Here is a 57,671-nt window from a genome sequence, read left to right on the forward strand (position 1 = left end):
CCAGATTATCGCACAAAGCCTCAGACATCTTACGCATCAGCGCAGGCTCAACGGTGTTTATTAGTTTTGGTGCGTCTTTAGCTCTCAGAATCACCCCCTCAACGCGCTGCATGATATAAAAAGGGCAACCCATTATGCTTTCTTCTTCTGCGTATATAACAGGCCGGGGTATTTTTTTGTACCCGCTGTTTTGCAAAGCAGTAAGAATCTTAAACTCCCGGCCCATATCGTGGCCACCTTTTATATCTTTTGCGCCAAAAGGAGGCCTGCGTAAAACATAATCGTTACCCGACGTTTTTAACAGGTAAGTAAGGTTTGAGTACCCACCCGGAAACTGCGCTATTTCTACAACCGGTTCAAAATCCGGCAACACCCCGCTTAAAAAATCATTGAGTTTCTTCAAATCAATTTCTTCGCCCTGCCTGATGCCAGTTGGAGAATCTATCCTGATAGAGTTCATGTGCGTCAGGCAGGTTGGTGCTCGTTTCTTAACAAGTCGTTTACCGTTTTAACCGGGTTAAAAGTAATGAGAGGTACCTCAACAAAAAGCGTATTCCAGTCAGACATCGCACCATTCCATAAGCCAGGCAACTCTTGCGCCTTCAGATCTTTACCACTCTGCGACTTCTGGGTAATAAAGCCGGTTTGCGGGTCGCGGAAATGCAACAGATTAAATTTATTGCCTTTATAATCTTTTACCGAGCATACCAGATCCACCGGGTTAAAGTGTGTGGCTTTCTGGAAAATCTCTTTCTGTTCAGGGTTATCCAGATCAATCTGCGCCGATTCCACAACCTGTAATGACACAGAGTTGTCGGGGTCTTTTGCCCAGAAAGGCCCACCCCCGGGCTCGCCAACGTTTTTCACCATACCACAAAGGCGTATCGGCCTATTTAGTTTACGTTTACAGTAATCGGCCTTGGCATCAAACGAATACGCTCCGAAGCCTTCCGGAGGCAGCGTACAAAGTTTAGTTTCAAGAAAGTCCAGTATTTCGGCCAGAAGGGCGTCGTTTATTTCTTCGTTATATAGTTTCTCAAGATATCCGAAAATCTTATCCTGATACTCCAGTAACACACCCGCCAAAGCTTTTTTATAGAGAATAGTTTCTTTTTTAAGGCGGTCTGGCACCACATTGTCAACGTTCTTGATAAAGATAATGTCGGCCTCCTGCTCATTCAGGTTTTCAAGCAAAGCGCCATGCCCGGCTGGTCTGAACAACAACTCATCATCTGCCGTGCGAAAAGGCGTATTATCCATATTTACGGCAATGGTATCGGTTGACGGTTTTTGCTCAGAGAAACTGATGCTATATTTTACACCATGTTCTGCTTCATATTTTGGCAGTACAGCGTCAATCAGCTCAACAAATTTCTTTCTGTGTTCTGGCGAAACTGTAAAATGGAGCCTCACTTCTTTGTTACTGTTGGCATATCTGGCACCTTCAACCAGATGCTCTTCTACTGGTGTTCGTGCGGTTTGTCCATAGCCATGAAAATGCAAAAGGCCCTTCGGCAAATTACCATAATCAAGTCCTTTGCTGGTCAGTAGATGCTCCAGCACCGTTTTATAATCGGCCGATGCCTCCCCTATGGTTTCAATCAGCTTGTTATAAAAGGCAAAATCTTTCAGGCGTTCCAGAAACTCATTTACTGATTTATCCAGCTTACCTTCATCTTTGGCCGAAAACAAAGATTTAAACATACGGGTAGCCGCACCAGATGCGGGCACAAACTTCAATAATTTCAATTCATTGGCTCTAGAATCAAAGTAACCTGCATATTTGTCGGCCTCAGAGTCAGAAAGAGAGATAATGCCATCGCCAATTGTGGCTGCTTTAATTACATTCAGATACGGAAACCCCTTCTTGAAATTTTCTATCTGTTGCTGAATGGTTTCAAGGCTTGCCCCGCGTTGTGTTATTTTGTTAATGTCTTTTTCAATAAGCATGTTACTTGTGAGTATTTATACTTTCGTTTGTAATTATTGCGATGTAATTTTACGAAAAATTAGAATCAAGGCAATACATTGGGGCGAAATTTATGAACAGCATTCTTCCACTTCTTCAGGCTACACAACAGGCATCGGCAGGTATCAGAAATTTACCAGCAATACAGAAAGCACAACTACTGAACAGCCTGGCCAATGGCATTGAGCAGTCGAAAGAGCTCATTATGGCAGAAAACAAAAAAGACCTTGACCTGATGGATAAATCAGACCCCAAGTATGACCGCCTTCTGCTGAACGAAAACCGCATTCAGGGCCTTGCCGATTCTTTAAGGGAGGTTGCTCTTTTACCCGACCCCACTGGTGAAGTTATGCTTAATAAAAAGCTGGAAAACGGCCTGAATATTAAAAAAATAGCAGTACCAATGGGTGTGGTAGGCGTTATTTATGAATCAAGGCCTAACGTTACTGTTGATGTTGCCGCACTTTGTCTGCGGTCGGGCAATGCCTGCGTGCTGAAAGGCGGCAAAGAAGCCAGTTTTTCTAACCAATGCCTTGTTAGCCTTATACATCAGGCACTTGAAGAAGCAGGCTTAGCCAGAGAGGTGGTATTGCTGCTACCCGTTGACCGTAAGTTTACTGAAGAACTTCTCAAAGCCACCCGTTTTGTAGATATTATTATTCCGCGGGGTTCAGACTCCCTCATTCAGTTTGTTCGCCAGAACTCGCTGATTCCCACAATTGAAACCGGCGCAGGTGTGGTACACACTTATGTAGAAAAAACAGCCGATTTGGGGAAAGCCAAAAACATAATAATCAATGCCCGGGTATCGCGCCCGTCTGTTTGCAATTCGCTTGATTGTGCCATTATTGACGAGCACATTCTAGGTGATTTTCTACCTTTACTGATAGAAGATTTAAAGCAGTGGAACGTAGAAGTATATGCCGATGCCCCCGCATTTGCAGTACTTAAAGAGGCAGGTTATACCAACCTGCTTGAGGCCAGACCCGAAGATTTTGGTAGAGAGTGGCTAGATTATAAAATTTCTATTAAAACCGTAAAAGGCATTGACGAAGCCCTGGCGCATATCCAACAGCATTCATCAAGGCATTCGGAGGCTATTCTGACAGAAAACCAGGCACTGGCCAATCAGTTTTTGGCAGAGGTAGATGCCGCAGCTGTGTATCATAACGCTTCTACCCGTTTTACCGATGGCGGGCAGTTTGGCCTAGGCGCCGAGATTGGCATCTCTACGCAAAAACTCCATGCGCGCGGGCCATTTGCTTTAGAAAAACTGGTAACCGAAAAATGGGTAATAACCGGCAACGGACAAGTGAGATGGTAAAGGGCTGGTATAAATTTTTCATTAGTTGAAATATAAAAATGTCATTGTTGGTAATAATTGCCAAACAAACACCTGAGTAAGTATGAAAAATCTTCCTGAGCAACTGGCTCATCCTTATACTTTTGCCCCCCAATTTAAAAAATCTGCTGTTTATTTCTGTATGGAATTTGCCATAGACCAGGCACTGAAAACCTATTCGGGTGGGCTTGGGTTTCTGGCGGGTTCTCACATGCGCAGTGCGTTTCAACTAAAACAAAACCTGATAGGCATAGGCATCTTGTGGAAGTATGGCTATTACGACCAGGGGCGGAATACTGATAACAGCATGGCGGTGCAATTCCGCGAAAAAATATATAGTTTCATTAAAGACACAGGCATCCGTTTTCAGATAACCATTCAGAACCGCCCTGTCTGGATAGCCGCCTATTTTCTCCCGCCTCAAACTTTCGGCACGGTACCCATGTTTTTCCTTACCAGCGATACTGACGGTAATGACCCCTGGGCGAGAGCCATTTCATACAGATTATATGACGCCGACGCCAATACAAAAATTGCGCAATGTATGATACTGGGCCTGGGTGGCATGAAATTGCTGGACGAACTCAATTATGAGCCGGAAACTTACCACTTCAACGAGGCCCACGCCGTTTCGGGCATTTTTCATTTGTATAAAAAACTGGGCAATGCCGCAGAGGTAAAAAAAAGACTGGTGTTTACCACGCATACACCCGAAGAAGCTGGTAACGAAAAGCATGACATCAACCTGCTTGAAAGCATGAGCTTTTTTAACGGCATACCCACCAATGAAGTCAGGAAAATTACAGGCATAAAAGATAACATTTTCAATCATTCTCTGGTAGCGCTTCGGTTGAGCAAAAAAGCCAACGGGGTGTCAAAACTTCATGGTGACGTGTCGCGTACGATGTGGAAAGGCTACGCAGGCGTTTGCGAAATTACCCATATAACCAATGCACAGAATAACCTTTACTGGGCCGATAAAACGCTTGAAAAAGCCAGAAAAAAGGCCGATACAAAAACAATAGCAGACCGAAAAAAAGAGCTGAAGAATACCTTGTTTAAAACCGTGGCCGACCAGTGTGGCAAACTTTTCAAGCCCGAAGTACTCACTGTTGTCTGGACAAGGCGCTTTGCCGGATACAAACGCCCTGATTTACTGACCAGAGACCGCGAGCGTTTTGAAAGACTGATGAAAAACACTCGATACCCGATTCAGTTTATATGGGCGGGCAAACCTTACCCATTTGACGAAGGCGCCATCAATACATTTAACCATCTGTATTATTTAAGTCATCTTTTTCCAAACATGGCTGTGCTGACGGGTTACGAACTGGCATTATCAAAGACTCTTAAAGACGGGGCCGATGTGTGGCTCAATACGCCTGTGGTAACGCGCGAGGCATCAGGTACCAGCGGTATGACTGCCGCCATGAACGGAGCGCTAAATTTGTCTACATTCGACGGCTGGATTTGCGAATTTGCTACCAAACAGAATTCTTTTGTTGTTCCTGTTGCCCCGGGCTACCCCGAGCATGACAGAGATACACAAGATATCAATAACTTGTTTGATGCACTTGAGCAGCATATTTTACCAATGTATTATGACAAACCAGCCGAATGGCAGCAAATGGTATGGCAAAGCATGCAAGACGTGAATGCCTTTTTTGATTCAGACAGAATGGCAACCGAATATTACGAAAAACTCTATTAGGCATTTCCGGCAGATTCAATCTTTGAGGGTATCAGAGGGGCATTCCTTCTGATACCTTTTTTTTTGATTGCCAATAATCCATTCCTAATAGATGCACTTCTTTCGTTTGGTCGATTAAATCAAGTTGTTTATAGAGAAATTTAGCAGTTTTTTGAAACCCCGGCAGTGCATTAGTTGTTAATATCTATATTTGCAACAGATATCCTTTTTCTGGTGAAAGACATGAGGCCGGTATTTAAGAAAAAAACTACTACATACGTACATTTTTTATTACTGCTGATGTTCTTATTTATTTGCAGACAGTTCGTAAGTGATGCCTTCCGCATCTATGAACTCACAACAAATGAATCAGAGCTGTGTCTGGATATTAGCATTGAAGATAGTTGTTCTTTTGAAACCAACTTTTATGGTTTGGAAGACGCCGATGAATACATCAGCTCCGGATTTTTCAATCCTGTGGTTGCTGAACATAAACCTGGTAAGGAAGCTGCCTTTTCCGCCTCCCTTGTACATGAAGTGTACCTGGGCCTGAACACTCCCCCTCCCGAACAATCAGATTTGTTCGCCTGAATTTACCGTCGCTACATACTTCCGCAGCCATTACAAGCTGCTGGTGAGGCAGTTGTAACGAAAGTAACATTTTAGCTTCCAACACAAAACACCGTTTTTCTTTGTGGCAAAGTCCTTGTCGGGCTACTGCTATGTATATCATTGTACGATTCCAACAAAAGACTTTGACTTTCAAAGAATTTCTAGGAATAGCCATTTGTATACGATAAATTTAATTTAACACACGCGCTACATTAAATAATATGAATCACCAAGAATGTTTATGAAAAATCTTACAATTACACTTTCGATGCTCATTCTGGCATCTTCCTGCAGCACAGACGATGGTCAGAAGCAAGCTCAGGAGACGGAAAAATTTCCTGTTACATCGCCCATCGCCATCGATACCACGCTTCCGATTGACTACGTGGCTGAGATTAACGCTGTTCAGAACGTAGAAATCAGAGCGAGAGTAAAAGGGTACCTCGACCACATCTATATTGACGAAGGCAAGTATGTAAAACAAGGCCAGCTATTGTTTACCATCAATAACCCTGAGCTGAACGAAAACATTGCCAAAGCATCAGCTGCGCTTAAAAGCACCATTACGGAGTTAAAAGCTACTGAACTTGAACTAAAGAATGTACGCCACCTGGTAGATAAAAATGTGGTTTCGAATACTGAACTTGAAATGGCAAAAAACAAAGTTGAACTGGCCAAAGCCAAAGTGGAAGAAGCACAGGCCAACGAAACTTTTGCCAAAATTCAACATACATATACGCAGGTTAAAGCGCCTTTCAGTGGAATTGTAAACCGGATTCCGAACAAAACAGGAAGCCTCATAGAAGACGGCACGCTGCTTACCAGCATTTCTAAAAACGACGAAGTATTTGCCTACTTTGATGTGTCTGAAAAAGAATACCTGAATTATGCCAATGGCCTGAAAGCAGACCAGGAGCAATCTAAAAACGTAACCCTTATACTGGCCAACGGCGAGGAGCATCCGTTTAAAGGACGAATAGAAACTACTGAAGGTGAAATAGAACAAAGCACGGGCAATATAGCTTTCCGTGCCAGATTCAGTAACCCCGACAAGATTCTGAAACACGGTGCCAGCGGTAAAGTACGTTTGCTAAGAAAATACAAAAAAGCACTGATTATTCCGCAGAAAGCCACTTTCGAAATTCAGGATAAGATGTATGTCTATGTCATTGACAAAAGTAATAAGGTCAAGATAAAGCCCATTACAACCAACAGCCGGATGCCTCACTTCTATATCATAGATTCGGGTTTGTCGCCTGATGACAAGATTATCTACGAAGGTATCCAGAATATCAAAGACGGCATGACCGTTGAACCACAGTTTGTGGAAATGAACGAAATATCAAAAGACCTTGTGGCCAACAATGCCATAAAATAACCCTGATACACATGTTTACAAATTTTATTAACCGACCGGTTCTGTCGTTGGTTATATCTATATTTATTGTATTGCTGGGGGTTCTGGCTATGATTGGCCTGCCTATTACACAGTATCCGGACATTGCCCCTCCGGCCGTTTCAGTTATAACCAAGTACACAGGCGCTAATGCCGAAGTGTGCGCCAAAGCCGTTGTAATGCCCCTTGAAAGAGCCATTAACGGGGTGCCGGGTATGACCTACATGACCTCCATGTCTGGTAACGACGGAACCAGCATCATACAGGTATATTTTGAAGTAGGTACCGACCCCGACGTGGCAGCCGTAAACGTACAGAACCGCGTTACAACCGTATTGGACGAATTACCCGAAGAGGTAATTAAAGCCGGGGTATCAACCGAAAAAGAAGTAAACAGTATGTTGATGTACATCAACCTGATTAGTTCTGACACCTCGCTTGACGAAAAATTCATTTATAACTTTGCCGATATAAACGTTTTGGCCGAACTTAAACGAATTGACGGTGTAGGTTTTGTTGATATTATGGGCTCGCGCGAATACGCCATGCGTGTATGGCTGAAACCCGCCCGCATGGATGCCTATGAGATTTCGGCCGAAGACATCATCAAGGCGCTAAAAGAGCAGAATGTTGAAGCAGCCCCCGGTAAAATAGGTGAGAGTTCCGGTCGCCAGTCGCAATCATTACAATATGTATTGCGCTACACAGGTAAGATGACCAAAAAAGAACAGTATGAAAATATTGTGATTAAGGCTTCTGAGAACGGTGAACTGCTTCGCCTGAAAGACGTGGCCGACCTTGAATTTGGTTCGTTAGATTACGACGTGCTTTCAAAGGAAAACGGTAAACCATCAGCCGCCATAGTTTTAAAACAAAGACCTGGCTCAAATGCCAGTGAGGTAATTGCCAATATCAAATCCCGTCTCGAATTCCTGAAAGAAACAACATTTCCACCGGGCATGACCTACACCATCAGTTATGATGTTTCTCGCTTTCTTGATGCATCAATTCATGAAGTAATCAAAACCCTGATTGAGGCTTTTATTCTGGTAGCCATTGTCGTGTTCCTGTTCCTGCAAGACTTCCGCTCTACCCTTATTCCGGTGCTGGCGGTTCCTGTTTCTCTGGTAGGTACTTTTGCTTTTATGCAATTGTTTGGCTTCTCTATTAACCTGCTTACCCTGTTTGCATTGGTGTTGGCCATTGGTATTGTGGTAGACAACGCCATTGTTGTGGTAGAAGGCGTGCATGCCAAAATGGAAGAAAAACATATTGGCCCCAAAGAAGCCACCATTGAGTCGATGGGTGAAATCAGCAGTGCCATCATTGCCATTACATTGGTTATGTCGGCCGTGTTTGTGCCGGTGGCCTTTCTTTCCGGCCCGGTGGGTGTATTTTACCGGCAGTTCTCGGTCACAATGGCTATTTCCATTGTTATTTCGGGTGTAAATGCGCTTACGCTTACCCCCGCGCTATGTGCATTGATGCTGAAAAACCCACATCTTGAAAAGAAAAAAAGCAATCTACTGACGCGTTTCTTTGATGGCTTCAACCGGAGCTACGATAAACTTTCTGACAAATACAAAACACTTCTCGGCCTTATTGCTAACCGCAGGCTCGTAACCGTACTTGTTCTGGGTGCCTTTTGTGTGGCCACCTGGGGCGTGGGCAAGGTGCTGCCTACCAGCTTTATACCTACCGAAGACCAGGGAACCGTTTATGTAAACGTAACTACACCGGCAGGGGCTACGCTTGAGCGCACAGAAGAAGTAATGAATGAAATAGACCGCATTGCGCAGAAACTTCCAGAGGTTGAATCCATCTCAAGCCTGTCTGGCTTTAGTATGATGACCGACGGTGTAGGGGCGTCGTTCGGTATGAGTACCATCAACCTGAAATCCTGGAGCGAAAGAAAAGCTACTGCTGACGACATCATTGCGCAACTGGTAGAAAAAACCAAACACATTAAAGGTGCCGAGATTCAGTTCTTTCCGCCTCCTGCTGTGCCAGGTTTTGGTAATGCCAGTGGTTTTGAAATGCGACTGCTTGATAAAACCGGTACCGGTAACCTGCAAAGAACAGCAGAAGTAACAGAATCCTTTATGGAAGAGCTCCGTAAACGGCCTGAGATAAAAGAAGTGTTCTCCAGCTTCAACCCTAATTTTCCGCAGTATCTTATTCATATTGATCAGGATATGGCCGCCAAAAAGGGCATTTCGGTTGATAACGCCATGAGCAATCTGCAGTCGCTCATTGGTAGTTTTTATGCTACCAACTTCATTCTCTATGGGCAGATGTACAAAGTAATGATTCAGGCTGACCCGAAGTATCGCGCCCAGCCTGATGATATCATGAAGTTACGTATCAAGAATAAAAATGGTGAAATGGTACCCTACTCCATTTTCAGCCGTATTGAACGCATTTACGGCCCTGAACAGCTCACTCGATACAACATGTATTTTTCAGCGATGTTAAACGGCGAGTCTGCCGACGGCTATAGTAGTGGTGATGCCATCCGCGCTATTGAAGAAGTGGCGAAAGAAAAACTTCCGCGTGGATACTCCTACGAATGGTCGGGAATGACGCGCGAAGAGGTATTATCCGGCAATCAGGTAATTTACATCTTTATTATCTGTCTCATCTTTGTTTACTTATTGCTGGCTGCACAGTACGAGAGCTTCATGCTGCCTTTGCCTGTTATTCTTTCATTACCTGTGGGGGTATTCGGCTCGTTGTTCTTCTTATTTCTTTTCGGGCTGGAAAACAACATTTATGCACAAGTGGCCATGGTAATGCTCATAGGTTTGCTGGGCAAAAACGCCATTCTGATTGTTGAGTTTGCCGTATTGCAACAAAAAGAGGGCAAATCTGTACTGCAGGCTGCCATTGGTGGTGCAGTAGCCCGTTTCAGGCCAATCCTCATGACCTCCTTTGCCTTTGTGGCAGGTTTAATTCCGCTTATGTTTGCTTCCGGTGCAGGTGCTATCGGTAACAAAACCATTGGTACTGCAGCTGCCGGAGGTATGCTGTTCGGAACCATTTTTGGAGTGATTGTCATTCCGGGGCTGTACATCATCTTTGCAGGTACATTTAATCGTAACAAAAAAGCTAAAAAAATCACTGAAGAAGCTTATGCCGAAGCCTAAATATATTTACACGCTCATGGCAGCTGTCTTATTAGGCGGCTGCAAAATAAAACAGAATTTACCAGACCAAAAACCAGTAAACCTACCACAGCAATTCAGTGCCAAAGCAGGGGCAGATGCCCACAAACTGGCCACTCTGAATGAGTTTTTTAACGACCCTACCCTTACCGCCCTGATAGACACAGCGCTTAAGAATAATTTTGATTTGCAGGTGGCTCTTCAAAATATTGAGTTGGCGCGTGCGGGGGTACGTTTCACCCAGGGTATTGACAGGCCCGATTTATCAGCTGCACTGTCGGTGGGTTCACGTAAGTTCGGTAATTATACAATTGATGGCGTAGGTAACTACGACACCCAGTTTTCAACCAATCTGGATAGCAAGCAAAAGTTGCCTTCACCCAGTATCCCCGATTTTTTCGTGGGCATACAGTCATCATGGGAAATTGACTTATGGGGCAAGCTGAAAAGTAAGAAGAAAGCAGCAGCAGCGCGGTTTATTGCCAGTGAACACGGCCGCAATCTGGTGGTAACCTCAATGGTTGCTGAAATTGCCGACGCCTATTTTGAATTATTGATTCTTGACAACGAACTGAAAATACTGGAAGATAACATCCGCCTGCAACAGGAAGCGCTGGATATTGTGAAAGTAATGAAACAGGCCGGTGAAGCCAATCAGCTAGGTGTAGAACTGATGAGTGCCCAGTTGTTGAGCTCGCAATCTTTAAAAATTGAGGTAAAACAGAAAATTATTGAAAACGAAAGCCGGATTAATTTCTTATCCGGCAGGTTCCCGCAACCAATTGCACGAAGGGCTGCAGCCTGGGAGACAGTAGTTCCACCAAAACTATCGGCTGGTATTCCTTCGCAATTACTTGAAAACCGACCCGATATAAAACAGGCGGAGTTTGACCTGATAGCCGCCGATGCCAATATATATTCAGCCAAGGCAGCATTTTACCCGTCGCTCAACATCAATGGCAGTATGGGTTTGCAGGCATTCAGGGCAGCGGTACTTTTTAATCCGGGTTCGTTTGCCTACAATGTGGCCGGTGGTTTGTTTGCACCATTATTGAACAGACGCCAGCTGATTGCCGAGTTGATGGCATCTGAGGCAGACCAGAAAATTGCCTACACTAATTACAGAAAAACAATTGTGAATAGTTTTACTGAGGTATATAACTACCTGAATCTGATTGAGAATACCAATGAGATGTATGAGTTGAAATCGAAAGAGGTAGAAGTATTGAAAGTAACCATCAACACATCGGTAGAATTATTCAAGTTTGGCAGAGCCACTTATCTGGAGGTAATTACGGCACAAAAAAATGCCTTGCAGGCGCAAATAGAACTAATAAACCTGCGTAAAAGTCAGTTTGAAGGTGTCATCGGGCTTTACAGGGCTTTAGGTGGCGGATGGAAGAGCGTAATATAATTAACCCCACCCGACCCCTCCCCCATTAACGGGGAAGGGCCGGGGATGGGCTTACCATCAGGCCTTCACACGTTTCTGCTCACTTTCTGAACCGCCACTCTGGCGTAATTTCAGGTTTTGCCCCTTATTGAATCTAAACGAAAAAGATAACGTTACCACACGGGTATCTAAATAACTGAACCAGCTTGCTGCTGCATTTTTGATGTTGCGGATGTCGCCTCCCACCTGATTGGTGTAAAAAACATCGTTTATGTTCAGTTTTAATGTACCCTTGTCTTTCATTATTTTGGTAGAAACCCCTGCCCTGACCGAGCCGATAGGAATTACCAGAAACTGACCAGACAATACTTTGGTCTGATACGACCCTGCCAGTTCGGCACTCCATTTTTTGTTAATTGTAAACTGATTGGTAGGTACTGCAACCCAAAACCAGCGCGACTCGTTCAGGGTTTCGGTATAAATCGGTCCTTCAAATGTATTATTAAGATAGGCCGTATACAGTTGCACGGTCCACCACTTGGTAACAGGATAAGAGCCGTTCAATTCTATCCCATAAGATACCTGTTTCGCAAAATTGCCGGGCCGGCTATAATAAATATTGCCCCTTTGCTCGTTGGTCTCCGAAATCACATTCTCAATTTTGCTATACTGAAGCGTTGCTGTAACAAAACTGTTGTAAGTATAAGACAACTCAAAATTATACGAAAACGTAGGCTGTAAAAACGGATTACCACCGTAATACGTAAATCTGTCCATCGGATACGTAAACGGATTCATGTCTTTATAATTAGGCCGGTCTATTCGTCGGCCGATAGAAAGCCCGACAACATGCTTTGAGGCGGAATCCAACCTATATTGCGTATAAAAAGTAGGAAACAGATTGGTGTAGTTTCGTTTAAAAGACGAATCTTTCACAACAATATTGCCCAGTTGATTGCCCGTTATGTTGGTATTTTCAACACGTAAGCCTAACTGCACCGATATTTTCTTAAAATCTCTCGAGTAATTGGCATACACTGCATTGATGTTTTCCTTATACTGAAAGTTATTAGAGAATGTATAATTGGGCTGCTGTTGTCCGTCTGCCACATCATAAAAATCGGCAATATTGCCTGTTTTTACAAAACTGGTTTTTGCCCCGGTTTCTATCCTGCCACCTTTTGTTAACGGATGCAGATAATCTACTTTAAGCGCTCTGATGCTTATGTCAGAAGGTAAATTTGAAGCCAGAATGGTCTTGCCGGCAAGGCTTCCGTCAGGGTTCAGATTACTGTTTTCAAGTACCTGTTCAATGCTTGACTTATACACAATATTATCTACATTAGCCGATAGCTCTCTGCCCTTACTATTCAGCTGATGCGTCATATTCAGGTTTATGCTGCCATTTTTAAATAAAATATCCATAGGATTATAGGCATCTACCAAACCGGTAATACTGCCCTGTCCGTCTCTGATAACCGCCGTATTTTTCACATTCCGGCTCGATGGGTTAATGAAACCACTTAATGCTATACCCAGCGTAGTTTTTTTGGTTACGTAATAATCGGCCCCAATTCTCAGATTACGGCTTCCGTTCGACGGCCGGATGTATGAGTTCTGAACAAAGGTTGAACTCAGCTGACCCGCATCAGTGAAATACTTGCGGGTAATAGTCAAATCCTGATAAGTATTGTTCTGATTAACACTCAGATTAGAGAAGAAATTGAATTGATTAATGCGGTAGTTGAAATTGAAACTGTTGTTGGTACGCAGGTTCTGGCCCTGCCCATAAGACAGATTCAAACCGCCATTCATACCTTTAGCTACATTTTTCTTCAAGCGAATGTTGATAACCCCCGAATTACCGGCTGCATCATATTTAGCCGGTGGATTAGGCATGATTTCGACAGATTCAATAGTAGAAGATGGAATAGTACGCAGGAAATTGGCCAAGTCTGCTGCAGACAAATAAGTTGGCTTGTCATCAACAAATACTACTACGCCGCTTTTACCTCGCAATGATATATTTCCGTTTACATCTACCATTACACCCGGGGCTTTTTCAAGCACCTCAAGCGATGTTACCCCTGCATTGCTTATCAGGGCATCGGGGTTAACAACGGTTCGGTCAATTTTTTGTACCACAAAAGCCTTTTGAGCTGTTATGGCTACTTCCTGCAATTGGTTGTCGCTGTCAGCAAGGGTAATGGTACCCAGATCAAGAGTTGGGCTTTGGCCGCTTAGAATAATTTTATCTGAAACAAACTTAGCCATACCTACAAAACTAACTGAGATTTCGAGGGAATCGTATCTCAGTTTTTCAAATTCAAACCTACCTTCAGCATCTGTAAAAGTAGATTTTACGATAACGCCCTTCGGGAATTTCGACAACATAACTGTTGCCCCGACAATGGCTTCATTTTTACTGGTCTTTACTGTACCCTTAATGTTTCCGTTTTGTGCGGTTGCCGTTATGCTGACGACTAATAATAGTAATAGCTTTTTAATCATAATGTATGGTGTGTGTTTAACGTTAGTAATGCTATAAATGTGGCTTATGCTTAATTAAGTACAGCAAACAGCCATTGGCCCGTGGCATAGCCGGCTTTGAATATTACAATGGTGCAGTACACAATTGAAATAACCAACAGAACCCTGAAAGTTTTGGATTGAAGAAACGCTTCTTGCTTTTTCATAATTAGTAAGATTTTCGGATTAGTAAAATTTTGTACCCAAAGGTATCAATTACCCCGTAAATCAATTTGTCAAATTCTGCTAATTCGTACTTTACATCTTTAAAATGCCGCTATCTGGCTTTGAAAACCTAAAAACGCTTTCCTTTTAAAAATGCTGATGGCGGGAAACCGAAATATCTTTTAAATGCCTTACTGAAGGTGTATATATCGGCAAAGCCTGATTGCGTTGCTGCTTCTGATACAGCGTACCTGTGTTGCAGTAAAATACTTTTGCCAAATTCCAGCCGTTTTTTAATGATATACTGGTTGGGCGACATCCCAAAAACTGCCTTGAAAAGACGGTAAAAATGGTATTCTGAAAGGCAGGCCTCTTGTGCAATAGTTTTGATTGACAAAGGCAACATAAAGCAGGCGTTTATATAATCTCGTCCTTTTTGCACACGCCGGTACAAATCCTTTCTGGTATCCGGTTTTACGCCTGGTATAGCCCGCAGGTGTCTGAAAACCGGAAGCTGGTCTTGTATAATTTTTTCGGCAATAGGGTAAAAGAACTCATCAGAAATACTATCCTGCTCAGCTAACCCACTGCGAACAGTTGCGGTAAGTTGTCTTAAGTATTGTCCAAGCAGGGTTTCAGTATCCCGATAACCACTTTCAAAAAAGTGAGCCGAAACAAAAAAACTGCCCAATTCTGCATCACTAAAGGGCGTATCAGGTCGTTTCCAACCGGCAATAACTTCGGCTATCAGCCGGGGGCTTATGTTAATGCAAATACCTTTTACGTTTCGTCTCTCATCAACCTCAACCTTGCCTTCGCAGGTGTCGTTAGTTAGCAGATAATCTCCTGCTGTAATAGGGTAGCTATGTCCGTTCAGCTGATACCTCTCAATGCCTTCAACCACATACTTGATGGCAAACCCTTCCGATTTTACGGGCTCATAAAATTGCCTTAGTGATGAGAAAACTAACGAATTGCCATTCATTTTCACTACATCAAGGGTGTTTCCATCTTCATTAAATAAATGAATCATAGGCTCGCAGGTTCAATACGCAACAAATAAACATGGATAATGACCCGATGCCAGGCTTTTTTTGATAAAAGGCTGTTTTTGTAGAAGAATGACATAACAAATCAGCAGACTTTTATTGGCAGCATTCTTAACTGCACATTTTAATAATATTTTGCTCTATTATTGCAAATATTATGCAAGCATACTATTTTTGCTATAAGCCTCAGTCTGATGGGGCGACTAACGACAAAACTATGACAGACGCTACAGAATATAAAGTACCTACCATGGCAGAAATGGCCGCTCAGGGAAAAGAACCTGAAGTGCTTTTCTGGGTTGGATGTGCCGGTTCTTTCGACGACCGCTACAAGAAAGTAACCATTGCTTTTGTAAAAATTCTGAATAAAATCGGGGTGAACTTTGCCGTGTTGGGCACAGAAGAAAGCTGCACCGGCGACCCAGCCCGCCGGGCTGGTAACGAGTTTACCTTTCAGATGCTTGCCCAGCAGAACATACAGGTGCTGAATGGCTACGGCGTTAAGAAAATAGTAACGGCCTGTCCGCATTGTTTCAATACGCTCAAAAACGAATACCCCGAGTTAGGTGGCAATTATGAGGTAATCCACCACTCGCAATATCTGCAACAACTCATCAACGACGGCCGCGTGAAGATTGAAGGCGGCGGCACATTTAAAGGCCAGCGAATTACTTTCCATGACTCCTGCTATTTGGGCCGGGCCAACGATGTTTATGAAGCGCCGCGCCAGGTTCTGGCAACGCTGGATGCAGAATTGGTTGAAATGAAACGTTGCCGTACCAATGGGCTATGCTGTGGTGCCGGAGGTGCACAAATGTTTAAAGAACCGGAAAAAGGCTTTAAAGATATTAATGTAGAACGCATAGAAGAAGCCCTGGCAACCGGAGCCAAAACCATTGCCGTGGCCTGTCCGTTCTGTATGGTTATGATGTCTGACGGCGTGAAAAACAAGGAAAAAGAACACGAGGTGAAGGTGTATGATCTGGCCGAATTGCTGCTTCAGACGCTTTAATACTTCCCTATAAGATACTAGGCTCAAAGAACTTTTACAGGCAGATTGAATGTTTATCTAACAGAATAAAAACCTGTAGTATGTATATTTCTTTTGAACAATTACCTCAGAGCGCGCGCATCTGGATATACCAGGCTAACCGTACACTAACCGATAATGAGGTTTCTTTAGTTGAAACTACACTTCAACCTGTTGTAACCAAGTGGGCGGCTCACGGCACTGCACTATTAGCTTCAGTAAAAGTGCTGCTGAATCGTTTTGTAATTATTGCCCTTGACGAAAGCCAGTACGAAGCCAGCGGTTGTTCAATAGATGCTTCAACCCGTTGGTTTAAAGAACTGGGCGAACAACTGAATGTTGATTTCTTCGACCGCTCGCAGGCCTACCTTGATGGTAGCGAAATAAAAACTTTTTCTATTTTCCAGCCTAAAAAAGCCATAGAAAGCGGATTAATCGCTGCTGATACGGTTGTTTTCGTGAACAACAATCATATTCAAACATTGGCCGACTTGTCAACCAACTGGCAGATTAAAGCATCAGAAAGCTATCTGAAAAGATTTTTCAATAACGTCAATATCCCGGCATAAAACTCCCACAACAGATTTTCATGGAACTAGGTATCAGTACATTTGGCGAGGTGCATCCTGATGGTGTAGCAGGTAAAGCGGTTAATGCACACGAACGCATGCAGGAATTAATTGCAGAAGGCAAACTGGCAGACGAGGTAGGCTTAGACGTTTTTGCAGTAGGCGAGCATCACCGCCCTGATTTTATCATTTCAGCGCCCGAAGTGGCTTTGGCTGCCATTGCTGCGGTTACTAAAAATATACGTTTGTCAAGTTCAGTAACGGTTTTAAGCTCTGCAGACCCGGTACGCACGTTCCAGAACTTTTCTACGCTCGACCTCATCTCTAACGGTCGTGCCGAGATACTGGCAGGCAGGGGTTCATTTACAGAGTCTTTCCCGTTATTTGGTTATGATTTGCAAGACTATAACGAGTTGTTTATAGAAAAACTCGATTTACTTTCAAAAATCAACCAGTCGGAAATCATCACCTGGAAAGGCAAACACAGAGCGCCCATTTACAAATTGGGTGTGTATCCAAGACCCATTCAGGAGTCATTGCCCATCTGGCTTGCAGTGGGTGGCACTCCGGCATCGGCTATCAGAGCAGGTAAAATGAACCTGCCTATGACACTGGCCATCTTAGGAGGCAGACCCAGCCAGTATGTGCCGTTTGTAAATCTTTACAAGCAGTCGTTCAAAGAAGCCGGGCATAACCCTGCCACTTTTCAGTTAGGTATCAACTCGCAGTTTTATATTGCCGATACCTCGCAGGAAGCGGAAGACGAGTTCTGGCCGTCATACGAAAAACTGATGAACCGGGTGGGTAGAGAACGCGGGTGGTCGCCTATAACCCGTGAGCATTTCGAACTTTCATGCTTACCTGACGGCCCTTTGTTTGTAGGTAGTCCGCAGCAGGTAATCGACAAAATACTCTATCAGTCAGAACTTTTTGGCCATACACGCTTTCTGGCACAGATGGTAAAGGGAGACATTCCTCACGCCAAAATATTAAAAACCATTGAGCTGTTTGGCTCAGTAGTAGCCCCCGAGGTAAGAAAAGCCTTGAAAGCATAAGAATAATTTTAAAACCGGAAATTGATGGCCGAGACCTTATATATACCACAAACAGCAACTCGCAAAGAGATTTACGACAGCCTGTTGCCCCAGGTAGAAGCGCTGATCAGTACAGAAACAGACACCATTGCCAATCTGGCCAATATAGCGGCCGTTTTGAAAGAGGCATTCGGTTTTTTCTGGGTAGGCTTCTATATAAAGAAAGAAAATCAATTGGTGCTGGGGCCGTTTCAGGGACCCATAGCCTGCACACGCATTAATTTTGATAAAGGCGTATGCGGCTATTGCTACCGCACAAGAGAAACAGTGATAGTACCTGATGTAGACCAATTCCCGGGGCATATTGCCTGTAGTTCGGCCTCAAAATCAGAAATCGTAGTACCTGTTTTTGACCACACCGGCCAGGTAGCTATGGTGCTGGATGTTGACAGCGATGAACTGGATGATTTCTCGGAGGTAGATAAAGAAGGGCTGGAGAAAATGATGCAATTGCTTCAAAAAACTTTTACTATTTAATTATGAATACGCTGTTTCCAATATTTCTGAAACTGGAGCACCTGCATACGCTTATAGTAGGCGGTGGAAACGTAGGTCTTGAAAAGCTGGAAGCCGTATTGAAAAACTCACCCAAAGCGAAAATCACACTGGTAGCGCCTGAGATAAGAGAAGAAATCAGGCATCTGGCACAAAGCCATGACCTGACCCTTGTTTTTGAAAAGTATGACAGCCAGTACCTTCATGGCATTGATTTGGTAATTGCCGGAACAGATGATAAATCGGTGAATCAACAGGTACAGATAGATTGCAAAGCCAGAAAAATAATGGTTAATATTGCTGATACACCCGACCTGTGCGATTTTTACCTGAGCTCGGTTGTGCAGAAAGATGATTTAAAAATCGCCATTTCAACCAATGGTAAGTCGCCGACTTTTGCCAAGCGTTTCAGAGAAATACTGGAGGAAATCTTACCTGATAATCTTCAGGAAACCCTCGACAACCTACAGGCCATCAGAAACAAACTGAAAGGCGATTTTCAGGACAAAGTGCAGAAACTGAACGAGATTACCAAGGTAATGCGAAACCAATAAAAAATGCCCCGGAGCAATCAGGGGCATTTTTTATTCGCAAATTCAACTGTTTCAGGCTACTGCCAGCGTGTTTTTCCGCTCCCCTATCTGCTGTCTCCACATAGCATAGTACAAACCTTTTTCGGCCAGCAGTTCTTCATGCCTGCCTACTTCAATAATACGGCCCTGCTCCAGAACAAAAATTTTGTCGGCGTGCATAACGGTACTCAGGCGGTGCGCAATCATAACGGTAATGTAATCTCCCAGCGCTGTTACAGCTTTTACGGTATTGGTAATTTCTTCTTCGGTAAGTGAATCGAGGGCAGAGGTAGCCTCATCAAAAACAAAAATTTTCGGATTCCTCAACAATGCCCTGGCAATAGAAAGTCTTTGTTTTTCACCACCCGAAATCTTAATGCCACCTTCTCCAATAACTGATTCAATGCCATTATCGGCACGGGCAAGCAATGTCTGGCAGGCAGCTTTGTTGAGTGCCTCCATAATTTCATCATCAGTGGCGGTTGGATGTGCAAACAAGAGGTTTTCTTTAATTGTGCCAGAAAACAACTGTGTATCTTGCGTTACAAACCCAATCTGTGTGCGTAGCTCTTCAATATTGATCCTGTCTGACGGCAGGTTATTGTAATGAATTACCCCGCTTGACGGATTATACAAACCTACCAGCAACTTCACCAAAGTGGTTTTGCCAGAGCCTGAAGGCCCCACAAAAGCAACTGTTTGCCCTTCGTTTACTTCAAAGTTCACTTGGTCTAATGCATTAGCGTTTGCAGTTAAATGCTTAAAACTCACATTGTCAAATTTCAGATGTCTTACCACACCCAGATGTGTCGGAAACTCAGGCGTTACTTCAATCGGCTTTTTCAGCAATTTGTCAAAGTTATTTAATGAGGCCTCAGCTTCCCGATACGCAATAATCACATTGCCAATTTCCTGCATAGGGCCAAACACAAAAAACGAATAGAACTGTAAACTCAATAACTGCCCTACCGTCATCTGATCTCTGAATATCAGGAACAATAAAATAAACAGGATACACTGGCGCAAAAAATTAACAAACGTACCCTGTATGAAACTAATACTGCGCACGCCTCGTACTTTTTTAAGCTCCAGTTGAAGAATCTTGAACGTATTTTGGTTTAATCGTTTAATTTCCTGCGCTGTTAGTCCAAGGCTTTTAATTAACTCTATATTCCGTAATGATTCAGTTGTGGTACCAGCCAGTGCCGTTGTTTCTTTTACAATAACACCCTGAATCTCCTTTATTTTCCTGCTCAGTACCCTCGTAAGGGCTGCCAGTGAAAAGGCACCTGTAAAGTATATAGCTATCAGCCATGAATTAACACTTAACGAATAGATAGTCAGGAAAACAATACCCACCAGAGACGTAAACGCCACATTAATAAAAGAGGTAATAAACTTCTCAGAATCGGTACGCACTTTCTGCAAAACAGATAGTGTTTCTCCGCTTCGCTGGTCTTCAAATTGCTGATAAGGCAATTTAAGGGTGTGCCTGAGGCCATCAGTAAACACACTGGCGCCCAGTTTCTGAATTACCATGTTTACAACGTAGTCTTGCAACGTTTTGGCAATACGGCTTACCATAGCCACACCGATAATGGCCAGGAGCATCAGCAGTACCCCTTTCATAAAGTCAGGTTCGGCAAAATCTTTGGCCCGATTGGCGTATTTATCAATCAGTTTCCCAAAAATATATGGATCCAGTAAAGAGAAAGTCTGGTTAACAGCCGCCAGAAACAATGCCAGCACCACCTGCCAACGGTAGCGGCTTAAATAATGTAAAAGAAGTTTCATCAGATTTTTCTTTGGAAATGTCGTAGGTTATAAAGCATCAACAAACTGCTTCTCTAAATAATTCCAAACGTTTTCAGACTTGCTACATCAATTTTTACCCACATTTTTAGTAGAAATAACCGTTCTTCCAATCCTGCTTTGTTTATCTTTACTTTTAGGAAACCTTTGTTACTCAAAACTAAACCGAATTATGACACCCATTAGTACCCGTGCTTTCATCAGGAAAGTAAAGGATATTACCATCAGCAGTACATTGGCACTGGCTGTTTTAGGAAGCAGCTTTACCGTGCAGAGTTGCAACAACGACTCTGACAGCGACTATGAATATGAAGAAGTAGAGGTTTTTACAAAAGGGGTAAGAACTTATATAACTGAAACGGCTAAAGGTGAGTTTAAAATTACCGACGAGATTGAAGTGCCGGCCGATAGCTCAAAAGCCATTGTAACTTATCTGGATGGCAAAAAGGATACACTTTCGCCCAGAGCAGTAAAGGCTTTGATTGATAATGAGGTACGTACAAATGCCAGCCACATAGGGCAGAACAACAATCTATCTAATGCCTTGCTATATGGAGGTATGGGCTACCTGCTAGCCAAAACCATGAGCCCCAATTATGCCCAATACAGGCCAGACATCAACACCTCTAACGGTTTCAGCCAAAGCTCAGGTTCAAGAAGAGATTCTTCTTCTCATCGCAGACATGGATACTATGGCGGCGGTATGATGAGGTACTATGCTACCACGGCTGCCTTTCAGCGCTCAGGCGAAATCCACCAGAGCATTAACCATTCAAGAACCACTATGGCCAGGCCGGTGGGTGGCAAAACCGGGTTTTTCCGCAGTTCAAGCCACGGCAGCCATCATTCATAAATATATCTGATACATGAAATTTAGAAAATTACTGATACCACCTCAAACCTCATTACGAAATGCCGGTTGGGACTGGATGTTGGGTGAAGATACATTGCCGTATATTACAGATGATGCCGTAATAGTTACTGAACAGGAAGCTGAAGCATATTATGAAGGAGCCAACGAGCTATACGAACTTTTCATTGAAGCCGCTCAGCACGTGCTGGATAACAACCGGCTGGAAGAACTGGGCATACCTGAAAATCTGCACAGACTGGTAAGATACTCATGGGACGCCGACAAACACTGGCATTTATATGGCAGATTTGACCTAAGCGGCGGACTGGATGGACAGCCCATAAAGCTGATAGAATTTAATGCAGATACCGCCACCTGCATACCAGAAACCGCCATTATTCAGTGGGCATCGTTGAAAGCCAATAATCTGGATGAAAGCCGTCAGTTTAATACGCTTTACGAAAGTCTGGTAGAGAACTTCAGGCAAGTGCAGATTGAGAATCCCGGCTTTGAGCCTTCTCTGTTAATCTCTACCATGAGAGATTTCCCGGAAGACGACACCAATATGCAGGTATTGGGAGAGGCCGCCAGAGAAGCAGGATTTGAAGTAGCTTTTGAATATATAGACGAGGTGGAGTTTTCTGCCATTGAAGGTATCTACAAACAAAACCCTAAAGATGGCAGCTTTACCAGATATGACTATTGGTTTAAGCTGATTCCGTGGGAATATATTGGCTGGGACGAACCTGAACTGACAGATATACTGACCGAAATAGTTATTAAACAAAAAGCGGTGGTACTAAACCCGGCCTATACCCTGTTGTTTCAGTCGAAGTGTATTCTGAAAGTTTTATGGGAGCTAAACCCAGACCACCCGCTTTTATTACAGACGGAATCTCAAGCGCTTGCTGGCAAAGCCAGCGTAGAAAAAGTGTTGTTTGGCCGTGAAGGAGCTAACGTGAGAATCCTGACAGCCGACGGTGCATCTCTTGAACATAAAGACGGTGAATACTTTGAACAGAACACTGTTTTTCAGGAATACACCGAATTTCTGAAAGATAATGCCGGTAAATATTATCAGGCAGGAGTATTTTTTGCAGGCGAAGCCTGTGGCCTGGGTTTTAGAAAAGGAGGTAAAATTATTGACAACACCGCTCAGTTTTGTGGGCATGTAATTGACTAACTTTGTTGCCCAATCGGGCATTTTGTTTATATTTATAATTTAAACCAATAGTTAAATCATGAAAAGCCCGGTTACTTCGCTGCTTTTATGCATTTTAATTTCCTCTTTTGCATTCGGGCAGCCAGCAAATAAGGTTATCTCGTTTTTTCCGGCAGGTACCCGGCTTCATGGCAATATACCTTACGCTAAAGATACCCTGCAAAAGCATCTGTTGGATATTTACTTACCTGCCAATGCCAAAGCCGGTATGCCGCTGGTAGTATGGGTGCATGGTGGTGGTTGGATGCAGAACGATAAATATGCCGACATGAGCTACATGAAGAAGACCATTCATGCGCTGCTCAATAATGGTTTTGCTCTTGCTTCTATTGATTACCGCCACAGCACACAGGCTGTTTTTCCGGCACAAATACAAGATTGTAATCAGGCAGTTGAGTTTCTATATCAGAATGCCGGAAAATATGGTTATAACAAAGACAATATAGCTCTGATGGGCTTTTCGGCGGGTGGACATCTGGCTTCTTTGCTGGCGCTTTCGCATAACAATCGTGTGCCTTCGTTTTTGGCTGCCGGAAGCAAAAACTCATTCAGAATTGCTGCTGTGGTAGATTTTTACGGGCCTGCTGATTTTCTGGCCATGCTAAAACCAGAACAACCCAAAGGCACAGTTGATGCCGTAAGTATGCTACTTGGCGCCTCACCAATTGACCGACCAGACCTGGCAAAACAGGCCAGCCCTGTTACTTATATAGATAAAAATGACCCGCCATTCCTGATTATTCAGGGCGAAAAAGACCCATCTGTTCCACAGAATCAGTCTAAACTACTGAGCTCATGGCTAACGTTATTGCATGTAAAAAATCACCTGATTATTGTAAAAGATGCGCCGCATTACGGCGAAATGTTTGATGAAGCCTACATCAAAGACAAGATTATTGATTTTCTGAAAACCGAATTGAAATACTAAGCCATTTTAGAAATTCGTTTAAACCATATTTACAGGCATTAATAAGCCATATTCTTTTCTGGTCTCAGTTAAAAATTTAAAAATGGTAAGCAAGCGCAGGTGGTTTAATAGTATTATGGTATTGGTTGTTATTGCAAGTGGTATCTGGTATTATTTCAGCCTCCCCAAAAACAAAAAAGAAGTTGAAGTCCTTGCCGAATATGACTCTCTGGCTCAACAGCCCCCCTTCAAAAAAATAGTTTTGAGACCCTTTAAACATGTAGTGGTTAATTGCGACCTTGGCCCTGTGAAAGTGTATCTGGAGGCCGACCGGAAATCATATATTGAAATGCACCGCAATTTCATGAAATATGTTGAAATAACTTTTAAAGGCGATACCCTGATCATACACACCCTTAAAACTCCCAAATCAACCAAAGAAAAGCCCATACAAAGACAGATTTACCTGCATTCGCCCGATTTACAATCTTACTGGGGCGAAGCCACCCAGACCATTTTCTCAGACTTTGCCACTAATAGACTTACAGTCAATAGCCGGAGCAGTTATATCCGCTTTGTTAGCTGCGAAATTGAGAATCTTACACTCACAACCAATAAGGCCTGTAATTATGTGCTAGACCCAAGTTGTTCTTTTAACCATGTTATTGCGCGCATCAATAAATCAAGCGCACTTACCTGTCTCGCACGTGTGCAAACAGAATTAAGGCTCACAGCTGTCAATCTTACATACATAACACTCAGCCAGCAGAATGCTTCTAAATTGAGGATTGTGAAGGATTAATGGCTACCATAACAGGCATTGGTATTTTTATAATAATTTTCAATTTCCTTGTCCAATCCGCTTCAACTCAATTGTTATGTTACTGAAAACATTTCAAAACCATTAAACGATTAAAAAAATGGACGAATACCTATTGATTTTCAGACATGAAGATGGCAGCAAGGTGGCATCTCCCGAACAAATGCAGGTTTGGATGAAACAAACTATGGACTGGATTGGCAGCATTGCGGCTCAGAACAAATTTGTAGGTGGCAACGGCCTGCCTCACGACCACGCCAAAGTAGTACATCATAACAACGTAGTAACCAATGGCCCGTTTGGTGATATAAAAGAAACACTCGGGGGATACATTATTGTAAAAGCCGAATCGATAGACGAAGCCGTTGAATTTGCTAAAGGATGCCCTGTTTTGCAGGGAGAAGGCAACACCGTAGAAGTAAGAAAAGTGGCCAAAGGTGATGGTGTTCATTAAAAATCAGCGCAGCCCTTCCCGTAATGGTAAGGGCTCACCCAAACCCTATGCAGCATCAGGAACTCATACCACATTTGTTCAGAACCGAGTTCAGGAAGATAACCGTGGTGTTGTCAAAACTGATGGGTATAGCACATATTGAAACCGCCGAAGACATAGCCGGTGATACCTTTCTGCTGGCCTTTGAAACATGGCCTTACCAGGGTATCCCGCCCAACCCTACCGCCTGGCTCTATGCGGTTGCTAAAAACAAGGCCAGGAATATCATTGCCCGTAATCTGATTTTTAATGAAAAAGTGGGCCCTTTGGTTTCATCAGAAGCAACAGGGAGCCAGGAGGTAGAAATTGACCTGTCAGACAAAAACATGACAGACAGCCAGCTACAGATGCTCTTTGCTGTGTGCCACCCCTCTATTGCTATTGAAGCGCAGATAGGGCTGGCATTGCGCATTCTTTGCGGTTTTGGTATAGATGAAATAGCCACGGCTTTTCTGACTAATAAAGAAACCATCAATAAACGGCTTTACAGAGCTAAGGAGAAACTGCGAACCGAAAAAGTAGCCATTGAGTTTCCACCTGAAACTGAGATACCCAGCCGACTAAATGCTGTGCTGCGCACCCTGTATCTGCTCTTTAATGAAGGTTATTATTCCGAAAGCCAGGATGCTGTTCTCCGTAATGACCTTTGCCTGGAAGCCATGCGGCTTACCTATATGCTCATTGAGAATGAAACCACTAACAAACCGGAGGCAAACGCCTTGCTATCATTGATGTGTTTTCATGCCTCAAGGTTTGAGGCGCGTAAAAATGCAAACGGAGAAATAATTCTATACCAGGAACAGGATGAGAGTCTATGGAACAAAGAATTGATTGAAAAGGGGATGAATTACCTGCACCTGGCTTCTAAAGGCCAACAGGTGTCCAGATATCATCTGGAAGCAGGCATTGCCTACTGGCATACCTTTAAAGCCGATACTTTTGAAAAATGGGAGCAAATACTAAAGCTTTATAACCAGCTTCTGATGCTGGAATATTCGCCCATAGCGGCATTGAACCGCACCTTTGCGTTCTCTAAGGTGCATGGCAAAGCAAAAGCTATTATCGAAGCCGGGAAATTGAATCTGCCCGATAACCCCTATTACTTTACCCTTTTGGGTGAGTTATACAAAGATACCGATACAGCTAAAGCCAGAAATCACTTTGAGCAGGCGTATCAATTAGCCAAAACACAGGCTGACAAAAAGGTAATAAAGCGACAGATAGATGCTTTATGAGCCAGGTATAACCTAAAAACAAAAGTCCCTTCTACCTGGGCAGAAGGGACTTTTGTGCGAATAATATCTTGTATTACATCTTTTCTACTTGTACGTAACCAAGTTCTACAGGAGTACTGCGACCGAAAATCTTTACGCTTACGCTTAGTTTTTTCTTGTCTTCGTTTATTTCTTCCACAGTACCGTCAAAACCACTGAATGGCCCGTCGATAACTTTTACATTCTCGCCTTTGGTGAACGTTAATGTTGGAGAAATCACCTCACCTATAACCTCTTCCTGTACACCTAAGATACGGTTAATTTCTGACTGACGAAGAGGCTCCGGAGTCATTGAGGTACCGTTGTTACGGCCAAGAAAGCCAATAACACCCGGCATACTTTTAATCATGTGCAATACCTCACCATTGTTCAGGTCGGCATTCACAAGAATATAGCCCGGAAAATAACTTTTCTCACGTACACGTTTTTTACCGTTACGCACTTCGGTTATTTTTTCCGATGGAATTAAAATTGTAGGAACCAGATCACTTAATTTGCGACGAATGGCTTCATTCTCGATGTAGGACTTAATCTTCTTCTCCTGCCCCGAAACTGCTCTTACAACATACCAATTAATTTCGCTCATCGTTAGCAAAAATTTAAGGTTTTACACTGATTGATAAAACAAACGGAGACCGTTCTCAATCAAAAAATCAATAACACCCACAACCAAAGCAAAAATAATTGATGCCACCAATACAAGTGTAGCACTTGATTGCAGCTCACTCCACTTTGGCCAGGTTACCTCTTTGGTTACTTCTACCCAAGAGTTTTTGAAAAATTCTACCATAAAATTTTTATGTTCTTTTTACTTGCACGGGCACCAGGATTCGAACCCAGACCAAAGGTTTTGGAGACCCTCGTACTACCCTTATACTATGCCCGTGTATATTACCAAAAATCCTTTGGGGTTGCAAAGATAGATAGTTTTTTTATTCTTGCCAAATCAATCAATAAAATAACTAATAATCTTTGGTAATATTTTTATTTGCTGCATCAGCCGGCGGCTGCCGGTATCAGCTTATTTTCACAATATGATTCTTCTTGCCCTTACCTACCAGCAGATATTTGCCCTGCAGTAATTGCAAAGACGATAACGCCAGTTTCTCGTCGGTAATTTTCTCTTTGTTAATGCTCACCCCGTTACCCTGTATGGCTCTGCGGGCTTCGCCTTTAGAGGCATATACTTCATTGCGGGTTACTACCGATATCAAATCAAGCACGTTGGTGCAGGTATCCCATTCTTCCTTGCTGATTTCAGTTTGTGGCACACCTTCAAAAACACTGGTAAAGGTATTTTCGTCCAGACTTTGCAGGGTTTCAAGTGTAGCTTTACCAAATAAAACCTCAGACGCCTTCACGGCCAGCTCATATTGCGCTTCACCGTGTACCCGTATGGTTACATCTTTACCTAAAGCCTTCTGGGCAATTCTCAGATGCGGCGCTTCGGCATGCTGCTTTTCAATCTCTTCAATTTCAGCTTTTGAGTATAAAGTAAATACCCGCAATAAACGCGGCACATCGGCGTCGTTCTGGTTAAGCCAGAACTGATAGAAAGCATAAGGCGAGGTCATGCCCGCATCTAACCATACGTTACCACCTTCAGACTTACCAAACTTGGTTCCGTCTGCTTTGGTTACTAATGGAGTAGTCAGTGCAAATGCCTGATAATCTGCCGCATCCTCGCTGTTATCTTCGCCGGTTATGGCCGATTCTTTTCTTCTGATAAGCTCTGTACCGGTTGTGATGTTACCCCACTGGTCAGAACCACCCATCTGAATACGTACGCCTTTATTTTTATATAGCCAGTAGTAATCGTAACCCTGCAACAACTGATATGAAAACTCGGTGAACGAAATACCGGTTTGCAAACGGTTTTTTACAGAGTCTTTAGACATCATGTAATTAACCGTCAGATACTTGCCTACTTCGCGCAGAAACTGCAAAAAGCCTATTTCCTTAAACCAGTCGTAGTTATTTACAATCTCGGCCGAGTTTACCCCACAATCAAAATCCAGAAATTTAGACAATTGCGCACGAATGGCATCCTGGTTTTCTTTCAGTGTTTCTTCTGACAAAAACTGACGCTCGGCCGATTTACCTGAGGGGTCACCCACCATTCCGGTTGCTCCGCCTACCAGTGCATAAGGTTTGTGGCCTGCCAGCTGAAAATGTTTCAGCAACATAACAGTTGCCAGATTACCTATATGTAACGACCTGGCCGTTGGGTCAAACCCGATATACCCGGCGGTCATTTCTTTGTTCAGCTGGTCTTCTGTGCCCGGCATGGCGTCTTGCAACATACCACGCCAGCGTAATTCTTCAATAAAATTCATACTCAACCGATTCGTCGGCACGCCCGCAAGCGGCGGGAAATTTAAAACGTATATTTAATAAGCGTGCCACGCTTTGCGGGGCGTGGCACTTATTTCTGTTGCAAACTTACAAACGATTTAACAAATCATCGTTACTAAATTTATTTCTTTTTTTTCTTGTCGCCGTGTTTCCTCCACCAGTTGAAATAATCGCTGAAATTATAAGTTGCCGAAATCTGAAGCGTTCTGTTCTGGAACTCCAAAGGTATCGGGGCCTTGCCAGTCGGGGTGTAAGTTTTATTGGTTGTATTAGATAAACCATGAACATACCGGATATTAATACTAAACAAATGAGCCACATCCAACATATCAATTCGCAGGCCACCTACTACGTTCAGGTCATGCTGGTTATATGGCCCCCGGCTGGTTCCGGCATTTATGGCATAGCCGTACTCTGGCCCTGCCACAATTGAAATATTTTTGGCTACCTCATAACCAAATAACACAGGTACGCTAATGTACCGGTACTGATTACGTAAAATGGTATTGCCGGTTTCGGCAAAATTGGTAGAAGCCTTGAAGCTGCCCCCTCTTACCTGATAATATACTTCTGGCTGGATACTGAATTTCTTCAGATTAAGACGATAGAACAAACCCGCATTGTAGTCATTTCTGAACTTGGGTATAATATTACTGGGGTTATCAACAATAATTGTTTTCGATATACCCGTACCCACCTTAAAGCCATACTGGCTCAATGGCCGTATCTGGGCAGATGATAGCAAACTAACGATAAGAAGCAGCGAAGTGAGACCTACTGTAAGTGTATTTTTTGATTGCTTTTGACTGTGTATTTGTTCCATCAGCGGATATTAAGGATATTTTTAGAATAGCGGTTTTAAACCATAACGAAATTTGATTGGCAAAATTACGGAATCAGTAGCGAAGAATCACCATAACTGAGAAAACGAAAGTTATTTTCAAGCGCAAAATCATAGATTGTTCTCCAGTTATCGCCTACCAAGGCTGCTACAAGCAGAATAAGGGTTGAGTCGGGCTGATGAAAATTGGTAATAATTCCTTTACAGATTCTGAACTGATAGCCCGGAAAAATGAAAATCTCGGTTTCGCCAATCAGTTGTTCTATGTTTTTCAGGTCCATGTAGTTCAACACAGCCTGCAACGATGCCTCAATGCTGACTTCGTTCTGCCATTGATACGGAAACAGCTTTTCAATAAAGAAAGTCTCATTCCCTTCCAATAGTTTTACGCCAAACCAGTACAGGCTTTCAAGCGACCTCATAGAGGTTGTGCCCACTGGTATCACAAATGCCCTATTCGCAAGCAGTTTTTTTATAAAGTCTTTTTCAAACACAATCTGTTCAGAGTGCATCTGGTGTTCTACCACATTCTGCACCTTAATGGGCTGAAACGTCCCTGCTCCTACGTGCAGGGTTATGAAATCGTATTCAATATCATTAGTAACCAGGTCGAACAACACTTTTTCGGTAAAATGCAGCCCTGCTGTGGGTGCAGCCACGGCACCGTCGTTTTTAGAATAAACGGTCTGGTAGGTATCGTAATCCTTCTCTTCGGTTTCTCGTTTCAGGTAAGGTGGCAACGGAATCTGGCCAAAAAACCGAACAATCTCTGCGAAGGTCAGTTCAGGGTTATTCCAGGTAAACTGCACATAGTTTTTTTCGTTGTCAACCAGTTCTGCTACCAGTTCCAGATCATCTTTAGTATGAACACTATATTTACCCGTCAGCCTGCCCTTCAGCCTTTTCTTATTACCAATCATGCAGGCCCACGTACAGGTATCGCGCGTTTCCATTACCTGCGATATGACCGTGGAAGGTGCAACAGGATTCAGCAGGAAAATCTCAATCAACGCTCCGCTTTCTTTTTGAAAATAAAGCCTAGCGGGAATCACTTTTGTGTTGTTGAAAACCAGAAAAGATTCTTTCGGCAGATGCGCTGCCAGGTTATAGAAACGGTCTTCGCTTATTAAAGAGTCTTTGTAAACCAGTAGTTTAGACACGTCACGGGGTTCAACCGGAAACCGGGCGATTCGCTCATCTGGCAGATGATACGTATATTTATCTAAATCAAGGGTTATCATACTTTCCGAATCTATAGGCTACACTTATTCCTTTGTTTCAGGATTGGTGTACAATAATTTAACGGGCAGATAAAATATAACCACAAGCAAAATAACTGCACCAGCCAAAACAAACCAGTCGTAATTAATATCCAGTTTCTGGTCTTCCGAACGATTCACACGGCTCAGCGCCAGCAAAAAGAAAATCATATAGGTATTAATAACCGCTATGAAAACATCAAACCAGGTGGCTAGCAACTGTCTCAACGCATCTGTATTTTTGGCCCACAGGCTTTTCTGGTTTAGCTGTGCAAAATTCAATCTTAGTACCTGGCTTTTGAGCAGGTTCAGCAGAAAATTAAATACGATGATGGTACCAAAAGCGATATAAAAGAAGTCTTGCTTGCTAATGAAGTCATCAGGCCTGCCGGATGAAGTATGATGAACGGCTACGTCATCAGGAAAAGTAAAATAACAAACAATTAAAGTAATAGCTAAAAATGGCATAGATACTTTACGCCACAAGCTGAAAAATATATTTGATATAGACATCAGAAGGAAATTTTTGATTTACAGGCTACTCTGCAAATCACTTTCTAAAACAAATGCATCGGGTAGCACGACCAATTTTAATGGCAAAGGTACATTACAGATTTAGATTTTTCTCAAAAAAACTTTTTTCATTCTACCCCTTTGTATATTTGGCAAACTTTTAAGTGGGCACCTGTTTATGCGATTTCACCTGTTTTTGATTGTTCTGCTTATTCAGTCCTGCAGAACAGATACACCACCCAAAGACCTGACCAGAGGGTTTTATTACTGGAAATCGTCGTTTAAATTGACCGAAGCCGACAAAAAAACACTTGATACCTGCCATATCAACAAACTTTACATTAAAGCCTTTGATATAGACTGGGATTTTAAAGCCAATGCGCCTGCCACAAAAGCCCCTGTACAGTTTGATGACCTGCCTCCTAAAACCATTACGCTGGTCCCTGCCGTTTTTATTACCAACCAGACCCTCAAACAATTAACGTATGCCGATATAAAGAACCTGGCAGACTTCATGCAAACTCAGTTGATGAAGGTATGGTCGGGTCTGTATTTTAATGAAATCCAAATTGATTGCGACTGGACTATCAGCACCAGGCAGAAATATTTTCGCTTACTTGAATTACTGAAACAACAAAACCTGGATAAAACCCTCTCGGCTACTATTCGTTTACACCAAATCAAGTTTGCGCACAAAACGGGTATCCCGCCTGTTGACAGAGGCATGCTGATGTTTTACAATATGTCTGACTGGAAAAACCCCAACATCAAAAACTCTATTTTTGACCTCAACGCGGCTTCGCAGTACACAGCCACGCTCAGCAAATATCCCCTGGCGCTGGATGTTGCCTTCCCGATATTCAGGTGGGCGGTTTTTTATCGAAACAATCGCTTCATGACAGTTGTTAATAAGCTGGACGAAGCCACGCTGAACAGGCAAACTTTTTTAAGAAAAGACGGCAACCGATATGATGTAGAAACTGATACTTATGCCTTTGGAATGTCGTTACGTAAAGGCGACCTGATACGAACAGAAGAAGTAACGCATGACGAACTTTTGAAAGGTTCGAAGGCAATAAGCAAGCAAATTTCCACACAAAAACTTACATTTGTATTCTATTATTTAGACCCTGAAATTACATCTCATTACAGCCATGAGCAGCTCTGCCAGATCTTTCTTTCGTTTGGGTTACCGGACTAAATCTGTCATTATTTTACTATTAATGGCCTGTGGGCCTCAACCCTTCGACTACGACGAGTTCAAGAGTTTCTTCATGCCTGAAAGCGCCCGTAATGAGGCTGCATTCCATCCTTACAACTTTACCCCTCAGTTTTTGTATGATGATTCTGATTGGTATGCTGACTCACCAACAGACCCTGCAGAAGCTGCCAATACCAAAGCATGGGCCAATTACGCTGGCATTGAAGATAGTATTGTAACGGAAGAACTTTACCCGAGATATGGCAGCAAAACTACTACAGGCCTAAGCCAGGCGCTTAAGGAAAAAGGTAATTTGCATGCACTACAATATCTGGAGTTTTCAAAAAAAATAGCCGTTGCTGACATCGCTACAGAAGCAGGCGGAACCGCCACTAAACCCGACTTTGAGGCCTGGTTAAACCTGATAAAGTCTGAATACAACCAAAGCACAGATGCCTTTATAAAAGAACGGCTGGCCTACCAGGCTGTAAAAGTGGCCGATATGGCCGGTAAGCCCCAACAAAGCATTGACTTTTACAATTCTTTAGTAAAATCTTTGCCGACGAAGACATTCATCAGCGATTGGGCTTGTGCGCGCATGGCCGGGGCTTATGTGCATGCCGGCGACTCAACACAGGCATATTACCAGTTCTCTCAGATTTTTGTTAATGCCCCAACTCGCCGCAAAGAGGCGTATCTGAGCCTGAGAACCTACCTGCCCAAGCTGAAAGACGAGGCATTGAAACTTTGCAAAACCGATGCCGAACGAGCCAATATATATGCCGCCACTGCTGTGCTGCCATTTCAGGATGGCCTGCCGATGATGGAACAAATCAGAGACCTGAATGCCAACAGCCCCTTACTTGAATTTGTAATGGCGCGTGAAATCAATAAAAATGAGGACTTCTTTTTTAATACCCGCGAAGACCTGAAATATGCGTACTGGAACCTGGATTCGCTTAAAAAAGCTAATCTGAAAACCGATGCTCCGGGGTATTTCAATAAGTTATTGAATTTCTCATTAGAATCTGCAGAAAATCCTTCACTAAAAACATCACCTTTCTGGTATACATCAGCTGCTTATCTCACATTTATTGCCAGAGACTACAAAAAAGCAGCTGACTTATTGCAAAAAGCAAAAGCCATACCTACTACCAATAAAGCCCTGCAAGACCAGATAGCTATGCAGGAACTGACATTACTTGTCAGCGAAACAGAACATATAACACCCGAAATTGAAAGAAAGGTAATACTCTTGCTGGAACGCTTCTCCAACTCGCGCAATTTCAGGGTAGCTAATAACTTTAACGCCGCCTGCCGGATACTTGCAGCTAAATATCGCGGCCAGCCCGTAACCGATGAATTTACAGAAGCCAATGGCCGGAAAATGGAAGCGGCTGTCTCTAAACCTAAAGAAAACAAAACGCTCGGGTGGCTTTCAGGATGTTTCGGCAAAAAAAACAAAAAGTTCATACCTTCTTCTGAAAGCACAGCCAAAGCTTTTCTATTATCAATGCTAACTTCCTCTCAGCTGGGGTATTCCAAACAAACCGATAGCAATACGCTAACTGCCTATTTTATGAGCAATGCCGACCAGTATGCCATTGAAGACTCTACCTCTTCGGCCACTATTTATGGTGTTATCAGTTATTTCAGCAGTAAAAATCAGAATGATTTTGATAAAAGATTAATAAAACTAACCGGGTTGACCAATGATTACCTCTACACTGTTTTAGGCAGAAGGGCGCTGGCAGAACATCAATACACCAAAGCAGCAGAGGCATGGCAGCATATTTCACCTGCAACGTGGCAGGCAGAGCCATTCAAGACGTATCTGGATGTAAACCCTTTTCATCTCGACGGGCAAGGCGATACCAACCCCAAACAAAGAGTTACGCCCCTTTCATTTGCGCTTCGAATGGCCGAATTGCAAGAAAAAGTCAATAAAAACCCTGCCGACTACCAAAGCTGGTTGTTGTTGGGTTGTGGCAGCTATAATATGAGCTATTTTGGGAATAGCTGGATTCTGCAACGAAGAGGATGGAGCGGCGGAGAACAGAGAAATGAAAAGGACGATTATTACACCTCAGCAAAATCGCTGGCGTATTTTGACAAGGCCATGAAAACCGCCCCAACTGCTGAAGATGCCGCAAAGGCCTGTTATCTGGCCGCAGCCTGTCAGAAAATCAGATACGAGTTGGTTTATACTGCCTTGTATGACGGCCTTTATCTTTTACCCGACGATGAACGCACCAGAAAAGAAAAAGAGATAAACAAAACGCTGGAGAATTTACGAAGAGAAAAATACGCCACATATTTCAATCTTCTGAAAACAAAATATCAAAGCACCAACTATGCTTCTCAGTTAATAGACGAGTGCAGTACTTATAAAGACTTTTTAACAGGCAAATGAAAATATATACCAAAACCGGCGACAAAGGCACAACCGCACTTGTAGGAGGCCGCAGGGTTAGCAAAGGCGCCCTGAAGATTGAATCTTACGGCACGGTAGACGAGTTGAACTCATGGATAGGCCTGATAAGAGACCAACCCGTGAACGAACCAAGACGGGATGTGCTGAAAGAAATTCAGGACAGGCTTTTTACTATCGGCGCTGATTTGGCCTCAGAGCCGGAAGAATTAAGAAAAAAACCAATACCCAGCCTGTTTGATGAAGACATTACACTACTGGAAAAAGAAATGGATAAAATGGATACCGAATTATCCCCTTTGCGTGCCTTTGTTCTGCCCGGAGGGCATCAGTCGGTATCTTATGCACACCTGGGGCGTACGGTGTGCCGCAGAGCCGAAAGGCTGGTGATTCGTTTGGCAGAAGAAGAAGAGGTAAACCCAATGGTTGTAAAATACCTGAATCGGCTGTCTGATTATCTGTTCGTGTTATCGCGCAAAATGACACAGGAACTAGGCAGCGAAGAAATAACCTGGAAACCCCGGCTCTAATACAGGCACTATTCCAGTTAAAAAAATTTGTATTTTTTTGCGATGTGCCAACTAATAATTAACTGACCAATACTACTCAAAATCTTCTGAAACCATGTTTTTGGGTTCAATACCCGGCATTTTTGAATGTTTACCTAAAAATGCTGACGTATTACAAAAAAGCACTAATTTTGCACTTTCGTTTTCACAACCATAATCTATGGCCACACCTGTCCATAGAATTACATACCATTAATAGCAAAACATTCCAAAATGGCTAAGAAAATACAATCGGCTCTTATTTCGGTTTACTACAAAGACGGTTTAGATAAAATAGTAAAATTATTGCACGAACATAACGTTCAGATTTTCTCAACGGGCGGCACCCAAAGTTTCATTGAAGACCTGGGCATACCGGTTACAGCCGTAGAAGACCTGACCAGTTACCCTTCTATTTTTGGTGGGCGTGTAAAAACCCTTCATCCAAAAGTTTTTGGTGGCATTCTGTATCGCAGAGACAACGAAGGAGACGTTCAGACAGCTGCTCAATTTGAAATTCCGTCAATTGATTTAGTGATTGTAGATTTATATCCGTTTCAGGAAACGGTGGCTTCTGGTGCCGGAGAAGAAGACATTATCGAGAAAATAGATATCGGCGGTATATCGTTGATACGCGGCGCTGCCAAAAATTTTAACGACGTTCTGATTGTTTCGTCTCGTAACCAGTACGACGACGTCTTCAATATACTTCAAGCCAAAGATTGCGGCACTGACCTGGAAGACCGCCGCCGTTATGCCATGGAAGGTTTTGCCATGAGTTCGCAATATGACACGGCCATTCATGCTTACTTTGCTAATGATGTTTACAATAGTCTGCAAAGTTTTGCAGCATTACCAAAGAAAGAACTACGCTATGGCGAAAACCCGCATCAGGCGGCTACATTCTACGGTGATCTGGATAAAATGTTTGACCAGATACACGGCAAGGAATTATCATACAATAACCTGATGGACGTAGAGGCTTGCGTAAGACTGATTGATGAGTTTGAAGAAACCTCTTTTGTAATTATTAAACATAACAATGCCTGTGGTGTGGCGTCAGCCCCTACGGCGCATCAGGCCTATGTAAATGCACTGGCTTGTGACCCCGTTTCGGCTTTTGGTGGTGTTATTATTACCAATGCTAACGTTGACCTGGCCACAGCAGAAGAGCTGCATAAGCTGTTTTTCGAGATTTTAATTGCGCCTTCGTTCGATGACGACGCGCTGGCCATTCTGAAAAAGAAAAAAGACCGCCGATTGCTTATCAGAAAACCGGTTGAATTAAGTAAAAAACAATTCCGCACTTTGTTGAATGGTGTGTTAGAACAAGACAAAGACAACGCCATTGAAACTGGTAAAGACTTTAAGGTAGCTACCGAAAAAGCGCCGACCGAAAGCGAGGTAAAAGCGCTAGAGTTTGCTTTGAAAATATGCAAACACCTGAAATCAAACAATGTGGTGCTGGCAAAAGACGGTCAGTTACTGGCTTGTGGTGTGGGGCAAACTTCGCGCGTTGATGCCCTGAAGCAAGCCATTGACAAAGCCAAAACATTTGGATTTGATTTAACAGGAGCAGCAATGGCTTCTGAGGCCTTCTTCCCGTTCCCAGACTGTGTGGAGATTGCCCATGAAGCAGGCATAAATGCGGTAGTTCAGCCGGGAGGCTCTATCCGTGACCAGGACTCTATTGATTTCTGTAATAAAAATGGGGTGGCAATGGTATTAACCGGGGTGAGACACTTCCTTCATTAATAAAGCAATTGTGCCACGGCTGGGCTCATCAGAGCAAAACCGTGGCACAATATTTTTTAAAGCCTTCTTTATATTTCAAGCGGTTTCTGCTCTATCTTCAATTCATTTCTTACAAAACTTTCGTAAAGTTCTTCTGCTTTTTGCCACGAAGTCTCAATATCATCGTTCAGAAGTATCACGTCAAAGCGGCTCTGAAACTCCATCTCAAACTTCATCTTATACAGGCGTCTTGAAATACTGTCTTCACTATCAGTACCTCTGTTTCTTAAACGCTTCTCCAGTTCTTCCATTGACGGCACCTTTACATAAATAGCCAGGGCATTATCGCCAAAATACTTTTTCAGATTCAACCCACCTTTTACGTCAACATCAAAAATTACGTTTTTACCTTCTGCCCACATCCGTTCAATCTCCGACTTCAAGGTGCCATAGTACGCACCCGGATACACCTCTTCCCATTCAATAAATGCTTCGTTGTCAATTTTTTCCTTAAAATCGTGTATTGTCAGAAAATAATAGTCTTTTCCGTTTTCTTCGTTTCTGCCGCGCTTATCTCTTGTGCAGGCCGAGATAGAAAACCCGAGGTTTGCGTATTTATCAAGCAGGTGCTTAACAATGGTAGTTTTTCCGGAGCCGGACGGAGCGCAAAAAATAATGGCTTTACCTTTCATTGAGAGTGTTTTTTACCTTGCCCAAACAAGGTGGGTAGCTGAAATGAATTATTAAAAAAGCCACCAGGCTTTTAAACCTGATGGCTGAATATTTTGCAAAGATAGCGAAATCATCAACTAAACAACAAATGATACAGTTTTACTTCGGCAAACACAAACATTAATATCAATAATCCCAGTCCTACTTTTGCTCTTATATCTACTACTGTCGACTGCGGGCAGCATTTCTTTTCCATCTTTAATTGAAGTGCGTCTTTGATACTCTTCTCCAATTTATAACCCTCAATGCAGGGCATACAATCGTCCATGTGTAACTTAAAATGCTCTAGCTCAGCCTCTGATGCCGATCCATCAAGTACAGCCTGTATCATTTGCATACACTTCTGATGATTTTCACACCTATGTTTCATTGGTATAATGTTTAGGGGACTCCACTCTGCGCCCTCTCAATTAATGTTTTGTTTTATTGTTTCAGGCTTTTGGCCATCCACACTAATTATCGATAGTTTCTAATCCTTAATAAAGTCTAATTCAAGACCGCCTGCTTAATCCTGCTCTGCCATTTCATCGGTCTTGTAGCCCATAGATGAGGCGTAGCTTTTCAGCTTCTCTTTCAACAAATTCCTTGCTCTGTGTAATCTTGACCTAACCGTTCCGATAGGTATGTCCAAAATTTTTGCCATTTCTTCATACGTAAACCCTTCAATATCGCAAAGGATAATTACCGTACGAAAATCAACGGGCAGGCTGTTTAAAGCATTAGCCACCTCGTCGCCAATCATATCCTGAACAGTCTCGGTCCGCAGGTCAGTTGTGGCATCCATTTCGGCATCTTCTACCGAATTATAGGTAGTTTCAACGTCCTGATAATCAACCTTTGACGGCTCCTTGCTTTTCTTGCGGTAGTCGTTTATGAAACTGTTTTTCAGTATTCTAAACAACCACGCTTTTGCATTAGTTCCACGCTCAAATGAATTGATAAACCTGAATGCCTTCAGATAGGTATCCTGTACCAGGTCATTGGCATCGTCTTCGTCGTTGGTAAGTCTGAAGGCGAAATTGTACATCGAGTCAATATGAGGCATAAATTCCTTATCAAAGACCGCGTACTTTTCTTTTTCTGAATATCTTTCTATTTCAATTATTTCTTCTTCCATAAGCTTAATGGCTTTAAAAAAACCTACAAACAGCTATTTATAGGCATTGTACTAGCTCAAATGTATACTCCTCCATAATTTCGGTAAAGTTAAGAGTTTTAGCAAGAAAAAAATAATAATATTCCATGAAAACGAAAATTACGCCGATGGAAGATTTGACAGTACGAAAGGATATTTACAATGATTATTTACCTGCCGGCTTAGCACTCAGGCACATTTAATACCCAGAAAAATCAGGCAGAAACTTCAAGTTTATAGCCCTTTCCGTGAATACTCGTTATCCTGATGCTTTCATCTGCCTGCAGTTTTTTTCTTAGTTTAGAAACAAACACGTCCAGGCTTCTGCCCACTACATATACGCCTTCGTCTTCCCAAACTTCTTTTAAAAGTTTTTCTCTTTCAACTACCTGATTCTGGTTAGCCGCAAAAATGCTCAGCAGTCTGGCTTCTTTGTCTGATAACTCCACTTCGTCTTTACCTTTTACCAGCAAGGCTCTTTCCGGATAAAAGTAGAAACTGCCCACCATTACAAAAGGGCTGTCGGCCACTTTTGTATTTTTCTTAACCAACCGGAATAATCTTGCGCTGAAAATTGAAAAAAGTGTTCCACCTGTTAAAATAAACCCTACCGCCCACCATACATTCATGCCCAGGGTTTTCTGATAATCGCCTGTAAACTCTATCTGAATCTGGTAACAGTCGGTTGTTTGTCTACGTCCAAGGCAGGGCATTACGTCAGTTTGTTTTGCTCTTACCTCGTATCCGAATATAACATCAGGCTTATTGCAGCTGTAAACATTAACCATGTAATCAAGCGGTAGCTGGGCATTGGCCAGCCGTTCATGCACAATTTTTACGAGTGTATCCGGAACAAAAGAAAATTTGCTCTGAAATTCGAGTTGAAAGATTCTTTCGCCTACCTTTTTTACAGGCAGTATGGTTGAGGTAGAGTCTCCGGCATGCAGCAAAAGCTTGTGGCCTATTTCACGCACAACCAGTATGGCTCTCTTTTCAAGAAATCCACCTGAATCGTCAACAGACCATGTGCCTGCCGAAAGCGCTAAAGCCGCCAGTATGGCCAGGCAGGTGATGTATATTTTTGGTTTCATAATCAGACAAAAGTAGAGTAAAGATGAAACAGATTTAACAGAATTACATACAATTTACACTTTTTTACATTCATTTTACTTCTGCCTGTGGCCAGTAAGTTACATTTGGGTCAATATACATTCAAAAAAAACAATTATGAAAAAACTCTTTGCAACCGCATTCTTTTGTTGTGCACTGGCAGCCAGTGCATTTAGCCAGCAGATTTGCTCAGCAGCATTTGTTGGCAATAAAATGGTGGTAGACCAGTATACCAAAACAGGCTATAAAAATGAAATAGCTATTGATGCCAAAGGAGAACTGACAGTGAATACCGTGAGCCTGTCGGCTACTGAAAGTAAACCAGTAAACCCAATACCATTTAAAGTGGCCATTAAAGAAAAAGAAACACGGACGATTACTTTGTTTTCAAAAGAAGATTTTATGAAAGTAGATGTGCAGAAAGTATTATCAAGTTGCAAAAAAGGCGACCAGATAGTATTGCTGACACTAGACAAACAATATGCCTTGCCGCACAATGAAATACTGGTAAAATAAAAAATAACAAAGCTGCTTAACCCGCAAATTGGTTAAGCCAAATTACCTGATACCTTTTATGTACTCTTTCTGGTACATAAAAGGTGTTTTACCAGTAATATCTTTAAACTGGCGGTTAAAATTTGAAATGGTATTATAACCACTTTCATAAGCCACCTGTGTAATATTCAGGCTGCCTTCATGCAGCAACTTGCAGGCATGGCCGATACGGATTTCGGCTATGAAATCGAAGAAAGTTTTGTTGGTGCGGCTCTTAAAGTACCTGCAAAAGGCCGATTCGCTCATACTAACCAGCGAGGCAAGTTCGCTCAATCTTACTTCTTCCTTAAAGTGTTTCATTACATACTCATGCACTTTTTGCATGCGTTCGGTCTCCGAAACCTTATGCGTATTTACATACCCAAAACTGGCAATATAACTATACTCGTTAGACTGCGACAACTCGTGCAGCATCGCCAGAAACTTCAACACCCGCTCAAAGCCCTCATATTGGTGCAGGTTTAGCAGCTCATGCCTGATGTAATCTCGCGTACTCCCAAAAATATCAAGCCCGCGTTCTCCTTTTTCAAGCAATTGCTTGAGGGGGTGCATTTCGCTTTTTTCAAAGAAACCGTCGCCCAGAAAATCCTCGGTAAAATAAATTACTATACCATGCGTTTGTAAACCCGAATTATGGTCAAAATACACGCGGTCGCTTTGCCAGAGATGTGGAATATTCGGCCCTAAAAAAACGGTATCGCCCGCTTCAAAATGGCGGATATTATCACCAATAAATCTTGTTCCGCTGCCTTCCAGCACGGTAAACAACTGATAATGCGGATGAAAATGCCAGTTGGGGTCAAAATGCGGCTCTACCAGCTCTTTTAAAGTAAAAGAATAAACAACACTGTCTACTGATTTTTTTAGGATTGGCTTCATTTCTAACTATTCTGAATTTTAGCATTAAATTTAACAATAAAAATAATTAATGTCAAAATACAGTCATTATTAGTAAAATTAGGCTCATTATTTTGTACTTTTTTAAGATAGTTTTGTAATGTGAAAAAATAAAAAAATCAGCATGAAGTTCGGGATGAATCTCCTTTTGTGGGGAACAGAAATAAACGAGAGTCTTTTTCCGGTATTGGAAGAAATAAAAGCTTTGGGGTTTGATGGCGTTGAAGTACCCATTTTTGATACAGACCCATCGCACTGGTATACCTGGCGTGCAAAACTAGACGAGCTGGAACTGGACAGAATTGCGGTAACCATCTGTGGCCCGGACTTTAACCAGATAAGCCCCGACCCTGCCATGCGTAAAGCCACGCTTGAACGTAATAAAAGAGCTGTTGACTGTGCCATGGTTTTAGGCGCTAATTTGCTTAATGGGCCCTATCACTCCGCCCTCGGACAATTTACCGGCCAGCCACCAACCGAGCAGGAATGGCGCTGGGCAGTTGAAAACCTGCAAGAACTGGCCGATTATGCCGATAGCCTGGGCATTACCTTAGGCCTTGAGTACCTGAACAGGTTTGAAAGTTATCTGGTGTCATCAACCGACGAGCTAATTAAACTGGTAGAAGACGTAGACCACCCTGCCTGCAAAATAATGTTCGATACCTTCCATGCCAATATTGAAGAAAAAAACCTGGGCGATGCCATCAGGAAGCTGTCTAAGCACCTGGTTCATATTCAGGTATCAGAAAACGACCGAAGCACCGTAGGCAAAGGAAACGTGAACTGGGAAGAGGTTTTCAAGGCTGTGGAAGAAATCAAGTATGACGGCTGGCTGTCGGTAGAAGCCTTTAGCCAGAAACTGGCTGTGGCCAATATCTGGCGTAAAATGTTTGACTCAGAAACACAATTAATGAAAGATAGTCTTAGTTTTTTAAAAAATAGTATTGGCTGAAATCCCGTAAAGCGCGTGTGTCATGCACACCCAGAATGGATTTAACCCGAACCTAAAAACAAATAAACCATGTCAAAGAAAATCAATATTGCTATCGTCGGCCTTGGCTTCGGGGCTGAGTTCATCCCAATCTATCAGCGCCATCCGCATACCAATATGTATGCCATCTGCCAACGTAACGTAGAGAAACTGAATCAGATCGGAGATGCCTTCGGCATTGAAAAGCGTTACTCAGACTATGACGAGCTACTGAAAGACCCGGATGTAGATGCAGTACATATCAATTCGCCTATCCCTAACCACGCCGAGCAAAGCCTGAAAGCCTTGTATGCAGGCAAGCACGTAGCTTGTACGGTACCTATGGCTACTTCGGTAGAAGACTGCATGGCTATTGTGAAAGCAGTAAAAGAAACAGGCAAAAAATATATGATGATGGAAACCGTGGTTTATGCCCGCGAGTTTTTGTTTGTAAAAGAATTATACGAAAAAGGCGAACTGGGTAAGGTACAATTTCTGAAAGCAAGCCACCAGCAGGATATGGACGGTTGGCCAGATTACTGGCCCGGCTTACCCCCTATGCACTACGCTACTCACTGCGTAGGCCCGGTAGCTGGCTTGCTGAAACTGGAAGCCGAATACGTTTCTTGTTTTGGTTCAGGCACTATTCGTGAAGAACTGGCGCAAATCCATAATTCACCTTTTGCGGTTGAGTCAGCACATATCAAATTCAAAGACAGCGACCTGAGCGCGTATGTGTATCGTTCACTATTTGATGTTGCCCGTCAATACCGTGAAAGCTTTGAGGTGTACGGCTCGAAAAAATCTTTTGAGTGGGCGCTTATTGAAGACGAACAACACGTAATACACACCGCCAAAAAGCCTGAACACGAAATTCCGGAAAAAGTAACGGTGAAAGACTACGCAGAGCTATTGCCTGAAGGCATTCAGCAGTTTACAACCAAAGGTGTGTATGATCTGGGTGAAAACAACCACTTGTCGTTCACGCAGGGTTCCGGTCACGGAGGGTCACACCCGCACCTGGCTCATGAGTTTGTGATGGCGCTGGTTGAAGACCGTGAGCCGTTCCCGAATGCCGCACAGTCTGCCAACTGGACAAGCGTAGGTATTCTGGCACATGAGTCTGCCATGCAGGGTGGTAAAATCATGTACCTGCCAGACTTCACAAATGCTTAATTATATCATTCGGGGCAGGCTAATACTGCCCCGAATACTTGTAGGTCTATTCAATATTCATTGCCCTGCTTTATTTTTATACTTATGAAAAAAACACTCATATTCCTGATGTTTCTGCTTTGGCAAGGCGTTCAGGCACAAAAAGCCCGCCGACTGGAAATTCTTTTTCTGGGCGACAACGGGCATCATAAACCCATAGAAAGGCTCCCTACGCTAATGGCCGCATTAGGCGCAAAAGGTGTTAATTTTACTTATACCGACCATCTGGAAGACATCAACCCGGCCAATCTGGCTAAATATGATGCGCTGATGATTTATGCCAACTGGGACGAAATAACCCCCGCTGCTGAAAAAGCCCTGTTAGATTACGTGGCTTCCGGCAAGGGTATTCTGCCTATCCATTGCGCCTCATTCTGTTTCCGTAATTCGCCTGAGTACGTTAAAATGGTAGGCGGGCAATTCTGGAGACATAAGATGGATACCATTCAGGTGCAGACAGTTTTGCCTACGCATCTCATTGTAAAAGATTTACCGGCAATCAAGGCTTATGACGAAACCTACCTGCACAGCCATTTGCAACCAGACAACAACGTATTGCAGGTAAGAGAAATAAAGGCCGATCAAAAAAGCGACAGACCAGAAACCAATATTGAGCCTTATACCTGGACCCGCACTTATGGTAAAGGCCGTGTGTTTTATACCGCTTACGGGCACGATAACAACACCTGGAGCAACAGGGGTTTTCAGCAATTGCTTTATAATGCCATCGTTTGGGCAGTTGACGAAAACGCCCGTTCAGCCCATGCGGCTCTAAACCCGAAACCGTTTGAATACAGAGAGGCCAATCTTCCAAACTATGAAAAACGCCCCGGTGTGCCAATGCAACAATTGCCGCTACCACCCAGTGAATCAATGAAGCATATTCAGGTGCCGGCCGATTTCACGCTGGATTTATTTGCAGCAGAACCCAATGTACAACACCCGATTGCGATGTCGTGGGATGAAAAAGGTCGTTTATATGTACTCATTACCAAAGATTACCCGAACGAAAGAAAAGATAACGGCGGAAGCGACTACATTCTGATTTGTGAAGACACCGACAAAGATGGCAAGGCCGATAAATTTACGCGTTTTGCCGATGGCCTGAGCATTCCTACCGGAATGGTGTTTGCCAATGGTGGCCTGATTGTTTCTCAGGCGCCACACATGTTGTTTCTGAAAGATACCGACGGCGATGGAAAAGCCGACGAGAAAAAGATATTGTTCTCTGGTTTTGGAACGGGCGATACCCATGCCGGGCCATCTAACCTGCATTATGGTTTTGATAACTGGATTTGGGGTAGCGTAGGGTATTCAGGTTTTGCAGGTAAACCCGTTGCCAATAGCGATAGCGTAAAATTCTGGCAGGCATTGTTCAGATTTAAGCCTGATGGCTCAAAAATTGAATGGATGACCAGCACCTCAAACAATACCTGGGGTATGGGCTTTAATGAAGCCGGAGACGTTTTCGGGTCAACGGCTAACAACTCGCATGGTTGGTATATGGCTATCCCGCATCGTAACTTCCTCAATCCGGGTTTCAACTCAGACAACGGAAGCCGCTCAACAGATACGCACAAAGACATGAAGCCCATTACTGAAAAAGTAAGGCAGGTAGATGTTTTTGGTGGATTCACCGCGGCGGCAGGTCATAATTTTTATACAGCAAGGGCGTACCCTAAAAAATACTGGAACCAGATTGCCTTTGTAACCGAACCAACCGGCCACGTGGTGCATCAGAATCTGATGGAGAAAAAAGGGACTAACTATGACGACAAGGAATCGTTTAACCTGATGGCCGGTGCCGACGAATGGTTTGCGCCTGTATTTGCCGAAGTTGGCCCAGACGGCGCCGTTTGGGTAGCAGACTGGTATAGCTACATTATTCAGCATAACCCAACCCCTAAAGGCTTTGATAACGGGTCGGGTAACGCCTATGAAACCAACCTGCGTGATTTCACACATGGCCGTATATATAGAGTAGGCTGGAAAGACGCCCCTGCTTATACGCCTTTGGCTTTAAGTAAAGACCGCCCTGACGAGTTGCTGGCAACGCTGAAAAACAATAATATGTTTTGGAGAAGCCATGCACAAAGATTATTGGTTGAACGCGGAAAAACAGATGTGGTTCCGGCTTTAATTGCCCTGGTAAAAGACCAGTCGGTAGATGAAATCGGGCTTAACACTGCGGCTATCCATGCCATCTGGACCTTGAAAGGCCTGAGTGCAATAGAAAGCAACCCGCAAGCGCTACAAGCGGTTATCAGTGCATTGAAGCACCCTTCATGGGCAGTGCAGAAAAATGCCATTCAGGTTTTACCAATTACCAAAAGCTCGGTTGATGTTATCTTACAAAATGACCTGCTGAACAGCAAAGAACCTTTAGTGGTATTAAACGCCATTCTGGCACTTAGCGAAATGCCGCTTACGGCTGCCTCTGAACAAGCTTTGCTTAACCGTATGGAGCAAGCCACCGAAAGCACCGACCGCTGGTTGCCTGATGCTTTTGCAGTTGCATTAACAAGCCATAAATCGGCGTTATTGAAAAAACACCTGAATAAAATGGCAGGAGCCAAAACTGCAGCGCCTATGACCCATGACCACTCGGCTATGAACCATGGCACTTCAGCCCCAAAAGAAGCACCAAAAGCGCTTCCTGCTCCTTCTGCCGGTGTTGATTTGCTGATTTCAAATGTCCGTACCGAACCTTCGTCTCCTTATGTGCGTGAAGGTATGCGTTACTTTGTTGAGGTGAAAAATAACGGAAAAGACTCAGTAAAGAAAGGCAACGTTGTAACACTTCGGATTGACATTGCAGGCATGGAACAGAAATTTACCGTATGGAGCATGGTGCATAACACCGGAATAGCCCCGGGCGAAACAGTAACTATTTCTAAAAACACGAATGGCCCGTGGTCTGGCGACTTCTATTTCTCTAATGATATACCAGGTGATTATACCTTCAATATCATGGTTGACTATGAAAACAAAATAGAAGAAAACAACGAGAAAAATAATTATTACAGCAAGAAGATTACCGTGCAACAGGCACAGAAATTAGCCACATTTGCGCTTGAAAGAGCCGCCAGAAGTTATGCTTCTGTAATGCCTGCGGACACCCTGGCAAGCCTGCTGAAATACTATGATAAACTACCCGCTACCGAAAACGTTGCCTTGCTGAAAGGTATTTCGAACGGCTGGAACCCTCGTAGAAAAGGAACACTGAATGCAGAGAATGCCCGATTCATAGCCTCTTTGAACAGCAAACTGACCGAAACAAATGCAGAAAGGCTTAATAAGCTAATGGTAGCATGGGGACTGAAAAGTGCCAACGCCGACGATGACAAAGAAGCCATTGTTATCAACATCAAGTCTGTAAAAGAAGAAATGAAGTTTGACAAAAAGGAATTTACCGTTAAAGCCGGTAAACCGGTGGTGCTGGTGTTTGAAAACCCTGATGCCATGCAACACAACATTGTAATTGGCAAGCAGAAAAGTATGGAGATAATTGGAAATGCAGCCGATAAAATGATTACCCAGAAAGACGGTGCCGAGAAAAACTATGTACCCGGCATACCGCAGGTAATTGCGGCAACACCATTGGTGAATCCGAACGAAACCTATCGTCTGAAATTCACAGCTCCGGCTGAAGCAGGTAACTACCCGTTTGTGTGTACATTCCCCGGCCACTGGCGATTAATGTTCGGAACAATGAAAGTAGTGAAGTAATAAAACTACTTAAACATAAAGAAACACGTACAATAGATTGTAATTACCTTCACAAACAGCTTCTCGATTGAGAGGCTGTTTTGTTTTTAGGCAGCGGCAACCATTGAAATTAAATAATGCATTTCCTGAATAGCCTTTTTTATGTTATCTTAGGATGCAATATTTGACCAGATACAGGCCTTTTACATAAACAGAATGGTATTTAATTTCAACCCCAAAAGCACTTTATTATTTGTCTTTTTCTTTCATGGTCTGGTCTACACAGTTTTGTTACTATTGAAAGGCCTACTGAAAGAGACCAAATCAAACATTTGGCTAAGCGCTTTGGTATTTTTAAGTACATTGTATATTGTACCATTTATGTGTGGCTACGCCGGCTGGTATGGGAGTAACCCCTACCGCGAATTTTTGTTCTACTTTCCGTTTCAGCAACTATTCTTACTCCCTCCTGTTTTATATTTTTATACTAAGTCTTTGCTAGACACCTCCTTTAGTTTTTCTAAAAAAAATTACCTGCATTTTTTACCTGCCTTGCTTTATCTGGCCTACACGCTTTTTGTCTGGCTGGTTGATAAAGTAATGCTGAAAAACAACTATTTCCATCAGGATGGCCGCGACAAAGACTTTGCCGGCTGGTATCAGGCACTTGGGTTTCTGTCTATGTTCTTTTATCTGATTTTAAGTCTGCGTGTATACAACCGTTATAAAACCCTTACGTATCAGACTGTGAGCTTTGCTGAAAAAATCTTGTTTGCTTGGGTAAAACAATTTCTGTTGGCCATGCTGATTCTTGTGGTTTTAAGAGCGTTATTTTTTGTCTTAAACCCCGAATGGAATAATTTCGGTAACAAATTCTGGTATTACCTTTGCTTTTCTATTCTGTTCTATTATATCTCAATTAGTGGCTACTCAAATTATTTCCAAAGTGTTATAGGGCTAAACCATTCCAATCTGTTTTATGAAGGCCAGGATGATACCCAACAGCAAAACGCCACAGACGGGCCTGATACCAAAACGCAATTAAATGCAGTTGACACTAAAGAATTTGAATTGTTAAAAACTGAAATTGAGCGGGCCATGATAATTGACCACCTGTTCAAAAACCCTGAATTAACATTAACCGACCTGGCAAATCACCTGGGCATGCAAAGTAAGAGGGTCTCTCAGATAATTAATCAGGGATTCGGGCTAAACTTTAATGACTTTGTAAATCATTATCGCACGCTGGAGGTAATCAGAATTTTGCAATCAGATAAACCCAGCCTCATCACTTTATTGGGTATTGCATTAGACAGCGGCTTTAATTCAAAGTCAACTTTCAACAGAGCCTTTAAGAAGTACACCTCTTTAACACCCAAAGCCTATCTTGAAAAAATAAAGCAGCAAAATGGTATCAAATCATGATTTGAAGCGATACCTCGCAGGTTTTAACAGACTTTTGCTAAAAAAAACTCAATGAAAATCAAACGCTTATTACCGTTTTTTGTTTCTGTAGCCATTGCAAGTATTCAATTACAGGCACAGGAGGTCTCTCAGGCATCAATAAAGAAAGCGCTCGACTCAATAGCGTTGCAAGACGTAGTACCTGGAGGCCCCGGTATAGCAACCGGCATTGTAAAAAACGGAAAGATTATATACATCAAATACGCCGGCTACGCCAACCTCGCCGACAGCCTCTTAATCAGCCCGCAATCACGTTTCAATATTGCCTCCAATGGTAAACAATTTACCGCATTGGCTATATATATCCTTGCCAAAGAGCAAAGGTTGAACCTAAAAGATGATATCAGAAAATACCTTCCAGAAATCTTTAAAGACGCCGGGTTTAAAATCAGCATAGAAAACCTGCTGAATCATAGCAGTGGCATCAGAGATGTGTACGACTTATGGTCTTTAAAAGGTATCACTTGGTGGAAACAGACATTCAGTAACACAGATGCTTTGGACCTGATAAAAAATCAGAAAGAGTTAAACTTTGCCCCGGGAACCCAATATCTGTACAGCAACTCAAACTATATTTTGCTGGCCGAAATAATCAGGCGGGTAACCCAAACGTCTTTCAGGAAATATACCGACACCCTGTTCCAAAAATTAAAGATGCCCAATACCGGCTTTAACGATGATTATAAAAATATTCAGGGGCCAGTTGCTAAGCCCTATTTTAATTTTAACACCTGGACAGGCTATGACTGGACCTGCGACATTGTCGGAGATGGTAACCTCTTTACAACACTTGAAGACCAGTTGCAATGGGAGAAAATCATTCAGGAAAAACAAACCGGATATATTGCTGCCGATTTAATTTCAAAGAGCCAGAAACCCCTTGAGGGGTCAGCCATCCGTAACTATGGCTTGGGACTGGAATTCGGGAAATACAAAAATTTCGACTATAGTTTTCATGAAGGAACCACCGGCGCCTGGAAAGCCACCACCCTCCGTTTCCCTCAGGAAAACCTATCAATTGTAACACTTACCAACAGTGGCAAGGCAATACCAGCCATGCAAAGCAGGCAAATGGCAGATATTTTGTTAGGTATTGACCCAGGCCATCAAAGTTATCTGACAAAACCGGCAAATACTGGAAAATACCTTACACAAGACGAAGTATTGGGAGCTTACCAGACAGATAACCATTTTACTTTCCGATTTGAGATGCGAGATACATCGCTTTTTTTACTAAGAGCAGGCCGAAACGATACCCGTTTGTTGAGGGAATCTGCCAACGTTTTCCATCAATGGAACGACCCCGCCTTTAAGCTGGAATTTAAACCCAATGCACAAAATGAAATGGAGGTTACCGCTTACTACACCACACATGCGCCTTATTCGCTTAAAAGAGTAAATGCAAACTGGGGTGGTTACAATTATGAAAAGCTAAACGGCATATTCTATAATGCAGAAACAGGCGTAACATTAACGCTTAAGCATCAAAAAGATAAAACGTACAATCTTTCGTTTGGAAAAAACAACCGGAGTGGTTTTTTGGTATCAACTACAAAATTATCAGCCGATAATTACAGCCTGGAATTCGCACAAAATGCTCAAAAAACAGTTGAAGAACTTTTTATTGATTCAGACCGCCTCAGAAAAGTAAGATTCGTTAGAGTGAGGTAACTTTCTAAAATATGTTGAATTAAAATTAGCTTCAAACTTATGATTAACAATCTCTTTGAAGCAAAAATTTTAAACGATAATACCTTGCAGCGCTCCAAGGTATTATCGTGTTCTGGTACCACAACTTAATTACGCCAAAAGCGATTTTACAGTGGCAGATATCGCTTTACCGTCGGCCAGTCCTGCCAATTCCTTGGTGGCGGCACCCATCACTTTACCCATGTCAGATGGGCCGGAAGCACCAACTTTGGCGATAATCTCCTGCAATTTGGCTTTCAGCTCGTCTTCTGATAATTGTTTCGGTAAAAATTCTTCAATTATAGCTAGCTCGGCTAACTCTTTATCTAATAAATCAGGGCGGTTTTGCTGACGGTAAATATCTGCCGAATCTTTTCTTTGCTTGGCTGCTTTTGTTAATAATTTCAACTCTTCATCCGGTGTCAACTCACCTGTCTTTCCCTCTTTGGTTTCTTCCAATAAAATAACTTTTTTAATGTCTCTCAATGCCATAAGTCTCACCTGGTCACGAGCAAGCATCGCTGCCTTAATCTGTGCGTCAATTTCTGTTTTTAGTGCCATTTTGCTGGTAGTTTATTGTATATTCAATACAATTACCTGATTATTGCAGAACAATCAGGCAATTGGTTATGTTGCTGTTTACGTATTTAAACAATAAGCTTGTTAATTTTGGTTCTTTCGGGAACTCATTCTTAAATCTAATGAGTTATTTAATTTAAAATATAGCGGCAAACTATCCGGTTCTTCAAATTATTTTCTCCTAAAATAATCAACATGACAAAATTATCAGTAAATATCAATAAAATAGCAACTTTAAGAAATTCTCGTGGCGGAAATATGCCGAACGTCGTAAAAACAGCTATTGACTGCGAAAGATTCGGCGCCCAAGGCATTACGGTACACCCCCGGCCAGACGAACGCCATATCCGTTATCAGGACGTTTACGACTTAAAGGAAATTGTTACAACTGAATTTAACATTGAGGGGAATCCGACGGAGGCCAAATTTGTAGAACTGGTATTGGCCAACAAACCTACCCAGGTTACATTGGTACCCGATGCACTCAATGCCATAACGTCAAACGCAGGTTGGGATACCATCACCCATCGTGAGCGCCTGAAAGACCTGGTGGCTACTTTTAAAAGCCAGGGCATACGGGTATCTATTTTTGTTGACCCCATTGAACGCATGGTAGAAGGCGCCGCCGAAACGGGCACCGACCGCATTGAGCTATACACAGAGCGTTATGCGGAGGTCTATCCGCACAACAGGGAAGAAGCTATCAAAGACTACGCAAAAGCCGCAAAAGTTGCAGAACAGGTAGGTCTGGGTGTAAATGCCGGCCATGACCTGAGCCTGGAAAACCTCTTGTACTTTAAAAAGAATATTCCGAATCTGCTTGAGGTATCTATTGGCCATGCACTTATTTGTGATGCCCTCTATTACGGCCTCGAAAACACTATACAACTGTATCTCAGACAGTTACAATAGGATTCCTGTGCCTTCATTAACAATTTTTAAGAAACTTTAACACCAAAAAAAGTACCACTTCACTATGTTTGTGCAACATTCGGCCTGATGCCATTGTCTTTATCTTAAAGTTTCTAAATAAAAAATTATGAAAGCTACATTCCGGAATTCTATCAAAGCTAGTTTTTTGGCTGCATTGGCCATCGCTTCGTTTGCGTCTTATGCACAAGACAAGAAAGAGAAAAAAAGCACTGTTCGTGTAAGAATCGAACAGGACATTAACGGTAAAACCAAAGTACACGAAAAAAACTTTGATGCCACCGGCCTGACCGACAAACAAAAAGAAGAACTGATTCAGAATTATCAGGATTCGGTAATGGCCAAAAATAAAGAAAACGTGCGTGGTACCAAGGTTGAGGTAGAAAGCTTCAGCGATAATGAACGAGAGAGAATATCAAACAATGACGACCATTTTGAAAGGCGTCTGGATATTGATTCAGAAAAACCGCGTGTAAGAGCCTATAGCCGTGGCCGCAACGGGAATGATAATCACTTTGAATTCGGTGATGATGACGATGCGATAATCAGAGAAAAACCGCGTACAAGAGTGTATCGCAACGACAGAGATAAAGATTTTGAAACTCACTTTGACCTTGACATGAAAGGCCTTAACGAGAATCTTAATCAATTAGGCAAAGATCTGAAATTTGAGTTTAAAACTTTTCCTGATGTTTTTGATTTTGACGGCAGCGCATCAAGCAAAACCGTTCGTGGTTTGAGCGTTTATCCTAACAATCCGAAAACAGAAATACTGAATCTTCGTTTCAATAGCCAGCAAAAAGGTGATGTAAGCATAAAAGTGATGGATTTAAAAGGCAACGTAATTGCCAAGGACGAAGTCAGGGATTTCAGCGGCGAGTATGTAGGCCAGATTAACATCGGCAAACATAAAGGAGTAGTATTCGTGATGGTTACCCAGGGAGAGGATGGCACAGTAAAAAGAGTGAACCTTTCTGCCGTTAAAGAATAAGATTTACTTCCAATTGTAAAAGGGCCATACAGCCTCTTTTTTATTACCTATCATCAACTATACCTGTCGTTCCGCCACGGATAGGCCGTATTAGAATAGCCTCTTTCTTCCCAGAAGCCCAATTTGTTTTTAGGCAAAAACTGAATGCGCTTAATCCATTTAGAGCCCTTCCAGGCATATAACTGCGGGGTAATCATTCTTACAGGGCCACCATGTTCTTTGGGCAGAGGCTCCCCATAAACGGTATGTGCCAGTAAAACATCAGGTTTCAGGGCTTCTTCAATCGATACGTTGGTCGTGTAGGTATCATATCCATAACACATAATGTGCGTTGCCGTTTCTTTAGGTTGTACCAAAGCGGCTATGTCCATCAGTCTTACACCCTCCCAGACCATATCCATTTTAGACCAGGTGGTTACACAATGGAAATCGCTGGTGTCTTCTACCTGTGGTAAATCCATAAAGTCATGCCAGGTAAGCACAACAGGGTTTTCAACTTCGCCATCAATAGTTAATCGCCAGCGGTCAAGTGTTATGCTGGGGTGATACCCAAGGTCTAGCACAGGCCATTTTTGAGTGACTGTTTGGCCCACAGGTAATAGCGGCATCCCGTGCCTGTTGATTTTCCCTGTCCCTAAAGGGCGGTCGTCGGCAACAGACGGTGTACTTTTCATTTTATCTTCGAAGCGAGCTTTCAGTTTCATTCTCGCTTCAATAATTTTATCCAGTTTGCTTACCTCTTCCATCATTTAAGGAGTTTATTTCACACAACAAACTTTCGTGCCATTTAGTTAAAAGCAGTGCCATTTTTCTAAAAAGCATGATACAGTAAATAGATAACACAAACGGTAATAATACTTACCACACCCTGCAAACCCGTAAGAATAGTATGCGTTTTATAAGCATCGGCTTGTGTAAGACCTGTAAATTGAGACACCACCCAGAACCAGGCGTCGTTGGAATGAGAAACCGTCATGGCACCACTGCCAATGGCCATTACCAGTAGGGTCAAATCAAATGGTTCGGTAAAACCCATTGCAGCAAGTAAAGGCGCCAGTATGCCAGACGTTAACACCATTGCAGTAGTGGTAGACCCCTGAGCGGTTTTAAAAAAGGCTGCCACCAGAAAGGCAATGAGCAGAAATACAATGCCCGAGGTTTGATTAGCCATTAACCAATCGCTTACAATGTCTTTGAGTGGGGTTTCTTTCAGCACCGCTCCAAAAGCCCCACCTGCGCCCACCAGCACCAGTGTAGTGCCGCAATGTTCGATACCACTTTTGAAACATGCAAAAATTTTCTCGAATGGTTTTTCAGGAAACAGGCTGAACGAAAAAAATATGGCTATCAGAAAAGAAACCAAGGGACTTCCGAAGAAATTCAGCCACTTGGTTAATGATTCGTCAAGGTGAAGAATTTTGCCAAAAGATGCCACCGTGATTAATATAATAGGCAAAATAATTGGCATGAAGGCCTTCCAACCGGCAGGTAGTGTGCTTACATGAGCCACGTTCAGATTATCTTCTTTGTCTTCAATGATATTCAGATTCCGGGCATAGTTCTTTGCAAACCAGGTAGATAAAAATAAACTTGGTACAGAAACCACCAAACCCACCAGAATAACCAACCCTACATGATGCGACAAATTTAAATTTCCGGCCGCCGACAATGGCCCCGGTGTTGGGGGTACTAGCGTATGTGTAGCAAAAAGACCACCCGATAGCGCAATGGCAATTGTGCCCAGCGGCCGGTTGGTCTTTTTAGCCACAATTTTGTTAAGCTTTGCCAGAATAATGAAGCCTGAATCGCAAAAGACAGGAATACCCACAATAGCCCCGATAACCGACATGGCCAATGCGGGGTATTTCTCGCCGAATAGTTTCAATATAATATCTGCCACCTTAATGGCTGCCCCCGATTTATCAAGAATGGAGCCTATTACACAACCCAGTATAACCATCAGGCCGATTTTCGACATCAATTCGCCAAAGCCCTTTCCGATGGTATCAGCCAGTTTATCAATGGGCAAGCCTGCAAATATACCCACACCCAGCGCAGCCAGTAACAGACCCACCAGAGGGTGCAGCTTAAACCAGGTAGAAGACAGAATAATAAAAACAATGGCCAGAAAAACAATGGGTATAATCATGCAGTGGCTAGTTATACAATCTCAAAATATCTTTTTAATTCCCAATCTGTAACCACTTTGGCATATTGCCGCCACTCCCAGTTTCGGGTTTGCGTAAAATGGGCTACAAATTTTTCACCGAACAGCTCTTTCGCTATGGCAGAGTCCTTCATGGCTTTGGTGGCCTCGTCCAGATTCCCGGGCAATATACCGTTGCTGATATCGCGATAACCATTACCCAATGTAGCGGGCTGGTTTAGTTTCATTTGGTTACGAATGCCATACAAGCCGGCAGCCAGACAAGCCGCCAGCGCCAGATAAGGGTTGGTATCAGACCCTACCACCCGTGTTTCTATCCTGCATGATTTCTTACTGATAGGCAACGCCCTTAAAGCCACCGTGCGGTTATCAACCGCCCATGTAAGGGTGGTTGGCGCCCATGCGCCCTCTACCAGCCTCTTATAACTGTTAATGGTAGGCGCTACCATCGGCAATATATGTGGCAGGCAATATAACTGCCCGGCCATATAACTCTGCATCAATTCGCTGATACGATTCGGGGAGGTCTCATCATAAAAAAGATTGGTTTTGGCTTCTGTATCCCAAAGGCTTTGGTGTACATGGCCACTACAGCCCGGCAGGTTTTCATTGATTTTGGCCATGAATGTTGCCATAATACCCTGCTGGTAAGCTATTTCTTTTACCGACGTTTTAAAGAGCAGCGCCCTGTCGGCCGCTGTCAGTACATCAGAATAAGTAATGGCAGCTTCATAAACCCCTGGGCCGGTCTCGGTATGCAGCCCCTCAAGAGGCACATCAAAACGGGCCAGGTTATCAAACAAAGCCGTCATGTAATCGTTCTTAAGGGTGCTTCTTAAAATTGAATATCCGAACATCCCCGGTGTGAGAGGCTTCAGATTCTGGAATCCCTTCTCATGTGCCGATACCGGTGTTTCTTCAAAATTAAACCATTCAAACTCCTGAGAAAAAAATGGCTTGAACCCCTCCTTCTCGGTCTCTGCAATTACTTTTTTCAATAAATTCCGCGGACATATCTCTGCGGCTTCTTCTATAAACTCTCCAAGAAAAAACGGAATATCGTTTTCCCAGGGAATCTTTCTGAACGTAGATAAATCAAGCTTCACTTTGGCATCGGGGTAGCCTGAATGCCAACCTGTAAAATCAACATTATCATAACAAACATCGGCCATGTCCCAGCCCAGCACTACATCACAAAAGCCAAGGTCTCCATCAATTACTGACAGAAACTTCTGTTTGCTAATGTATTTACCTCTTAAAATGCCATCAATATCGGCAACAGCCAGTTTTACTCTTCCTGATGGGTGTGAATTTACGTAATCAAAAATCTCTTGTGTAGTCATATTAGTGTATAGGTTTGTCAGGTGCGGGTGCCGAGGCATGATAGCCCAGGTTATGAATCATTAAAGCATATTTATCCATCAGTTCTGTAATCCGTTCACGGTTTTCAGAGCGTACAATTAATCCTACATGGTACTCTTCGTTCATTTTCCATACCACTTCCGGGTCATTAAATGGGGAATAATCAGGCCATTGGTGCGACGAAAGTGATATAATAATACCCGAATAATAGTCATCTACGGCCGGTAATTCGTAAACACCTCCGGTGGCCACGGCTGTTTCTATTCTGGCCCACTCGCGCCACAGGTTAATACCAGACGAGTACTCAACCATTTCGGCAAGGTTGGCGCCTCCTACCCTTGAGGCCGTTTCCAGAAAATAGAATTTGCCATCTTCAAAGCACTTGATTACCTCTGTATGAGACGCGCTGAATTTCATACCAAAGGCTTTCATTACCTGCTCGTTCACTTTCTTTAAGGCCTTCTCGTCTTTAGAACCATGCGTTACTGTTACCGAGCGGAAAATCCCTCCGCCATGTGCTACCTCAAAGGGAGTATTGAGGTACTGGCTGCACCTGCTGAAAATAACTTTACCATCAACCGAAAGCGCATCTACATGATATACGTCGCCGGGCTTGAATTGCTCTATCAGAAAATTATGTCTTTCTTCACCGAGGCTATGAATGGTGTCCCAGGCTTCCTGAAACGAATGCACTTTTTTTATACCGGCGGCCGACGCCTCTGAGCGTGGTTTGATAACCCATGGGGCTGCCGTAGCCTGCAGGTATTCGGTTATATCAACATCATGAAAAAGCGGACTGAATGGCGGCACATTAATACCACAATTTAGGGCCTGT

The 57,671-nt window shown here is 43.0% G+C and carries 51 protein-coding genes and 1 tRNA gene (2 of these 52 running past the window's edge); 29 read left to right on the plus strand and 23 right to left on the minus strand.

Going from position 1 to position 57,671, the window contains the following annotated elements; translation table 11 throughout:
* Together MB380_RS18070 and MB380_RS18075 are read right to left on the minus strand one after the other, a co-directional pair.
* Positions 1 to 460, minus strand: the beginning of a protein-coding gene (locus MB380_RS18070) for a phosphotransferase family protein (protein WP_253529391.1). Its footprint begins 635 nt before the window's first position; the window shows 460 of its 1,095 coding nt (coding positions 1-460); its start codon is at positions 458 to 460; its stop codon lies off the left edge, out of view.
* A 5-nt stretch (positions 461 to 465) separates the two neighbouring features.
* A complete protein-coding gene (locus MB380_RS18075) occupies positions 466 to 1,950 on the minus strand; it encodes a DUF4301 family protein (protein WP_253529394.1) in 1,485 nt (494 codons plus the stop codon).
* Between the two features lie 92 nt (positions 1,951 to 2,042).
* On the opposite strand from MB380_RS18075, the gene MB380_RS18080 reads away from it, so the two are divergent.
* The 6 genes from MB380_RS18080 to MB380_RS18105 all read left to right on the plus strand — a co-directional run bounded on the left by MB380_RS18080 (position 2,043) and on the right by MB380_RS18105 (position 11,587).
* On the plus strand, positions 2,043 to 3,293 hold the full coding sequence (locus tag MB380_RS18080; RefSeq protein ID WP_253529405.1) for a glutamate-5-semialdehyde dehydrogenase: 1,251 nt from the start codon (positions 2,043 to 2,045) through the stop codon (positions 3,291 to 3,293).
* 82 nt (positions 3,294 to 3,375) lie between these two features.
* Complete coding sequence (gene glgP, locus MB380_RS18085; RefSeq protein ID WP_253529406.1) at positions 3,376 to 5,022, plus strand: alpha-glucan family phosphorylase; 1,647 nt, start codon at positions 3,376 to 3,378, stop codon at positions 5,020 to 5,022.
* 222 nt (positions 5,023 to 5,244) lie between these two features.
* Complete coding sequence (locus MB380_RS18090) at positions 5,245 to 5,592, plus strand: hypothetical protein (RefSeq protein ID WP_253529407.1); 348 nt, start codon at positions 5,245 to 5,247, stop codon at positions 5,590 to 5,592.
* Positions 5,593 to 5,854: 262 nt separating this feature from the next.
* Positions 5,855 to 6,991 (plus strand): efflux RND transporter periplasmic adaptor subunit, encoded by a 1,137-nt coding sequence (locus MB380_RS18095; protein WP_253529425.1) that lies wholly within the window; start codon positions 5,855 to 5,857, stop codon positions 6,989 to 6,991.
* An 11-nt stretch (positions 6,992 to 7,002) separates the two neighbouring features.
* Positions 7,003 to 10,155 (plus strand): efflux RND transporter permease subunit, encoded by a 3,153-nt coding sequence (locus tag MB380_RS18100; RefSeq protein ID WP_101728082.1) that lies wholly within the window; start codon positions 7,003 to 7,005, stop codon positions 10,153 to 10,155.
* A gap of 16 nt (positions 10,156 to 10,171) precedes the next feature.
* Complete coding sequence (locus MB380_RS18105; RefSeq protein WP_253529428.1) at positions 10,172 to 11,587, plus strand: efflux transporter outer membrane subunit; 1,416 nt, start codon at positions 10,172 to 10,174, stop codon at positions 11,585 to 11,587.
* Positions 11,588 to 11,644: 57 nt separating this feature from the next.
* Here the strand turns inward: MB380_RS18105 and MB380_RS18110 are convergent, their stop codons facing one another.
* The 3 genes from MB380_RS18110 to MB380_RS18115 all read right to left on the minus strand — a co-directional run bounded on the left by MB380_RS18110 (position 11,645) and on the right by MB380_RS18115 (position 15,293).
* Positions 11,645 to 14,077, minus strand: coding sequence for a TonB-dependent receptor (locus MB380_RS18110; RefSeq protein WP_253529437.1), 2,433 nt, complete (start codon positions 14,075 to 14,077; stop codon positions 11,645 to 11,647).
* Positions 14,078 to 14,127: 50 nt separating this feature from the next.
* Positions 14,128 to 14,262, minus strand: coding sequence for a hypothetical protein (locus MB380_RS21870; protein WP_256503997.1), 135 nt, complete (start codon positions 14,260 to 14,262; stop codon positions 14,128 to 14,130).
* Positions 14,263 to 14,390: 128 nt separating this feature from the next.
* The gene (locus tag MB380_RS18115; protein ID WP_253529439.1) at positions 14,391 to 15,293 is read right to left on the minus strand and encodes an AraC family transcriptional regulator; all 903 of its coding nucleotides are present in this window, start codon (positions 15,291 to 15,293) and stop codon (positions 14,391 to 14,393) included.
* A 233-nt stretch (positions 15,294 to 15,526) separates the two neighbouring features.
* Here MB380_RS18115 and MB380_RS18120 point away from each other — a divergent pair, with 233 nt between their 5' ends.
* From MB380_RS18120 to MB380_RS18140, 5 genes are all read left to right on the plus strand, one after another.
* Positions 15,527 to 16,321, plus strand: a complete 795-nt coding sequence (locus tag MB380_RS18120) for a (Fe-S)-binding protein (RefSeq protein ID WP_253529449.1) — start codon at positions 15,527 to 15,529, stop codon at positions 16,319 to 16,321.
* Between the two features lie 80 nt (positions 16,322 to 16,401).
* Entirely contained in the window at positions 16,402 to 16,908 is a 507-nt protein-coding gene (locus tag MB380_RS18125; protein WP_253529451.1) for a hypothetical protein, read from the plus strand.
* A 20-nt stretch (positions 16,909 to 16,928) separates the two neighbouring features.
* The gene (locus MB380_RS18130) at positions 16,929 to 17,963 is read left to right on the plus strand and encodes an Atu2307/SP_0267 family LLM class monooxygenase (protein ID WP_101728087.1); all 1,035 of its coding nucleotides are present in this window, start codon (positions 16,929 to 16,931) and stop codon (positions 17,961 to 17,963) included.
* A 24-nt stretch (positions 17,964 to 17,987) separates the two neighbouring features.
* On the plus strand, positions 17,988 to 18,479 hold the full coding sequence (locus MB380_RS18135) for a GAF domain-containing protein (protein ID WP_253529453.1): 492 nt from the start codon (positions 17,988 to 17,990) through the stop codon (positions 18,477 to 18,479).
* A 2-nt stretch (positions 18,480 to 18,481) separates the two neighbouring features.
* Entirely contained in the window at positions 18,482 to 19,051 is a 570-nt protein-coding gene (locus MB380_RS18140) for a bifunctional precorrin-2 dehydrogenase/sirohydrochlorin ferrochelatase (RefSeq protein WP_253529456.1), read from the plus strand.
* A gap of 51 nt (positions 19,052 to 19,102) precedes the next feature.
* On the opposite strand, the gene MB380_RS18145 is transcribed toward MB380_RS18140, so the two are convergent.
* Positions 19,103 to 20,863, minus strand: a complete 1,761-nt coding sequence (locus tag MB380_RS18145; RefSeq protein WP_253529460.1) for an ABC transporter ATP-binding protein — start codon at positions 20,861 to 20,863, stop codon at positions 19,103 to 19,105.
* Positions 20,864 to 21,053: 190 nt separating this feature from the next.
* Between MB380_RS18145 and MB380_RS18150 the strand changes: the two genes are divergently transcribed.
* The 6 genes from MB380_RS18150 (at position 21,054) to MB380_RS18175 (ending at position 26,411) form a co-directional block, all read left to right on the plus strand.
* Positions 21,054 to 21,734, plus strand: coding sequence for a hypothetical protein (locus MB380_RS18150; RefSeq protein WP_253529463.1), 681 nt, complete (start codon positions 21,054 to 21,056; stop codon positions 21,732 to 21,734).
* Positions 21,735 to 21,747: 13 nt separating this feature from the next.
* A complete protein-coding gene (locus tag MB380_RS18155) occupies positions 21,748 to 22,917 on the plus strand; it encodes a glutathionylspermidine synthase family protein (protein WP_253529468.1) in 1,170 nt (389 codons plus the stop codon).
* Positions 22,918 to 22,975: 58 nt separating this feature from the next.
* Positions 22,976 to 23,884, plus strand: coding sequence for an alpha/beta hydrolase (locus MB380_RS18160; protein WP_253529478.1), 909 nt, complete (start codon positions 22,976 to 22,978; stop codon positions 23,882 to 23,884).
* Between the two features lie 82 nt (positions 23,885 to 23,966).
* On the plus strand, positions 23,967 to 24,665 hold the full coding sequence (locus MB380_RS18165) for a hypothetical protein (protein WP_253529481.1): 699 nt from the start codon (positions 23,967 to 23,969) through the stop codon (positions 24,663 to 24,665).
* A gap of 118 nt (positions 24,666 to 24,783) precedes the next feature.
* The gene (locus MB380_RS18170; RefSeq protein ID WP_253529484.1) at positions 24,784 to 25,137 is read left to right on the plus strand and encodes a YciI family protein; all 354 of its coding nucleotides are present in this window, start codon (positions 24,784 to 24,786) and stop codon (positions 25,135 to 25,137) included.
* 47 nt (positions 25,138 to 25,184) lie between these two features.
* Complete coding sequence (locus tag MB380_RS18175; RefSeq protein ID WP_253529487.1) at positions 25,185 to 26,411, plus strand: RNA polymerase sigma factor; 1,227 nt, start codon at positions 25,185 to 25,187, stop codon at positions 26,409 to 26,411.
* Positions 26,412 to 26,484: 73 nt separating this feature from the next.
* Here the strand turns inward: MB380_RS18175 and nusG are convergent, their stop codons facing one another.
* The 7 genes from nusG to MB380_RS18210 form a co-directional block, all read right to left on the minus strand.
* Entirely contained in the window at positions 26,485 to 27,036 is a 552-nt protein-coding gene (gene nusG, locus MB380_RS18180) for a transcription termination/antitermination protein NusG (RefSeq protein ID WP_101728097.1), read from the minus strand.
* Positions 27,037 to 27,057: 21 nt separating this feature from the next.
* A complete protein-coding gene (gene secE / locus MB380_RS18185; protein WP_101728098.1) occupies positions 27,058 to 27,240 on the minus strand; it encodes a preprotein translocase subunit SecE in 183 nt (60 codons plus the stop codon).
* A 25-nt stretch (positions 27,241 to 27,265) separates the two neighbouring features.
* Positions 27,266 to 27,336: transfer RNA gene (locus MB380_RS18190), tRNA-Trp, on the minus strand.
* A gap of 130 nt (positions 27,337 to 27,466) precedes the next feature.
* The gene (tyrS, locus tag MB380_RS18195) at positions 27,467 to 28,786 is read right to left on the minus strand and encodes a tyrosine--tRNA ligase (protein ID WP_253529490.1); all 1,320 of its coding nucleotides are present in this window, start codon (positions 28,784 to 28,786) and stop codon (positions 27,467 to 27,469) included.
* 140 nt (positions 28,787 to 28,926) lie between these two features.
* The gene (locus tag MB380_RS18200) at positions 28,927 to 29,628 is read right to left on the minus strand and encodes a porin family protein (protein ID WP_101728100.1); all 702 of its coding nucleotides are present in this window, start codon (positions 29,626 to 29,628) and stop codon (positions 28,927 to 28,929) included.
* Positions 29,629 to 29,693: 65 nt separating this feature from the next.
* Entirely contained in the window at positions 29,694 to 30,887 is a 1,194-nt protein-coding gene (locus tag MB380_RS18205; protein WP_253529493.1) for an S-adenosylmethionine:tRNA ribosyltransferase-isomerase, read from the minus strand.
* Positions 30,888 to 30,911: 24 nt separating this feature from the next.
* Positions 30,912 to 31,418, minus strand: coding sequence for a hypothetical protein (locus MB380_RS18210; protein ID WP_253529496.1), 507 nt, complete (start codon positions 31,416 to 31,418; stop codon positions 30,912 to 30,914).
* 178 nt (positions 31,419 to 31,596) lie between these two features.
* On the opposite strand from MB380_RS18210, the gene MB380_RS18215 reads away from it, so the two are divergent.
* From MB380_RS18215 to purH, 4 genes are all read left to right on the plus strand, one after another.
* A complete protein-coding gene (locus MB380_RS18215) occupies positions 31,597 to 32,619 on the plus strand; it encodes a hypothetical protein (protein WP_253529506.1) in 1,023 nt (340 codons plus the stop codon).
* Positions 32,573 to 35,032, plus strand: coding sequence for a hypothetical protein (locus MB380_RS18220; protein WP_253529508.1), 2,460 nt, complete (start codon positions 32,573 to 32,575; stop codon positions 35,030 to 35,032). Before MB380_RS18215 ends, MB380_RS18220 begins: the two co-directional genes overlap by 47 nt.
* Positions 35,029 to 35,580: a cob(I)yrinic acid a,c-diamide adenosyltransferase gene (locus MB380_RS18225; RefSeq protein WP_253529512.1), complete on the plus strand. Its 552-nt coding sequence runs from the start codon at positions 35,029 to 35,031 to the stop codon at positions 35,578 to 35,580. The genes MB380_RS18220 and MB380_RS18225 overlap by 4 nt, the downstream gene beginning before the upstream one ends.
* A 252-nt stretch (positions 35,581 to 35,832) precedes the next feature.
* On the plus strand, positions 35,833 to 37,353 hold the full coding sequence (gene purH / locus MB380_RS18230) for a bifunctional phosphoribosylaminoimidazolecarboxamide formyltransferase/IMP cyclohydrolase (protein WP_253529514.1): 1,521 nt from the start codon (positions 35,833 to 35,835) through the stop codon (positions 37,351 to 37,353).
* Between the two features lie 68 nt (positions 37,354 to 37,421).
* Here the strand turns inward: purH and gmk are convergent, their stop codons facing one another.
* The 4 genes from gmk to MB380_RS18250 form a co-directional block, all read right to left on the minus strand.
* Positions 37,422 to 38,024, minus strand: coding sequence for a guanylate kinase (gene gmk, locus MB380_RS18235; RefSeq protein ID WP_253529516.1), 603 nt, complete (start codon positions 38,022 to 38,024; stop codon positions 37,422 to 37,424).
* Between the two features lie 113 nt (positions 38,025 to 38,137).
* Positions 38,138 to 38,434: a hypothetical protein gene (locus MB380_RS18240; protein WP_253529520.1), complete on the minus strand. Its 297-nt coding sequence runs from the start codon at positions 38,432 to 38,434 to the stop codon at positions 38,138 to 38,140.
* Between the two features lie 135 nt (positions 38,435 to 38,569).
* Positions 38,570 to 39,181: a sigma-70 family RNA polymerase sigma factor gene (locus MB380_RS18245; RefSeq protein ID WP_101728108.1), complete on the minus strand. Its 612-nt coding sequence runs from the start codon at positions 39,179 to 39,181 to the stop codon at positions 38,570 to 38,572.
* A gap of 233 nt (positions 39,182 to 39,414) precedes the next feature.
* Positions 39,415 to 40,290 (minus strand): winged helix-turn-helix domain-containing protein, encoded by an 876-nt coding sequence (locus tag MB380_RS18250; protein WP_253529523.1) that lies wholly within the window; start codon positions 40,288 to 40,290, stop codon positions 39,415 to 39,417.
* Positions 40,291 to 40,426: 136 nt separating this feature from the next.
* On the opposite strand from MB380_RS18250, the gene MB380_RS18255 reads away from it, so the two are divergent.
* Positions 40,427 to 40,825 carry a hypothetical protein gene (locus tag MB380_RS18255; protein WP_253529526.1) on the plus strand — a complete coding sequence of 133 codons (399 nt, stop codon included), beginning with the start codon at positions 40,427 to 40,429 and terminating at the stop codon, positions 40,823 to 40,825.
* A gap of 42 nt (positions 40,826 to 40,867) precedes the next feature.
* On the opposite strand, the gene MB380_RS18260 is transcribed toward MB380_RS18255, so the two are convergent.
* Entirely contained in the window at positions 40,868 to 41,743 is an 876-nt protein-coding gene (locus MB380_RS18260; protein WP_253529529.1) for an AraC family transcriptional regulator, read from the minus strand.
* A gap of 154 nt (positions 41,744 to 41,897) precedes the next feature.
* On the opposite strand from MB380_RS18260, the gene MB380_RS18265 reads away from it, so the two are divergent.
* From MB380_RS18265 to MB380_RS18285, 5 genes are all read left to right on the plus strand, one after another.
* A complete protein-coding gene (locus MB380_RS18265) occupies positions 41,898 to 42,713 on the plus strand; it encodes a sugar phosphate isomerase/epimerase (protein WP_253529533.1) in 816 nt (271 codons plus the stop codon).
* 69 nt (positions 42,714 to 42,782) lie between these two features.
* Complete coding sequence (locus MB380_RS18270; RefSeq protein WP_253529535.1) at positions 42,783 to 43,907, plus strand: Gfo/Idh/MocA family protein; 1,125 nt, start codon at positions 42,783 to 42,785, stop codon at positions 43,905 to 43,907.
* A gap of 84 nt (positions 43,908 to 43,991) precedes the next feature.
* Positions 43,992 to 47,675, plus strand: coding sequence for a PVC-type heme-binding CxxCH protein (locus tag MB380_RS18275; RefSeq protein ID WP_253529537.1), 3,684 nt, complete (start codon positions 43,992 to 43,994; stop codon positions 47,673 to 47,675).
* 195 nt (positions 47,676 to 47,870) lie between these two features.
* Complete coding sequence (locus tag MB380_RS18280) at positions 47,871 to 49,079, plus strand: AraC family transcriptional regulator (protein ID WP_253529550.1); 1,209 nt, start codon at positions 47,871 to 47,873, stop codon at positions 49,077 to 49,079.
* A gap of 51 nt (positions 49,080 to 49,130) precedes the next feature.
* Positions 49,131 to 50,789: a serine hydrolase gene (locus MB380_RS18285; protein ID WP_253529552.1), complete on the plus strand. Its 1,659-nt coding sequence runs from the start codon at positions 49,131 to 49,133 to the stop codon at positions 50,787 to 50,789.
* 129 nt (positions 50,790 to 50,918) lie between these two features.
* Here the strand turns inward: MB380_RS18285 and MB380_RS18290 are convergent, their stop codons facing one another.
* The gene (locus tag MB380_RS18290; RefSeq protein WP_253529554.1) at positions 50,919 to 51,368 is read right to left on the minus strand and encodes a GatB/YqeY domain-containing protein; all 450 of its coding nucleotides are present in this window, start codon (positions 51,366 to 51,368) and stop codon (positions 50,919 to 50,921) included.
* A gap of 213 nt (positions 51,369 to 51,581) precedes the next feature.
* On the opposite strand from MB380_RS18290, the gene MB380_RS18295 reads away from it, so the two are divergent.
* On the plus strand, positions 51,582 to 52,298 hold the full coding sequence (locus MB380_RS18295; protein ID WP_253529556.1) for a pyridoxine 5'-phosphate synthase: 717 nt from the start codon (positions 51,582 to 51,584) through the stop codon (positions 52,296 to 52,298).
* Positions 52,299 to 52,425: 127 nt separating this feature from the next.
* A complete protein-coding gene (locus MB380_RS18300) occupies positions 52,426 to 53,307 on the plus strand; it encodes a T9SS type A sorting domain-containing protein (protein ID WP_253529558.1) in 882 nt (293 codons plus the stop codon).
* Positions 53,308 to 53,360: 53 nt separating this feature from the next.
* Here MB380_RS18300 and MB380_RS18305 read toward each other — a convergent pair whose 3' ends face one another.
* The 4 genes from MB380_RS18305 to MB380_RS18320 all read right to left on the minus strand — a co-directional run.
* Positions 53,361 to 54,053: a molybdopterin-dependent oxidoreductase gene (locus MB380_RS18305; RefSeq protein ID WP_253535607.1), complete on the minus strand. Its 693-nt coding sequence runs from the start codon at positions 54,051 to 54,053 to the stop codon at positions 53,361 to 53,363.
* A 65-nt stretch (positions 54,054 to 54,118) separates the two neighbouring features.
* Positions 54,119 to 55,456, minus strand: a complete 1,338-nt coding sequence (locus tag MB380_RS18310; protein WP_253529561.1) for a GntP family permease — start codon at positions 55,454 to 55,456, stop codon at positions 54,119 to 54,121.
* Between the two features lie 11 nt (positions 55,457 to 55,467).
* Complete coding sequence (locus MB380_RS18315) at positions 55,468 to 56,817, minus strand: glutamine synthetase family protein (RefSeq protein ID WP_253529564.1); 1,350 nt, start codon at positions 56,815 to 56,817, stop codon at positions 55,468 to 55,470.
* Position 56,818: 1 nt separating this feature from the next.
* Positions 56,819 to 57,671: the 3' portion of an acetyl-CoA carboxylase biotin carboxylase subunit family protein gene (locus tag MB380_RS18320; RefSeq protein ID WP_253529567.1), read on the minus strand. It continues 353 nt past the right edge of the window; the window shows 853 of its 1,206 coding nt (coding positions 354-1,206); its start codon lies beyond the right edge, outside the window — the gene reads right to left on this strand; it ends in the stop codon at positions 56,819 to 56,821.

The sequence above is a fragment of the Emticicia sp. 21SJ11W-3 genome, from assembly GCF_024138715.1.
Classification (GTDB): Bacteria; Bacteroidota; Bacteroidia; order Cytophagales; family Spirosomataceae; genus Emticicia; species Emticicia fluvialis.

Excerpts from the sequence above, each read along its gene's own strand:
- MB380_RS18075 (WP_253529394.1), bottom strand. The coding sequence starts at position 1,950 with ATGCTTATTGAAAAAGACATTAACAAAATAACACAACGCGGGGCAAGC.
- MB380_RS18080 (WP_253529405.1), top strand. The coding sequence starts at position 2,043 with ATGAACAGCATTCTTCCACTTCTTCAGGCTACACAACAGGCATCGGCA.
- glgP (WP_253529406.1), top strand. The coding sequence starts at position 3,376 with ATGAAAAATCTTCCTGAGCAACTGGCTCATCCTTATACTTTTGCCCCC.
- MB380_RS18090 (WP_253529407.1), top strand. The coding sequence starts at position 5,245 with ATGAGGCCGGTATTTAAGAAAAAAACTACTACATACGTACATTTTTTA.
- MB380_RS18095 (WP_253529425.1), top strand. The coding sequence starts at position 5,855 with ATGAAAAATCTTACAATTACACTTTCGATGCTCATTCTGGCATCTTCC.
- MB380_RS18100 (WP_101728082.1), top strand. The coding sequence starts at position 7,003 with ATGTTTACAAATTTTATTAACCGACCGGTTCTGTCGTTGGTTATATCT.
- MB380_RS18105 (WP_253529428.1), top strand. The coding sequence starts at position 10,172 with ATGGCAGCTGTCTTATTAGGCGGCTGCAAAATAAAACAGAATTTACCA.
- MB380_RS18110 (WP_253529437.1), bottom strand. The coding sequence starts at position 14,077 with ATGATTAAAAAGCTATTACTATTATTAGTCGTCAGCATAACGGCAACC.
- MB380_RS21870 (WP_256503997.1), bottom strand. The coding sequence starts at position 14,262 with ATGAAAAAGCAAGAAGCGTTTCTTCAATCCAAAACTTTCAGGGTTCTG.
- MB380_RS18115 (WP_253529439.1), bottom strand. The coding sequence starts at position 15,293 with ATGATTCATTTATTTAATGAAGATGGAAACACCCTTGATGTAGTGAAA.
- MB380_RS18120 (WP_253529449.1), top strand. The coding sequence starts at position 15,527 with ATGACAGACGCTACAGAATATAAAGTACCTACCATGGCAGAAATGGCC.
- MB380_RS18125 (WP_253529451.1), top strand. The coding sequence starts at position 16,402 with ATGTATATTTCTTTTGAACAATTACCTCAGAGCGCGCGCATCTGGATA.
- MB380_RS18130 (WP_101728087.1), top strand. The coding sequence starts at position 16,929 with ATGGAACTAGGTATCAGTACATTTGGCGAGGTGCATCCTGATGGTGTA.
- MB380_RS18135 (WP_253529453.1), top strand. The coding sequence starts at position 17,988 with ATGGCCGAGACCTTATATATACCACAAACAGCAACTCGCAAAGAGATT.
- MB380_RS18140 (WP_253529456.1), top strand. The coding sequence starts at position 18,482 with ATGAATACGCTGTTTCCAATATTTCTGAAACTGGAGCACCTGCATACG.
- MB380_RS18145 (WP_253529460.1), bottom strand. The coding sequence starts at position 20,863 with ATGAAACTTCTTTTACATTATTTAAGCCGCTACCGTTGGCAGGTGGTG.
- MB380_RS18150 (WP_253529463.1), top strand. The coding sequence starts at position 21,054 with ATGACACCCATTAGTACCCGTGCTTTCATCAGGAAAGTAAAGGATATT.
- MB380_RS18155 (WP_253529468.1), top strand. The coding sequence starts at position 21,748 with ATGAAATTTAGAAAATTACTGATACCACCTCAAACCTCATTACGAAAT.
- MB380_RS18160 (WP_253529478.1), top strand. The coding sequence starts at position 22,976 with ATGAAAAGCCCGGTTACTTCGCTGCTTTTATGCATTTTAATTTCCTCT.
- MB380_RS18165 (WP_253529481.1), top strand. The coding sequence starts at position 23,967 with ATGGTAAGCAAGCGCAGGTGGTTTAATAGTATTATGGTATTGGTTGTT.
- MB380_RS18170 (WP_253529484.1), top strand. The coding sequence starts at position 24,784 with ATGGACGAATACCTATTGATTTTCAGACATGAAGATGGCAGCAAGGTG.
- MB380_RS18175 (WP_253529487.1), top strand. The coding sequence starts at position 25,185 with ATGCAGCATCAGGAACTCATACCACATTTGTTCAGAACCGAGTTCAGG.
- nusG (WP_101728097.1), bottom strand. The coding sequence starts at position 27,036 with ATGAGCGAAATTAATTGGTATGTTGTAAGAGCAGTTTCGGGGCAGGAG.
- secE (WP_101728098.1), bottom strand. The coding sequence starts at position 27,240 with ATGGTAGAATTTTTCAAAAACTCTTGGGTAGAAGTAACCAAAGAGGTA.
- tyrS (WP_253529490.1), bottom strand. The coding sequence starts at position 28,786 with ATGAATTTTATTGAAGAATTACGCTGGCGTGGTATGTTGCAAGACGCC.
- MB380_RS18200 (WP_101728100.1), bottom strand. The coding sequence starts at position 29,628 with ATGGAACAAATACACAGTCAAAAGCAATCAAAAAATACACTTACAGTA.
- MB380_RS18205 (WP_253529493.1), bottom strand. The coding sequence starts at position 30,887 with ATGATAACCCTTGATTTAGATAAATATACGTATCATCTGCCAGATGAG.
- MB380_RS18210 (WP_253529496.1), bottom strand. The coding sequence starts at position 31,418 with ATGTCTATATCAAATATATTTTTCAGCTTGTGGCGTAAAGTATCTATG.
- MB380_RS18215 (WP_253529506.1), top strand. The coding sequence starts at position 31,597 with ATGCGATTTCACCTGTTTTTGATTGTTCTGCTTATTCAGTCCTGCAGA.
- MB380_RS18220 (WP_253529508.1), top strand. The coding sequence starts at position 32,573 with ATGAGCAGCTCTGCCAGATCTTTCTTTCGTTTGGGTTACCGGACTAAA.
- MB380_RS18225 (WP_253529512.1), top strand. The coding sequence starts at position 35,029 with ATGAAAATATATACCAAAACCGGCGACAAAGGCACAACCGCACTTGTA.
- purH (WP_253529514.1), top strand. The coding sequence starts at position 35,833 with ATGGCTAAGAAAATACAATCGGCTCTTATTTCGGTTTACTACAAAGAC.
- gmk (WP_253529516.1), bottom strand. The coding sequence starts at position 38,024 with ATGAAAGGTAAAGCCATTATTTTTTGCGCTCCGTCCGGCTCCGGAAAA.
- MB380_RS18240 (WP_253529520.1), bottom strand. The coding sequence starts at position 38,434 with ATGAAACATAGGTGTGAAAATCATCAGAAGTGTATGCAAATGATACAG.
- MB380_RS18245 (WP_101728108.1), bottom strand. The coding sequence starts at position 39,181 with ATGGAAGAAGAAATAATTGAAATAGAAAGATATTCAGAAAAAGAAAAG.
- MB380_RS18250 (WP_253529523.1), bottom strand. The coding sequence starts at position 40,290 with ATGAAACCAAAAATATACATCACCTGCCTGGCCATACTGGCGGCTTTA.
- MB380_RS18255 (WP_253529526.1), top strand. The coding sequence starts at position 40,427 with ATGAAAAAACTCTTTGCAACCGCATTCTTTTGTTGTGCACTGGCAGCC.
- MB380_RS18260 (WP_253529529.1), bottom strand. The coding sequence starts at position 41,743 with ATGAAGCCAATCCTAAAAAAATCAGTAGACAGTGTTGTTTATTCTTTT.
- MB380_RS18265 (WP_253529533.1), top strand. The coding sequence starts at position 41,898 with ATGAATCTCCTTTTGTGGGGAACAGAAATAAACGAGAGTCTTTTTCCG.
- MB380_RS18270 (WP_253529535.1), top strand. The coding sequence starts at position 42,783 with ATGTCAAAGAAAATCAATATTGCTATCGTCGGCCTTGGCTTCGGGGCT.
- MB380_RS18275 (WP_253529537.1), top strand. The coding sequence starts at position 43,992 with ATGAAAAAAACACTCATATTCCTGATGTTTCTGCTTTGGCAAGGCGTT.
- MB380_RS18280 (WP_253529550.1), top strand. The coding sequence starts at position 47,871 with ATGGTATTTAATTTCAACCCCAAAAGCACTTTATTATTTGTCTTTTTC.
- MB380_RS18285 (WP_253529552.1), top strand. The coding sequence starts at position 49,131 with ATGAAAATCAAACGCTTATTACCGTTTTTTGTTTCTGTAGCCATTGCA.
- MB380_RS18290 (WP_253529554.1), bottom strand. The coding sequence starts at position 51,368 with ATGGCACTAAAAACAGAAATTGACGCACAGATTAAGGCAGCGATGCTT.
- MB380_RS18295 (WP_253529556.1), top strand. The coding sequence starts at position 51,582 with ATGACAAAATTATCAGTAAATATCAATAAAATAGCAACTTTAAGAAAT.
- MB380_RS18300 (WP_253529558.1), top strand. The coding sequence starts at position 52,426 with ATGAAAGCTACATTCCGGAATTCTATCAAAGCTAGTTTTTTGGCTGCA.
- MB380_RS18305 (WP_253535607.1), bottom strand. The coding sequence starts at position 54,053 with ATGGAAGAGGTAAGCAAACTGGATAAAATTATTGAAGCGAGAATGAAA.
- MB380_RS18310 (WP_253529561.1), bottom strand. The coding sequence starts at position 55,456 with ATGATTATACCCATTGTTTTTCTGGCCATTGTTTTTATTATTCTGTCT.
- MB380_RS18315 (WP_253529564.1), bottom strand. The coding sequence starts at position 56,817 with ATGACTACACAAGAGATTTTTGATTACGTAAATTCACACCCATCAGGA.